General features: G+C 60.7%; 55 protein-coding genes and 2 tRNA genes (1 of these 57 running past the window's edge). 22 read left to right on the forward strand and 35 right to left on the reverse strand.

The genetic code is table 11. The annotated features are described in order from the left end of the window. Positions 1-203: 203 nt before the first annotated feature. The 6 genes from AC07RZ_RS10280 to petA form a co-directional block, all read right to left on the reverse strand. A tRNA-Thr gene (locus tag AC07RZ_RS10280) sits at positions 204-279 on the reverse strand. Between the two features lie 25 nt (positions 280-304). After that, positions 305-814 (reverse strand): ClpXP protease specificity-enhancing factor, encoded by a 510-nt coding sequence (locus AC07RZ_RS10285; RefSeq protein WP_342828931.1) that lies wholly within the window; start codon positions 812-814, stop codon positions 305-307. Between the two features lie 79 nt (positions 815-893). After that, entirely contained in the window at positions 894-1,505 is a 612-nt protein-coding gene (locus AC07RZ_RS10290; RefSeq protein WP_092394978.1) for a glutathione S-transferase N-terminal domain-containing protein, read from the reverse strand. Between the two features lie 84 nt (positions 1,506-1,589). After that, positions 1,590-2,372: a cytochrome c1 gene (locus tag AC07RZ_RS10295; RefSeq protein WP_144741942.1), complete on the reverse strand. Its 783-nt coding sequence runs from the start codon at positions 2,370-2,372 to the stop codon at positions 1,590-1,592. A gap of 16 nt (positions 2,373-2,388) precedes the next feature. Beyond that, positions 2,389-3,795 (reverse strand): cytochrome b, encoded by a 1,407-nt coding sequence (locus tag AC07RZ_RS10300; RefSeq protein WP_175500914.1) that lies wholly within the window; start codon positions 3,793-3,795, stop codon positions 2,389-2,391. After that, positions 3,795-4,415, reverse strand: coding sequence for a ubiquinol-cytochrome c reductase iron-sulfur subunit (gene petA / locus AC07RZ_RS10305; protein ID WP_092394969.1), 621 nt, complete (start codon positions 4,413-4,415; stop codon positions 3,795-3,797). The genes AC07RZ_RS10300 and petA overlap by 1 nt, the downstream gene beginning before the upstream one ends. Positions 4,416-4,707: 292 nt before the next feature. Between petA and mscL the strand changes: the two genes are divergently transcribed. The 3 genes from mscL (at position 4,708) to AC07RZ_RS10320 (ending at position 6,611) form a co-directional block, all read left to right on the forward strand. Continuing rightward, positions 4,708-5,118: a large conductance mechanosensitive channel protein MscL gene (mscL, locus tag AC07RZ_RS10310; protein ID WP_144742034.1), complete on the forward strand. Its 411-nt coding sequence runs from the start codon at positions 4,708-4,710 to the stop codon at positions 5,116-5,118. A gap of 192 nt (positions 5,119-5,310) precedes the next feature. Next, positions 5,311-5,886, forward strand: coding sequence for an RNA polymerase sigma factor (locus AC07RZ_RS10315; RefSeq protein ID WP_494667875.1), 576 nt, complete (start codon positions 5,311-5,313; stop codon positions 5,884-5,886). After that, positions 5,886-6,611 (forward strand): anti-sigma factor, encoded by a 726-nt coding sequence (locus AC07RZ_RS10320; RefSeq protein WP_494667876.1) that lies wholly within the window; start codon positions 5,886-5,888, stop codon positions 6,609-6,611. The genes AC07RZ_RS10315 and AC07RZ_RS10320 overlap by 1 nt, the downstream gene beginning before the upstream one ends. A 6-nt stretch (positions 6,612-6,617) precedes the next feature. Here AC07RZ_RS10320 and AC07RZ_RS10325 read toward each other — a convergent pair whose 3' ends face one another. The 20 genes from AC07RZ_RS10325 to AC07RZ_RS10420 form a co-directional block, all read right to left on the reverse strand. Next, positions 6,618-7,784 (reverse strand): phospholipase D-like domain-containing protein, encoded by a 1,167-nt coding sequence (locus AC07RZ_RS10325; RefSeq protein ID WP_494667877.1) that lies wholly within the window; start codon positions 7,782-7,784, stop codon positions 6,618-6,620. A 63-nt stretch (positions 7,785-7,847) separates the two neighbouring features. Further along, positions 7,848-8,654: an endonuclease/exonuclease/phosphatase family protein gene (locus AC07RZ_RS10330; protein ID WP_092394956.1), complete on the reverse strand. Its 807-nt coding sequence runs from the start codon at positions 8,652-8,654 to the stop codon at positions 7,848-7,850. A gap of 10 nt (positions 8,655-8,664) precedes the next feature. Then, positions 8,665-9,129, reverse strand: coding sequence for a dihydroneopterin triphosphate diphosphatase (nudB, locus tag AC07RZ_RS10335; protein ID WP_092395104.1), 465 nt, complete (start codon positions 9,127-9,129; stop codon positions 8,665-8,667). A gap of 130 nt (positions 9,130-9,259) precedes the next feature. After that, positions 9,260-11,062, reverse strand: coding sequence for an aspartate--tRNA ligase (gene aspS, locus AC07RZ_RS10340; RefSeq protein WP_342828702.1), 1,803 nt, complete (start codon positions 11,060-11,062; stop codon positions 9,260-9,262). Between the two features lie 76 nt (positions 11,063-11,138). Continuing rightward, positions 11,139-11,789 carry a DUF502 domain-containing protein gene (locus AC07RZ_RS10345; protein ID WP_092394951.1) on the reverse strand — a complete coding sequence of 217 codons (651 nt, stop codon included), beginning with the start codon at positions 11,787-11,789 and terminating at the stop codon, positions 11,139-11,141. A 60-nt stretch (positions 11,790-11,849) separates the two neighbouring features. Then, entirely contained in the window at positions 11,850-12,197 is a 348-nt protein-coding gene (locus AC07RZ_RS10350; RefSeq protein ID WP_144741954.1) for an FmdB family zinc ribbon protein, read from the reverse strand. Between the two features lie 162 nt (positions 12,198-12,359). Next, complete coding sequence (locus AC07RZ_RS10355; RefSeq protein ID WP_494667878.1) at positions 12,360-13,421, reverse strand: ABC transporter substrate-binding protein; 1,062 nt, start codon at positions 13,419-13,421, stop codon at positions 12,360-12,362. A gap of 18 nt (positions 13,422-13,439) precedes the next feature. Continuing rightward, positions 13,440-14,222, reverse strand: a complete 783-nt coding sequence (locus AC07RZ_RS10360; RefSeq protein WP_144741957.1) for an ABC transporter permease — start codon at positions 14,220-14,222, stop codon at positions 13,440-13,442. Beyond that, complete coding sequence (locus AC07RZ_RS10365) at positions 14,219-15,121, reverse strand: ABC transporter permease (RefSeq protein WP_144741959.1); 903 nt, start codon at positions 15,119-15,121, stop codon at positions 14,219-14,221. The genes AC07RZ_RS10360 and AC07RZ_RS10365 overlap by 4 nt, the downstream gene beginning before the upstream one ends. Further along, complete coding sequence (locus tag AC07RZ_RS10370) at positions 15,114-16,199, reverse strand: ABC transporter ATP-binding protein (RefSeq protein ID WP_494667879.1); 1,086 nt, start codon at positions 16,197-16,199, stop codon at positions 15,114-15,116. The genes AC07RZ_RS10365 and AC07RZ_RS10370 overlap by 8 nt, the downstream gene beginning before the upstream one ends. A 101-nt stretch (positions 16,200-16,300) precedes the next feature. After that, the gene (locus AC07RZ_RS10375; protein WP_494667880.1) at positions 16,301-16,915 is read right to left on the reverse strand and encodes a methyltransferase domain-containing protein; all 615 of its coding nucleotides are present in this window, start codon (positions 16,913-16,915) and stop codon (positions 16,301-16,303) included. Positions 16,916-16,917: 2 nt separating this feature from the next. After that, complete coding sequence (gene ubiB, locus AC07RZ_RS10380; protein WP_494667881.1) at positions 16,918-18,495, reverse strand: ubiquinone biosynthesis regulatory protein kinase UbiB; 1,578 nt, start codon at positions 18,493-18,495, stop codon at positions 16,918-16,920. Continuing rightward, positions 18,492-19,076 (reverse strand): ubiquinone biosynthesis accessory factor UbiJ, encoded by a 585-nt coding sequence (locus AC07RZ_RS10385; protein ID WP_494667882.1) that lies wholly within the window; start codon positions 19,074-19,076, stop codon positions 18,492-18,494. Before AC07RZ_RS10385 ends, ubiB begins: the two co-directional genes overlap by 4 nt. Before the next feature lie 133 nt (positions 19,077-19,209). Continuing rightward, positions 19,210-20,118, reverse strand: coding sequence for a Tim44 domain-containing protein (locus tag AC07RZ_RS10390; protein ID WP_494667883.1), 909 nt, complete (start codon positions 20,116-20,118; stop codon positions 19,210-19,212). A gap of 8 nt (positions 20,119-20,126) precedes the next feature. Continuing rightward, positions 20,127-20,861 (reverse strand): bifunctional demethylmenaquinone methyltransferase/2-methoxy-6-polyprenyl-1,4-benzoquinol methylase UbiE, encoded by a 735-nt coding sequence (ubiE, locus tag AC07RZ_RS10395; RefSeq protein ID WP_342828716.1) that lies wholly within the window; start codon positions 20,859-20,861, stop codon positions 20,127-20,129. Positions 20,862-20,984: 123 nt separating this feature from the next. After that, the gene (locus AC07RZ_RS10400; RefSeq protein ID WP_494667884.1) at positions 20,985-22,373 is read right to left on the reverse strand and encodes an FAD-dependent oxidoreductase; all 1,389 of its coding nucleotides are present in this window, start codon (positions 22,371-22,373) and stop codon (positions 20,985-20,987) included. Positions 22,374-22,493: 120 nt separating this feature from the next. Further along, a complete protein-coding gene (locus AC07RZ_RS10405; protein WP_494667885.1) occupies positions 22,494-23,045 on the reverse strand; it encodes a phosphonate degradation HD-domain oxygenase in 552 nt (183 codons plus the stop codon). A gap of 15 nt (positions 23,046-23,060) precedes the next feature. Beyond that, positions 23,061-24,518 (reverse strand): phosphonoacetaldehyde dehydrogenase, encoded by a 1,458-nt coding sequence (gene phnY, locus AC07RZ_RS10410; protein WP_494668016.1) that lies wholly within the window; start codon positions 24,516-24,518, stop codon positions 23,061-23,063. 75 nt (positions 24,519-24,593) lie between these two features. Next, positions 24,594-25,823 (reverse strand): phosphonoacetate hydrolase, encoded by a 1,230-nt coding sequence (phnA, locus tag AC07RZ_RS10415; protein ID WP_494667886.1) that lies wholly within the window; start codon positions 25,821-25,823, stop codon positions 24,594-24,596. 39 nt (positions 25,824-25,862) lie between these two features. Next, the gene (locus AC07RZ_RS10420) at positions 25,863-26,570 is read right to left on the reverse strand and encodes a phosphonate utilization associated transcriptional regulator (protein WP_494667887.1); all 708 of its coding nucleotides are present in this window, start codon (positions 26,568-26,570) and stop codon (positions 25,863-25,865) included. A 104-nt stretch (positions 26,571-26,674) separates the two neighbouring features. On the opposite strand from AC07RZ_RS10420, the gene AC07RZ_RS10425 reads away from it, so the two are divergent. After that, the gene (locus tag AC07RZ_RS10425; protein WP_144741983.1) at positions 26,675-27,805 is read left to right on the forward strand and encodes a 2-aminoethylphosphonate--pyruvate transaminase; all 1,131 of its coding nucleotides are present in this window, start codon (positions 26,675-26,677) and stop codon (positions 27,803-27,805) included. Between the two features lie 44 nt (positions 27,806-27,849). Here the strand turns inward: AC07RZ_RS10425 and AC07RZ_RS10430 are convergent, their stop codons facing one another. The 3 genes from AC07RZ_RS10430 to AC07RZ_RS10440 are packed head-to-tail and all read right to left on the reverse strand — an operon-like array spanning position 27,850 to position 32,741. Beyond that, positions 27,850-28,281 (reverse strand): gamma-butyrobetaine hydroxylase family protein, encoded by a 432-nt coding sequence (locus AC07RZ_RS10430; protein ID WP_494667888.1) that lies wholly within the window; start codon positions 28,279-28,281, stop codon positions 27,850-27,852. Positions 28,282-28,302: 21 nt separating this feature from the next. Continuing rightward, the gene (locus AC07RZ_RS10435; RefSeq protein WP_494667889.1) at positions 28,303-28,731 is read right to left on the reverse strand and encodes an HIT family protein; all 429 of its coding nucleotides are present in this window, start codon (positions 28,729-28,731) and stop codon (positions 28,303-28,305) included. Positions 28,732-28,733: 2 nt separating this feature from the next. Then, positions 28,734-32,741: a DUF3683 domain-containing protein gene (locus tag AC07RZ_RS10440; protein WP_494667890.1), complete on the reverse strand. Its 4,008-nt coding sequence runs from the start codon at positions 32,739-32,741 to the stop codon at positions 28,734-28,736. Between the two features lie 308 nt (positions 32,742-33,049). Here AC07RZ_RS10440 and AC07RZ_RS10445 point away from each other — a divergent pair, with 308 nt between their 5' ends. Beyond that, complete coding sequence (locus AC07RZ_RS10445) at positions 33,050-33,199, forward strand: hypothetical protein (protein WP_186450636.1); 150 nt, start codon at positions 33,050-33,052, stop codon at positions 33,197-33,199. A gap of 41 nt (positions 33,200-33,240) precedes the next feature. Here AC07RZ_RS10445 and AC07RZ_RS10450 read toward each other — a convergent pair whose 3' ends face one another. Beyond that, on the reverse strand, positions 33,241-33,732 hold the full coding sequence (locus AC07RZ_RS10450) for a YqaA family protein (RefSeq protein ID WP_494667891.1): 492 nt from the start codon (positions 33,730-33,732) through the stop codon (positions 33,241-33,243). Positions 33,733-33,829: 97 nt separating this feature from the next. Between AC07RZ_RS10450 and ilvA the strand changes: the two genes are divergently transcribed. From ilvA to AC07RZ_RS10485, 7 genes are all read left to right on the forward strand, one after another. Continuing rightward, positions 33,830-35,425, forward strand: coding sequence for a threonine ammonia-lyase, biosynthetic (ilvA, locus tag AC07RZ_RS10455; protein ID WP_494667892.1), 1,596 nt, complete (start codon positions 33,830-33,832; stop codon positions 35,423-35,425). A 99-nt stretch (positions 35,426-35,524) separates the two neighbouring features. Continuing rightward, positions 35,525-36,364, forward strand: a complete 840-nt coding sequence (gene queF / locus AC07RZ_RS10460) for an NADPH-dependent 7-cyano-7-deazaguanine reductase QueF (protein ID WP_494667893.1) — start codon at positions 35,525-35,527, stop codon at positions 36,362-36,364. A gap of 133 nt (positions 36,365-36,497) precedes the next feature. After that, positions 36,498-37,109, forward strand: a complete 612-nt coding sequence (locus AC07RZ_RS10465; RefSeq protein ID WP_494667894.1) for a hypothetical protein — start codon at positions 36,498-36,500, stop codon at positions 37,107-37,109. Between the two features lie 283 nt (positions 37,110-37,392). Beyond that, on the forward strand, positions 37,393-37,869 hold the full coding sequence (locus tag AC07RZ_RS10470) for a PTS sugar transporter subunit IIA (protein WP_092394889.1): 477 nt from the start codon (positions 37,393-37,395) through the stop codon (positions 37,867-37,869). A 73-nt stretch (positions 37,870-37,942) separates the two neighbouring features. Then, positions 37,943-38,890 (forward strand): HPr(Ser) kinase/phosphatase, encoded by a 948-nt coding sequence (gene hprK, locus AC07RZ_RS10475; RefSeq protein ID WP_014004611.1) that lies wholly within the window; start codon positions 37,943-37,945, stop codon positions 38,888-38,890. A 57-nt stretch (positions 38,891-38,947) separates the two neighbouring features. Beyond that, positions 38,948-39,829 (forward strand): RNase adapter RapZ, encoded by an 882-nt coding sequence (gene rapZ, locus AC07RZ_RS10480; RefSeq protein WP_092394886.1) that lies wholly within the window; start codon positions 38,948-38,950, stop codon positions 39,827-39,829. A gap of 60 nt (positions 39,830-39,889) precedes the next feature. Beyond that, complete coding sequence (locus tag AC07RZ_RS10485) at positions 39,890-40,516, forward strand: LON peptidase substrate-binding domain-containing protein (protein WP_494667895.1); 627 nt, start codon at positions 39,890-39,892, stop codon at positions 40,514-40,516. Between the two features lie 9 nt (positions 40,517-40,525). Here AC07RZ_RS10485 and mutY read toward each other — a convergent pair whose 3' ends face one another. Genes mutY through mutM form a run of 3 tightly spaced genes read right to left on the reverse strand, consistent with a single transcriptional unit; the run spans position 40,526 to position 44,435 of the window. Then, the gene (gene mutY / locus AC07RZ_RS10490; protein ID WP_494667896.1) at positions 40,526-41,647 is read right to left on the reverse strand and encodes an A/G-specific adenine glycosylase; all 1,122 of its coding nucleotides are present in this window, start codon (positions 41,645-41,647) and stop codon (positions 40,526-40,528) included. Then, complete coding sequence (locus AC07RZ_RS10495) at positions 41,648-43,585, reverse strand: dynamin family protein (protein WP_494667897.1); 1,938 nt, start codon at positions 43,583-43,585, stop codon at positions 41,648-41,650. A gap of 28 nt (positions 43,586-43,613) precedes the next feature. After that, on the reverse strand, positions 43,614-44,435 hold the full coding sequence (mutM, locus tag AC07RZ_RS10500) for a bifunctional DNA-formamidopyrimidine glycosylase/DNA-(apurinic or apyrimidinic site) lyase (protein WP_494667898.1): 822 nt from the start codon (positions 44,433-44,435) through the stop codon (positions 43,614-43,616). 147 nt (positions 44,436-44,582) lie between these two features. Here mutM and AC07RZ_RS10505 point away from each other — a divergent pair, with 147 nt between their 5' ends. The 10 genes from AC07RZ_RS10505 (at position 44,583) to AC07RZ_RS10550 (ending at position 54,639) form a co-directional block, all read left to right on the forward strand. Next, complete coding sequence (locus AC07RZ_RS10505; RefSeq protein ID WP_494667899.1) at positions 44,583-46,391, forward strand: tetratricopeptide repeat protein; 1,809 nt, start codon at positions 44,583-44,585, stop codon at positions 46,389-46,391. Then, positions 46,388-47,068: a lipoprotein insertase outer membrane protein LolB gene (gene lolB / locus AC07RZ_RS10510; protein WP_494667900.1), complete on the forward strand. Its 681-nt coding sequence runs from the start codon at positions 46,388-46,390 to the stop codon at positions 47,066-47,068. The genes AC07RZ_RS10505 and lolB overlap by 4 nt, the downstream gene beginning before the upstream one ends. Before the next feature lie 8 nt (positions 47,069-47,076). Next, on the forward strand, positions 47,077-47,949 hold the full coding sequence (ispE, locus tag AC07RZ_RS10515) for a 4-(cytidine 5'-diphospho)-2-C-methyl-D-erythritol kinase (RefSeq protein WP_494667901.1): 873 nt from the start codon (positions 47,077-47,079) through the stop codon (positions 47,947-47,949). An 86-nt stretch (positions 47,950-48,035) separates the two neighbouring features. Further along, positions 48,036-48,112: transfer RNA gene (locus tag AC07RZ_RS10520), tRNA-Gln, on the forward strand. Positions 48,113-48,297: 185 nt separating this feature from the next. Then, a complete protein-coding gene (locus tag AC07RZ_RS10525) occupies positions 48,298-49,248 on the forward strand; it encodes a ribose-phosphate pyrophosphokinase (protein ID WP_038485244.1) in 951 nt (316 codons plus the stop codon). Positions 49,249-49,366: 118 nt separating this feature from the next. Continuing rightward, entirely contained in the window at positions 49,367-49,990 is a 624-nt protein-coding gene (locus AC07RZ_RS10530; protein WP_494667902.1) for a 50S ribosomal protein L25/general stress protein Ctc, read from the forward strand. A 136-nt stretch (positions 49,991-50,126) separates the two neighbouring features. Beyond that, positions 50,127-50,711, forward strand: a complete 585-nt coding sequence (gene pth, locus AC07RZ_RS10535) for an aminoacyl-tRNA hydrolase (RefSeq protein WP_144739806.1) — start codon at positions 50,127-50,129, stop codon at positions 50,709-50,711. Between the two features lie 58 nt (positions 50,712-50,769). Continuing rightward, a complete protein-coding gene (locus tag AC07RZ_RS10540) occupies positions 50,770-52,200 on the forward strand; it encodes a DUF6056 family protein (RefSeq protein ID WP_494667903.1) in 1,431 nt (476 codons plus the stop codon). Between the two features lie 278 nt (positions 52,201-52,478). Next, the gene (gene ychF, locus AC07RZ_RS10545; RefSeq protein ID WP_014004598.1) at positions 52,479-53,570 is read left to right on the forward strand and encodes a redox-regulated ATPase YchF; all 1,092 of its coding nucleotides are present in this window, start codon (positions 52,479-52,481) and stop codon (positions 53,568-53,570) included. Between the two features lie 172 nt (positions 53,571-53,742). Beyond that, positions 53,743-54,639, forward strand: coding sequence for a LysR family transcriptional regulator (locus tag AC07RZ_RS10550; RefSeq protein WP_494667904.1), 897 nt, complete (start codon positions 53,743-53,745; stop codon positions 54,637-54,639). 6 nt (positions 54,640-54,645) lie between these two features. Here the strand turns inward: AC07RZ_RS10550 and AC07RZ_RS10555 are convergent, their stop codons facing one another. Both AC07RZ_RS10555 and AC07RZ_RS10560 read right to left on the reverse strand, forming a co-directional pair. Next, positions 54,646-55,224, reverse strand: coding sequence for a hypothetical protein (locus AC07RZ_RS10555; RefSeq protein WP_494667905.1), 579 nt, complete (start codon positions 55,222-55,224; stop codon positions 54,646-54,648). 9 nt (positions 55,225-55,233) lie between these two features. Beyond that, a protein-coding gene (locus tag AC07RZ_RS10560) for a xanthine dehydrogenase family protein molybdopterin-binding subunit (protein ID WP_494667906.1) crosses the window boundary here: on the reverse strand, positions 55,234-56,297 show its end. It continues 1,126 nt past the right edge of the window; the window shows 1,064 of its 2,190 coding nt (coding positions 1,127-2,190); its start codon lies beyond the right edge, outside the window — the gene reads right to left on this strand; its stop codon occupies positions 55,234-55,236.

Here is a 56,297-nt window from a genome sequence, read left to right on the forward strand (position 1 = left end):
TTTTGCGCTTGCTTGTACGTCATCTCGCCTTTTTCTACTTGCTCGACAACGCTCAATTTAAAAGCCAGGCTGTAATCTCGTTGGCTACGCCGTATCGATTGCTCCATCTGACACCCCTTCTCTTCATCGAAAAAGTGTCAACCTAATTCAGGACGGGTCAAGCAAAAGAAAAAGGCCCACCGAACGGTGGGCCTTTTAGATATTGGTGCTGGCTGCAGGACTTGAACCCGCCACCCCCTGATTACAAGTCAGGTGCTCTACCAGATGAGCTAAGCCAGCTAAACTGCGAAGTCCGCAATTATACCTATTTAATTCGAGTTAGGGTAGGCCTTCCGCCTTTTTTTGGCGGTTCCGGATCTTTTTCCGGATCCGTCCCTGGCGAATTCTGTTTTGTGTCGCCGGTTGACGACGGCACCGAGCTCAGGATCGGCGTTACCGAGGCTGACGGTTCAGGATTAGCCTCCTGTTCGGAGGCGGCTTCGGTGTCTGTTTCAGCGGCTGGAGCCGATGGTTCGAACGCCATGCCCTGGCCGTTTTCGCGCGCATAGATCGCGATCACGTTATCCACCGGCACCGAGATTTCCCGCGAGACGCCGCCGAAACGGGCGCTGAAATTGACGAACTCGTTGTCCATCTTCAGGCCGCTGGTGGCTTCGAAACTGATGTTCAATACAATCTCGCCATTCTTGACGAACTGCATCGGCACGCGCGTGTGCGCGTCTACCCTGGCCGCCAGATACGGGGTGTAGCCATTGTCGGTGCACCATTCATAAATGGCGCGCAACAAATACGGTTTGGTAGAAGTTTCTGACATGGGAAGCAACGGTACAAAATTAGGCACGGGCCGGCATGCGCCGCCGCAGCGGCGGCGCATGCCGGTAATCTACACGATCTTAACGACGCATGACTTTTTCGGACGGCGTCAGCGCTTCGATGTAGGCCGGGCGCGAGAAGATACGCTCAGCATACTTCATCAGCGGCGCAGCCGTCTTCGACAGTTCGATGCCGTAGTGATCCAGGCGCCACAGCAGCGGCGCGATGGCTACGTCCAGCATCGAGAACTCGTCGCCCAGCATGTATTTGTTCTTCAGGAACAAAGGCGCCAGCGTGGTCAGGCGGTCGCGGATTTCCGAGCGTGCCTTTTCGTGGCTCTTTTCTGCCGCTTTGGATTTCTCGTTCTCCAGCGTGTGCACGTGGATGAACAGTTCTTTCTCAAAGTTGAACAGCATCAGCCGCGCACGGGCGCGCATCAGCGGATCGGCCGGCATCAGCTGCGGATGCGGGAAACGTTCGTCGATGTATTCGTTGATGATATTGGATTCGTACAGGATCAGGTCGCGTTCGACCAGGATCGGCACTTGACCATACGGATTCATGGTCGAGATGTCTTCCGGCTTGTTGAACAAGTCGACATCGCGAATTTCAAAGTCCATGCCCTTCTCGAACAGAACGAGACGGCAGCGTTGTGAAAATGGGCAGGTTGTACCCGAATAGAGAACCATCATTTTTATAGTTCCTTAGAAACAAAAGGGTGAGACCCGATACGGCTCACCCCAAAACGCATACCCGCAAAATCGCGGGCATGAAAACTACTTGACGTCTTTCCAGTATGACGCGTTGAGACGCCATGCCAGAACGAAGAACATGCCGAGGAACAGCAGGACCCAGACGCCAAGGCGCTTGCGGGTGTTCTGAGCAGGCTCGCCCATCCATGCAAGATAGGACACCAGGTCGGCGACTGCAACATCGTATTCGACCTTGTTCATCTTGCCCGGCTTGACTTGCTCGAAACCGACAAACTTGTGTTCGGTCTTGCCCTCTTCGTGCGGATCTTTCACGTCTTCGTATTTGGCAGTACGAATTCCTTCCAGTTCCCACAGAACGTGCGGCATGCCGACGTTAGGGAAGACCATGTTGTTCCAGCCCGTTGGGCGGGTGTCGTCCTTGTAGAAAGTACGCAGATAAGTGTACAGCCAGTCCGGGCCGCTGCCGGCGCCGGACGCCTTGGCGCGGGCGATCACCGACAGGTCCGGAGGCGCTGCGCCGAACCATGCCTTGCTGTCTTTCGGCGACATGGCGATGGTCATCAGGTCGCCGACTTTATCGCCGGTGAACAGCAGGTTGTTCTTGATCTGCTCGTCGCTCAGGCCGATATCGTGCAAGCGGTTGTAGCGCATCGACGATGCCGAGTGGCAGTTCAGGCAGTAGTTGACGAACAGCTTGGCGCCGTTCTGCAGCGCGGACAGGTTGTTGCTCTGTTCCGGCGCGGTATCCAGCGGATAACCGCCCTCTTCGCTGGCAAAAGCCAGGACCGGGAGCAGCACCAGAGTCGCCATCAATTTTTTTATCAATGCGCTTTTTAGCAATGTCATGTTCTTATCCTCTGGCTTAGTGCGGGTGATAGACAACACGGTCCGGCACTGGCTTGAATGTACCTGCGGCGCTCCACCATGGCATCAGCAGGAAGAAGCCGAAGTAGATGAAGGTGCAGACCTTGGACACCAGGCCGCCGATCGCCGAAGGCGGCTGCACGCCGAGGTAGCCGAGCACCACGAAGGTGATCGCGAACAGGATGTAGATGTACTTGTGCCAGCTCGGACGGTAGCGGATCGACTTCACCTTGGAATGATCCAGCCAAGGCAGGCCGGCCAGGATGACGACCGAGACGCCCATCAGCACCACGCCGAAGAACTTGGCGTCGAACACGAACATGGCGCCGATGATGGCCAGGCCGATGACCGAAGCGGCGATCTTGAGCATGCTGCTCAGGCTCGATTTCAGCCACAGCAGGGCGACAAAGGCGGCGACGCCGACTTGCAGGTAGACGATGAAGTCAGAAGTGACTGCGCGCAGGATCGAGTAGTAAGGCGTGAAATACCAGACCGGGGCGATATGCGGCGGCGTCTTCAGCGAATCGGCCGGGACGAAGTTGTTGTACTCGAGGAAGTAGCCGCCCATTTCAGGACCGAAGAACACCACGGTGCTGAACACGATCAGGAACACGGCAACCGCCATCACGTCGTGCACCGAGTAGTAAGGGTGGAACGGCACGCCGTCCAGCGGCACGCCTTTGGCGTCCAGCTTTTCCTTGATCTCGACGCCGTCAGGATTGTTCGAACCCACTTCATGCAGGGCGATGATGTGCGCCACCACCAGGCCGATCAGGACCAGCGGGATCGCGATCACGTGGAACGAGAAGAAGCGGTTCAGGGTAGCGTCGGAGACCACGTAGTCGCCGCGGATCCACAGCGACAGGTCAGGGCCGATGAAAGGAATCGCACCGAACAGGTTGACGATAACCTGCGCGCCCCAGTAAGACATCTGGCCCCATGGCAGCAGGTAGCCCATGAACGCTTCGCCCATCAGGCACAGGAAAATGCCGACGCCGAACAGCCATACCAGCTCGCGCGGTTTGCGGTAGGAGCCGTACAGCAGGCCGCGCACCATGTGCAGGTAGACCACGATGAAGAAAGCCGAGGCGCCGGTCGAGTGCATGTAGCGCACCAGCCAGCCCCATGGCACGTCGCGCATGATGTATTCGACGGAAGCAAACGCCAGGGCGGCATCCGGCTTGTAATGCATGACCAGGAAGATCCCGGTGACGATCTGGATCACCAGCACCAGCAGCGCCAGCGAACCGAAGGCGTACCAGAAATTGAAGTTCTTTGGCGCGTAGTACTCGGACAGATGGGCTTTCCAGGTCGAGGTGACGGGGAAACGCGCATCGACCCAGTTCAGCGCCTTGTCGGCGATGGGAGCATCGGCCGGCAGCTGTTTTTCGTGGAATGCCATGATTAAGCCTCACCTTTCTCGTCTTTACCAATGACGATCTTGGTATCGGACAGGTACATGTAGCGTGGCACGTCGAGGTTGTTTGGCGCCGGCTTGTTCTTGAAAACACGGCCGGCCAGGTCGAAGGTCGAACCGTGGCAGGGGCAAAGGAAGCCGCCTTGCCAGTCGTCCGGCAGCGAAGGCTGGGCGCCAGGGGCGAATTTCGAGGATGGCGAACAGCCGAGGTGCGGGCAGATCCCGACCAGCACCAGGGTTTCTTCGTGGCCGGCGCGGCCGCGGTTGTTCGACTTGTTCTTGCAGTAGTCGGGCAAGTCCATGGTGTAGGGCTTGAGCGACTCGGGGTCGGCGACTTCGGAGGCGGTGTGTTCCAGCCCCTTCATCTGTTCCGGGGTGCGTTTCATGATCCAGACTGGCTTGCCGCGCCATTCGAACACTTGCATCTCGCCGGGTTTAATGCCGGAAATATCCACTTCCACCGGTGCACCCGCGGCTTTTGCGCGTTCGGATGGCTGGAAAGTGGAGACAAAGGCCCCCGCCGTCGCCAAACCGGCCACACCGCCTGCCGCGCATGTAGCCACGAGCAATCCACGTCGACCGGAGTCGACCTGCTTTTCGATACTCATACCAACCCCAATCAGTCAAAATACGAAACTTGCACGGAACTTCTAGCAACCCTAGATTATATCGAAGCTAAGGACTGTTTTAAAGGAAATACATGCAGCCATGTATAAAATCAGCCAAATCCATGGAAACTGCTGCTAAATCTGGCACAATTTCCTTCAGAAGCTCATTCTTGCACTGCAGCAAGCTTGTCCAGGGGTGGAAAATAACAAGAATTGACAAATTTGTCCTTTTAATCCGGCCGCGATCGCAGTATCTTCCCGATGATCAACATTAGTTATGGAGAAACAACACATGGGCATGATGCAAGAATTCAAGACCTTTGCACTCAAAGGCAACGTGATGGACCTGGCGGTCGGCGTGATCATCGGCGGCGCGTTCGGCAAGATCGTCGATTCCCTGGTGCAAGACATCATCATGCCGGTGGTCGGCAAGATCTTCGGCGGCCTTGATTTTGCCAACCACTACTTTCCGCTGAACGGCCAGGGCACTGAGCTGACGCTGGCGGAAGCGAAGAAAGCCGGCGCTGTGCTGGCCTACGGCAACTTCATCACCATTGCGCTGAATTTCGTCATCCTGGCTTTCGTGATTTTCCAGATGGTGCGCATCATCAACAAGCTGCGCGGCGAAGTGCCGCCGGCGCCTGCCGCCGATCCGGAAAACACCGTGCTGCTGCGCGAGATCCGCGACTCGCTGAAAAAGTAACCGCCGCTTGCGCCGATCGCCGAAGCCCGCTGCCTGCAGCGGGCTTTTGTTTTTGGCGGGCCCGGGATAGCCGATTTGCAGGTTGCGGCGCAAGTTACCATGCGTTAATCTGCACAATAACCGGCTTGGCTCCGCAACAACAAAATCCAGGCGCGGCACACAACGGCGGCACTGTGCGCAAAGGAAGCCGAATTGCCCTCCCAGGACTTGCAACCGGAACAATTGAAAGCCTGGCTTGCCGCAGCCGTGCGCAAGGACGCCGCCGCCTTCCGCGCGCTCTACGATGCCACCTCGCCGAAACTGTTCGGCTTCGCGCTGCGTATACTGGTTAAGCGCGAGTGGGCGGAAGAAGTGCTGCAGGAAAGTTTCGTCAGCATCTGGAACAACGCCGACAGCTACCAGGCCAGCCTGGCGGCTCCGATGACCTGGATGACCACCATCGTGCGCAACAAGGCATTCGATTTCCTGCGGCGCACGGACAGCGCGGTCGAAATCGATGCCGATACATTTGACAAGGAAGTCATGGAAAGCGCCGACCCGACGCCGCTGGAGGCGCTGCAGCTGACTGCCGACGCCAAGGCGCTGGCGCATTGCCTGGCGCGCCTGGAAGCCATGCAGCGGCAAGCGATTGCCCTGTCGTTCTATCACGACCTGTCGCACAGCGAAGTAGCGGCGCAGCTGCAGCTGCCGATCGGCACCGTCAAGACCTGGATCCGGCGCGGCCTGGAGCGCCTCAAGGGCTGCCTCGGCAAGCTGGGGAGCGCCTGATGGATATCGAACGCAATCCCGTCCTGGTCGACAAGCTGGCTTCCGAATACGCGCTCGGCGCCTTGCAGGGCGGCGCGCGGCGCCGTTTTGAAACGCTGCTGCGGCGGCACGCCGTGCTGCGCCAGGCTGTCGCCGAATGGCAGGACCGCCTGCATCCCATGGCCGAACTGGCGCCGCCGGCCCAACCACCCGCAGCAGTCTGGTCGGCCATCGAAGCCAAACTCGACCTGCCGCGCAAACCGCAGCGCAAGCGCTCGATCTGGTTCGAGCTGCGCGAAGACCTGAGCTTTTGGCGCGGCCTGGGCCTGGTTTCGACCACTGCCGCCATCATCCTGACCTCGCTGCTGCTGTCCAGGCAAGAGCTGCCGCCGGTACCTGCGGCGCCTGCCGTGTCGTATATCGCCATGCTGAGCAACGCGCAGGCGCAGCCGATCGCCGTGGTGACCGGCGATGCGCCGGGCGGCAGGCTGCTGGTCAAGCTGGTCATCCCGCAGAAGATTGCGCCGGACAAGAGCCTGGAATTGTGGGCCGTGCCGCAGGAAGGGCCGCCGCGCTCGCTCGGCCTGCTGGAAGCCAACGGCAGCATCAGCCTGGCGCTGCCGGCCGACGCCACGCCGCAGACCGTGCCGCTGCTGGCGGTGACGCTGGAGCCGAAAGGCGGATCGCAGGACCCCAAGGGACCGACCGGCCCGATCCTGTTCAAGGGCGCCTGGGTCCGTATATAGCGGCCGTCAGCGCTCGCCGTTGCCGACGGTGATGATGCGCATCAGGAAGCGGTACACAAAAAAAGCCGTGCCATGCCAGAGTCGCGTGCGCCAGGAACGATGGTTGAAGGCATCGGCGGATATCGGCTCGCCATCGGCAATCCCGCTTGCTATCTGCTGCCGCAGCGCACGCGAAAAATCGGCGTCCGTCACCACTACATTGGCTTCCTGGTTCACCAGCAGGCTGAAGCCATCGAAATTGCTGGAGCCGACGGTGGCCCAATCGTCATCGATCACCGCCACTTTTGCATGCAGCGCGGTCTTGCGGTATTCGACGATCTTGACGCCGGCTTTCAGCAGTTTCGGGTAATAGGAATGGCTGACGGCATCCTGCAGCCGGAACTGCCCTACCCCCAGCAGCAAGGTGACGTCGACTCCTCGCATCGCAGCCTGTTCCAGGCCGCGCCGCAATTTGCGGCTGGGTGCGAAATACGGGCTGGTCAGCAATGCGCTGTGGCGCGCATGGCCGAGCGCCTGCAGGTAGGCGCGCTGGATGGTGCGGCGATTGCGCAGGTTATCGCGCAGCACCAGGCCGGCCGAGGCCGGACCATGGGAGATGCCGCGGCCCTTGAAACGGGTGCGCTTGAATTGCCGGAGACGCGCCAGCAGTTTCATCTCGCCCAGGCGCAGCCATTGCGCCTCCAGTTCGATATGAATCACGTTCACCAGCGCGCCGCTGATGCCGACCGCAAAATCCCAGCGCGGCGCCGGCAGCGGCAGGCGCAGGTCGTCGTCGGACACCATGTCGTCGATGATGTTGAGGCCGCCGACAAAACCGACCTGGCGGTCGACCACGCAGATCTTGCGGTGCATGCGCGCCACGCCGCGCCGGAACCAGGGGTTGAAGCTGCGGTACATGACGCCGCTGGCCGCGAACTCCTGCTGCAGAGACGCCGAGCGCTGGCGGCCGGTGCCCAGCCAGTCGGCAATTACCCTGACCGCGACGCCGCGATGGGCGGCGCGGGTCAGCGCTTGCTGCACCAGCTGCGCGGTGTCGTCGTCGGCGAAGATATAGGTTTCCAGGTAGATTTCGGCGCGGGCAGCGTCGATGGCGGCAACCAGCGCCGGAAAAAAGGCCGCGCCGTTGTGCAACAGCGTGATGTGGTTATCTGCGCAGAGGGTTACCGCGCGCATGCGATGGAAAAGAGGAGAGACGACATCCGGCCGGTCTTTCTGAAGTCATGGTTGATGCTGCCATTATCGCAATTTGAGCGTCGCCACGATAGGCGCATGATCGGACAGTTTTGCCCATTCCGCGCCATGCAGGACTTCCGCCGATTCTACCGTAAAGCCGCGCAGGTAAATCCGGTCCAGCCGCAGCCAGGGAAAAGCCGCCGGAAAAGTGCGCGCCGGCTTCAGTTTCGGCTTGCGCCCTATCAGCTGCTGCAGGTAAGAACCGACGCCCTGCATGACGCTCGCGGTGGCGATCCGCTCGTCGAATATTTCGGCGACATCGAGCCGCGCCCGCAGCAATTCGCTGAGGCGATTGCCCCAGTCGTTGAAATCGCCGGCGATGATCAGCGGCGCGCCCGGCGGCGACGAGCTGCGCACCGCCTCGATCAGGGCCGCTGTCTGGCGCCGGCGGCCGCCGCCGAACAAGCCCAGGTGCACCACATAACAATGGATATCGGTGAATTCGGTCTTGAGGACGCAGTGCAGGATGCCGCGCGCCTCGTACGCATGGTCTGACACATCCTGGTTGCTTTGCGAACCGATTTCAAAACGGCTCAGCAAGGCGTTGCCGTGGTGGCCGTGGTCGTACACAGCATTCATGCCGTAGGCGGCGTGGTGCGAATCGCCGGCCAGGAAATCATGCTGGGCCTGTTCCGGCCAGTGCGCCGCGTGGCGCGCCGCCATCAGGTCATGCCTGCCCTGCACTTCCTGCAGGAAAAAAATGTCGGCTTCCATCTGGCTCAGCGCCTGTTTCAGCGCATGCACGCGCGGCCGGCTGCCCAGCGATGACACCCCTTTGTGGATGTTGTAGGTTGCAATGCGCAGTTTCATGACTCTTCAGCTATTCAACAAGATGGCGCGGCAACTGCAAGATGGCTTCGGCATTCGACGGCGAAAAACATGCGTCCGCAGCTTCCCGGTACGGCAGCCACTTGTACTGCAAATGCTCGCGCGGCGCGAGCGTCACCGGGACATCGTTCGGCACCAGCAGGCCGAACACGTGCTCGGTATTTTTTGTGACTCCAGGCGCATAACGATGGCGCCAGACCGGATAAATCTCATACACGTTGGCGACACCCCAGTCGCGCAGGTTGGACAGCGGCACGGCGCCCGCCTCGGCAGCCACCACGATGCCGGTTTCTTCCTGCACTTCACGCATCGCCGTCACTTCCAGGGCTTCGTCCGGGAAGTCCTTGGAACCGGTGACCGATTGCCAATAGTCCAGCTTGTCGGCCCGCTCCATCAACAACACCTGGAGATCTTCTGTATAGATAACAACCAGCACCGATTCGGGAATTTTATACATGCAGGATAAGTCGGCAAAAAAATGAAAAAGCGCCTTCGCGTCATAAAGCACCACTATAAACCTGTTTGGCCCCGGCATAAAAAAAGCGCGGTAAACCGCGCTTTTCCTTTTGCTGCTTTTTGCCTGGAAATCAGACTACCTTGGCTTCCGGCAGGCGCAGGCGGATATGCAGTTCTTTCAACTGCTTTTCGTCGACCGCCGACGGCGCTTGCGTCAGCAGGCATTGCGCGCGCTGGGTTTTCGGGAAAGCGATGACGTCGCGGATCGATTCGGCGCCGCACATCATGGTGACGATACGGTCCAGGCCGAACGCCAGGCCGCCGTGCGGAGGCGCGCCGTACTGCAGGGCGTCGAGCAGGAAGCCGAACTTGAGCTGCGCTTCTTCGGCGTCGATCTTCAAGGCGCGGAACACCTTGCTCTGCACTTCGGCGCGATGGATACGGATCGAACCGCCGCCCAGCTCCCAGCCGTTCAAGACCATGTCGTAGGCCTTGGCGATAGCCTTGCCCGGATCGGTCTCGATGAAGTCTTCGTGGCCGTCTTTCGGCGAAGTAAACGGATGGTGCAAGGCGTTCCAGCGGTCGCTGTCTTCGTCGTATTCGAACATCGGGAAATCGACCACCCACAATGGACGCCAAGTGTCGTCGAACAAGCCGACTTTCTTGCCGAATTCGCTGTGGCCGATCTTCACGCGCAATGCGCCGATGGCGTCGTTGACCACCTTGGCCTTGTCGGCGCCGAAGAAAATCAGGTCGCCGTCTTCAGCCCCGGTCAGTTCCAGCACTTGCGCCAGCGCGGCGTCGTGCAGGTTCTTGACGATAGGCGATTGCAGGCCGTCGCGGCCCTTGGCTTTTTCGTTGACCTTGATGTAAGCCAGGCCCTTGGCGCCGTAGATGGCGACGAACTGGGTGTAGGCATCGATCTCGGAACGCGGCATGGCGGCGCCGCCTGGCACGCGCAGGCCGACCACGCGGCCGTTTTCCATGTTGGCTGCGCCGGCGAATACCTTGAAGTCGACGTCTTTCATCACGGCGGTCAGGTCGGTGAAAGCCAGCTTGACGCGCATGTCCGGCTTGTCCGAACCGTACAGGGCCATCGCGGTGGCGAAGTCCATTACCGGGAATGGGTTAGGCAGGTCGATGTCCAGCGCGTTCTTGAATACCAGGCGGATCATGCCTTCGAACATGTCGCGGATTTCCTGTTCCGACATGAAGGAAGTTTCGCAATCGATCTGGGTGAATTCCGGCTGGCGGTCAGCGCGCAAATCTTCATCGCGGAAGCATTTGACGATCTGGTAGTAGCGGTCGAAGTTGGCCACCATCAGCAACTGCTTGAACAGCTGCGGCGACTGCGGCAAGGCGAAGAACTGGCCGGCGTTGACGCGCGACGGCACCAGGTAATCGCGGGCGCCTTCCGGGGTCGACTTGGTCAGCATCGGCGTTTCGATGTCGATGAAGCCGTTGGCGTCCAGGAACTTGCGCACTTCCATCGTCACCTTGTAGCGCAGGCGCAGGTTGCTTTGCATCTGCGGGCGGCGCAGGTCCAGCACGCGGTGCGTCAGGCGGGTGGTTTCCGACAGGTTGTCGTCGTCCAGCTGGAACGGCGGCGTGACCGACGGGTTCAGCACTTCCAGTTCATGCGCCAGCACTTCGATCTTGCCCGATTTCAGGTTGGCGTTGCTGGTGCCGTCCGGGCGCAGGCGCACCACGCCGGTGATGCGCAGGCAGAATTCGTTGCGCACCGCTTCCGCGTTCTTGAATACTTCGGCGCGGTCCGGATCGCACACTACCTGCACCAGGCCTTCGCGGTCGCGCAGGTCGATGAAGATGACGCCGCCATGGTCGCGACGACGATGGACCCAGCCGCACAGGCTGACGGTTTGGCCGAGAAGTACCTCAGTAGTGAGGCCGCAGTATTGGGTTCGCATGGACATGTTCAGGTTTTCGCAGTTCAGATGTTGTAAGTATTAATTAATATAAGCGGGCGGTCGATCGGGCAGCGGAGCAGCGTCAATTGCTGGCCGCTGCGTCACTGCCGGGCGGCGAATCGATCACCAGTTTCCTGCCGGGCTGCTGCTCGGGCGCAACCACGCCCATGGAAACGATGTACTTCAAGGCTTCGTCGACGCTCATGTCGAGTTCGATGGTGTCTGCGCGCGGCAGCATCAGGAAGAAACCGGAAGTCGGGTTCGGCGTGGTCGGCACGTAGACGCTGACATAGTCGCCGGCCAGGTGGTTCTTGACGTCGCCGCCAGGCACTCCGGTCAGGAAGGCGATGGTCCACGATCCCTCGCGCGGGTATTGCACCAGCAGGGCTTTGCGGAAAGCGTTGCCGGACGATGAAAACAGCGTGTCCGAGACTTGCTTGACGCTGGAGTAGATGGAACTGACCACCGGGATCCGGGTCAGCACGCCCTCCCAGACCGAGACGATCTGGCGGCCGATGAAATTGCGCGTCGCCAGGCCGGTCAGGAAGATCACCAGCAAGGTCAGGATCGTGCCCAGGCCAGGAATATCCATCCCCAGCAAGGCTTTCGGCCGCCATTGTTCCGGCAGCAGCAAGAGCGACTGGTCCATCGTGCCAATGACCAGGTTCAGCACCCACAGCGTGATTGCCAGGGGCACAAGAACCAGTAGACCGGTGATGAAATATTTACGCATGGCTTTCTTTGTCGGACGACACGTACCGGGTACGTGCGCCTGCAGGTTACATGGATGACATTATGTCGCGGCGGCCGGCGTGCCGCCGCTGTTGCTGCCGGCAGCCGGAGCGGCCGGGGCGGCAGCCGGCGCTGCGGCGGCTGTTGCCGCGGCGGCGGGCGCGGCGGCGGTACTGCCGGCCGCTGCCGGCTCGGCCGGACTTGCCGGCGGCACGGTCGCGCCTGCGCCGCCGCGGAAATCGGTCACATACCAGCCGGTGCCCTTGAGCTGGAATCCAGCCGCGGTCACTTGCTTCTTGAACGCGGCTTTGCTGCAGGACGGGCAAACCGTCAGCGGCTCGTCGGACATCTTTTGCAGCACATCTTTGGCGAAACCACAGGCTTCGCAGCGATACGCATAAATCGGCATGGTGAAACTCCGCAAAAATCAGTACAAAAACAGTACAAAACCCTGAATTATAAAGGTTTTTTTGCAGTGTACACCGGCTTCGGCAATAGCTTGTGGCGGCGCAGCACAGAATTGCCTGCGACACCACATCCGCATCGTATCAAAACGACAATCCTGGCCTATCTAGCGCGCCCGGATCTCGGTCCAGATGCGGTTGATGGCGCGCCTTTGCTTGCTGTTCAGGTCTTTCAGCATCTCCAGCTTGGCGAAACCCGCCTTGTCCGGGAAAATCACCGGGTTGTTGGCAATCTCGGGCTTGATGTACTTGGCGGCGTCGGCATTCGGATTGCCCGAGCCGATCAGGTTGCTCAGTTCGGCGGCATTCTTGCCGTCCAACATGAAATTGATGAACTTGAGCGCCAGGTCAGGACGCGGCGCGGCTTTGTGGATCACCATGCTGTCCAGCGCCAGCACTGCGCCCTCTTTCGGCATGCCATGGCGGATATGGAATTTGCGGCCGGCTTTTTGCGCATCGACATCGGCCTGGAAGATGTCATTCGAATACCCGTGGGCCAGCCAGATATTACCTACCGTCAATTCCTTGATATAGCTGCTGCCGTTGAACGCGGCCCAGTAAGGTTTGGCCTTGAGGATCACGTCCTTGGCCTGCTGCCAGTGCTGCTCGTCGGTGTCGTTGGCGGAATAGCCCAGGTATTTGAGCGCGGCGGCCATCAGTTCGTTGGCGGAATCGAGCACGGTCACCTTGCCTTTGATCTTGGCCAGGATCTTCGGATCGAAAATCGCGGCCCAGCTGTCGACGCTGATTCCCAGCTCCTTCATCTTCTGGTCGTTGTAGCCCATCACCGTCACCGTGTAGGCATACGGCACGGAATGCTTGTTGCCCTTGTCGAAATCGGTGTTCAGGTAGGACGGGTTGACGTTCTTCAGGTTAGGCAGCTGGCCCTTGTCGAGCGGCAGCAAGGCTTGCTGCTTGATCAGCGCATCCAGCGCATTGCCGGTCGGCACGATGATGTCGTAACCCTTGGCGCCGGCAGCCAGCTTGGCCAGCATTTCTTCGTTGTCGCCATAATAGGTCTGCACCACCTTGCACTTGCAGAAGGTTTCGAAGCGCTGCACGGTTTCCGGAGCAATGTAGTTGTTCCAGTTATACAGGCGCAGTTCATCGGCGGCGTGGGCCGAGAAGCTGGCAAGCAGCAGCGATGCGATGGCGAGCAGTTTTTTCATGGCTGTCCTGATAGGCGATTAGGAGGAACGGAGGGCATTAGGCGCAAGCTTGGACGCGATGATTATAAGCAGCAGCGTCAGCCCCATCAACAAGGTCGAGACCGCGTTGACTTCGGGCGTAACGGCGATCTTGATCATCGAATAGATCTGCAGCGGCAGGGTCGAGGCATTGGCGCCGGCGGTGAAGAAGGTGATCACGAAGTCGTCGATCGACAACGTGAACGCCATCAGGGCTCCCGCCACCACGCCTGGCATGATCAGCGGCAGCGTCACCAGCCGGAACGCCTGCATCGGCGTCGCGCCGCAATCGCGCGCGGCCTCGGTCAGGCTTTCGTCCATGCCGGACAGACGCGAACGCACCACGATCGCCACGAAGCCTATGCAGAAGGCGATATGCGCCAGGGCGATCGACACCAGTCCCAAGGTGATGTTGAGCATCACGAAGAAGATCAGCAGCGAGACGCCGACCAGGATTTCCGGAATCGCTATCGGCGTCAGCACCAGCAAGGGCAGCAACTTCAGCTTGTAGCGATGCATGGCGAAACCGGCCATGGTGCCGAGCATGGTCGAAGCGGCGCTGGCGACCAGCGCAATCAGCAGGGAATTGCCGGCGGCCTGCAGCATCTCTTCGTTATGGAACAGCTTGCGGTACCAGTCCAGCGTGAAACCTACCCACTCGGCGTTGAGCTGCGAATCGTTGAAGGAATACACCACCACGATGATCAGCGGCACGTAGAGGAAGGCGTAGACCGCCAGCGCTACCAGCCACAGGCCCAGCGGGCGTCGGATGACATTGCTCATGCTTGCCTCCTCGGCCTGGCCACCAGCACGGCGATGCCGGCGGCGATCAGGGCCGCCACCGTGAGGACGATGGAGAGCACGCTGCCGAACGGCCAGTCGCGGGTTTCCAGGAACTGCTGTTTGATGACGTTGCCGATCATGTCGCTGCCGGTGCCGCCGAGGATGTCGGATACCGCAAAAATACCCAGCGCAGGAATGAAGACCAGCGCCGCTCCGGCGTACACGCCCGGCAGGGAGAGCGGAAACGTGATGCGCCAGAAGCGCTGCCAGGCCGATGCGCCCAGGTCCTGGGCGGCGTCGACCAGCGCCGGATCATGCTTTTCCAGGTTGGCGTACAAGGGCAGGACCATGAACGGCAGGTGCACATAGACCAGGCCGACGATCACTGAAAATCCGGTAAACAACAGGCGCACCGGCTCGATGCCGGCCAGTCCCAATATATAGTTGACGGCTTGCGTCAGGCCGGATTGCGGGCCGAGGATGATCATCCAGGCATAGACGCGAATCAGGAAGTTGCTCCAGAACGGCAGGATCACCAGCAGGATCAGCAGGTCGCGGTATTTCTTCGGGCTGCGCGCGATCAGCAGCGCCAGCGGATAAGCCATCAGCAGACAGCAGAAGGTCGTGATCAGCGCATACATCAGCGATTTCAGGAAGATCGCGGTATAGATAAAATCGGACGTGAAGCGCTGGAAATTCTCCAGCGTCAGGTTCAGCTTGCCGGCTTCATCGAACACCGGCGCCAGGCCGCCGTAGTCGCCGGCATAACGCACTGAGGCGAACACCATGATCAGGCTGGGGATGGCGAAGAACAGCAGCAGGTAGAACAGCGGCGGGCCGCTGATCAGCCAGCGCGCCATGCGGCCGCGCTTTTCCGCGGCGTTGGACAGCTTACTCATACAGGAAATGCCCCGCGTCGAATTGCCAGGCGATGTCGACCATGTCGCCGACTTCGAAGAACTTGGCGCGGCCGGCCGCCGAATTCGCCAGCAGCGCCTCGATGGTGGTGCCGCCCTCGGTCTGCACGATATAGACCGTGACGTCGCCCAGGTACAGCAGCTCTTTGACGAAACCCTTGAAGTGGTTTTCGGCAGTATCGGTGCCGATCTCGGCGCTGATGTGGATTTTTTCCGGGCGCAGCGCCAGGGTGCCCTTGCGGCCGACTGCGGCTTCCGCCGGCAAGGTGCTCTTGACCAGCCCCAGGCCGGGCACGTCCAGCTTCATCGAAGCGCCGTCGACGCTGGCAATGGCGCCGTCCAGCAGGTTGCAGGTGCCGATGAAGTCGGCCACGAAACGGGTGCGCGGATAACTGTAGATGCGCGACGGTTCGTCCAGCTGCTCGACATTGCCGCGGTTCATGACCGCGATCCGGTGCGACAGCGCCAGCGCTTCGCCCTGGTCGTGGGTGACGTAGACGAAGGTGATGTCGACTTCCTTTTGCAGGTTGATCAACTCGATCTGCATCTGTTCACGCAGCTTGGCGTCCAGCGCCGACAGCGGTTCATCGAGCAGCAGCAGCTTGGGCCGCGACACCAGCGCCCGGGCCACCGCCACCCGCTGCCGTTGACCGCCTGACAACTCGTGCGGGAAACGCGCGGCAAAGCCGGTCAGGCGCACATCTTCCAGCGCTTCCTCGACCCGGGTGCGGATCTGGTCGGCCGGCACCTTGGCCATTTTCAGGGGAAACGCGATATTGGCCGCGACCGTCATGTGCGGAAACAGGGCGTAGTTCTGGAACACGGTGCAGACCGGCCGCTGTTCGGGCGGGATGCCGACCAGGTCGACGCCGTCCAGCAGGATCTGGCCCGAATCCGGCAAGTCGAAACCGGCGATCATGCGCAGCAAGGTGGTCTTGCCGCAGCCGGAAGGTCCCAGCAAGGTAAAGAATTCGCCGGCCTCAATCGACAGGCTGATGTTGTCAACTGCGGCAAAGTCGCCAAAACGACGACTGACATTACGGATTTCGAGCAGCGCCATATGTCTTCAGGTCCAGGGGGTGCGAAAAACCGCCAATTGTAGCAAGGCGCCTGTAATTTATGTAAAAAAAGCCGCCCTGCGAGCTTGGCAAAAACAACGGTCTAGGCGCGCCGCCGCCATTCCATCCAGCGTTCTTTGCCGGCAAACACCGGGATGGAATCGCCTACCTCGCGCTCGTCGACCAGCTCGAAACCGGCATGCAATAAGCGTTCCAGTTCGGCCCGGCTGATGCCGAACGGCGGTCCTTTCGGATTGTCATCGAAAAAAAAGAAGCCGGCCAATGCTGCGCCCGCCGGCAACAGCTCGGCCCAGCGGCCGGCGATGTCGGCGCGCTTGGCCGCAGGCAAGGCGCACAGGAAGGCGCGCTCATAGATCAGCCCGAGCGGCCGCGGCGGCTGGTAGGTGAAGAAATCGGCCTGCAGCACCCGTTCCGACCATTTGCCCAGCACGGTGCGGGCAGCGCTGACGGCAGCGCCGGAAAAATCGATGGCGGTCACGTCCCAGCCGGCCTCCGCCAGCAAGGCCACTTCGTAGCCGCTGCCGCAGCCGGGAATCAGGGTCGCCGCCGGCTGGCTGCGCGCCAGGTACTCCTGCAGCGCCTGCGGTACGCCGCCCTTGTCCCAGGGAATAAAGTCTTGCTCGAAGCGCTCGCTCCAGAAATCGGGATGCGAGGGGTCGCGGCTGGCGAACTTGGGGACAGGATCCGGCGTCGTCATGGCTACCACCAGATCATGTGTGCGAAACGCAGGTACAGGAGGGTCAACAGCACGCCGGCCGCCAGGCCGCCGCCGACATACACCAGCATGCCGAGGAAACGGTTGGTCTGGCGCTGCTCCGCAATCAGCCGCCACATCAGTTCATTGTTTTGCTCGGTCTTGGGCTCCACCACCTGGGTCAAGGCCTGGTGCGCCAGGCGCGGCAATTGCGGCAGCAGCTTGCTGTAGCGCGGCATCTCGATCTTCAGCTGCTGGATCAGGCCGCGCCAGCCCAGCTGTTCGCTCATCCAGCGTTCCAGGTGCGGCTTGGCGGTTTTCCACAGGTCGAGGTCAGGATCGAGCTGGCGGCCCAGGCCTTCGACGTTGAGCAGGGTTTTCTGCAGCAGCACCAGCTGCGGCTGCACTTCGACATTGAAGCGGCGCGAAGTCTGGAACAGGCGCAGCAGCACCTGGCCGAAGGAGATATCTTTCAGCGGCCGGTCGAAGATCGGCTCGCAGCAAGCGCGCACCGCCGATTCCAGTTCATCGACCCGGGTTTCCTTCGGCGCCCAGCCGGATTCGATATGGGCTTCGGCGACACGTTTGTAATCGCGCTGGAAAAACGCCAGGAAGTTTTGCGACAGGTAGTCTTTATCGAAATCGTTGAGGGTGCCGACGATGCCGAAATCAAGCGCGATGTAACGGCCGAAAGTAGCCGGCGCCACCGACACCAGGATATTCCCGGGATGCATGTCGGCATGGAAAAACCCATCGCGGAACACCTGGGTGAAAAAAATCTCGACGCCGTCGCGCGACAGCTTGCCAAGGTCGACGCCGGCGTCGCGCAGGCGGTCCAGCTGCGAAATCGGGATGCCGTGCATGCGCTCCATCACGATCACCGACGGCGAGCAGTAGTCCCAGTACATTTCCGGCACCACCAGCAGGTCGGAATTGGCGAAATTGCGGCGCAGCTGGCTACCGTTGGCGGCTTCGCGCATCAGGTCCAGCTCGTCGTGCAGGTATTTGTCGAACTCGCCGACCACTTCGCGCGCCTTCAAGCGGCGGCCGTCGGCCCACAGTTTTTCCACCAGGCCGGCGGCGATGTGCATCAGCGCGACGTCTTCATCGATCGACTTTTTCATGCCCGGCCGCAGCACCTTGACCGCCACTTCCTTGCCGCTCTTCAGCGTGGCGAAGTGCACCTGGGCGATCGAGGCCGAGGCCACCGGCTCCCGCTCGAAGCTGGCGAACAGGTCGTCCGGATGGGCTTTCAACGATTTTTCGATCTGCGCGATCGCCAGGTCGGAACTGAAAGGCGGCACCCGGTCCTGCAGGCGCGCCAGTTCATCGACCATATCGCCCGGCAGCAGGTCGCGGCGGGTCGACAGCACCTGGCCGAACTTGACGAAAATCGGCCCCAGTTCTTCCAGCGCCATGCGCAAGCGTTCGCCGCGCGGCGCCGAAATATCGCGCCAGAAAATCAGGGTATCGATCAGCTTGGAGATGCGCGGCGTGTCGAAACCCGACATGGCGATATCGTCCAGGCCGTAACGCACGGCGACGCGGACAATTTTGAACAGGCGCAGGAATTTCAGGATCATGAATTTTTCAGTTTGTTGATGCGTTTGGCGAGTCGTTCCAGGTCGTCGCGCAGCCTGGTGACATCATTCGTAAAATCGGACACCGCCTGCGGCCGCACCAGCATCGGTTGCTCTTCCAGGAAATATTCGGCGACGTTTTCCGCCAGTTTCTTGTGGGTAGCCAGCGCGCCGGCCGCCAGCGCCTTGCCGCCGGCGACCAAACGCACGGCAGCGATATCGCCCACCAGCTTGCTCAGGTCGTGCTCGGCGTCCCAGCGCAAACCCTGGCTGACTTGCGAGATGGCGTTGGCGAAATCGGCGTCGCCCTCGATCTTCACGTAGGAAAATGCGCGTTCCCGGTTCTGCGCAATCAACGGCAGGTCGGCCAGGTTGACGCGGATCGTGACATTCACAGCCATGTCCGGCGCCGGCGCCTGCAGCAGGCCGTCGGCGCTGACCTGCCAGCTCAGCTTGACGGCGCCGCCGTCGAAGCAGGCGACCTTGTCCGCATGCGCGGCCAGGATGCGCTGCGCCCATGGCTCTTGCGCCAGCAGATGATTGACCGCGGCGGTGATCGGCGTGAAATTGATTGGAGGAGTCATGCTGCCGTTTAAATGTAAGCGAGCGGTCAATTGCCGAATTCAGGATTAATAAAACAAAACCGCCCGTGACTATTCACGGGCGGTCCCAAGTTTACCAGTTTGTCAGGCTCAAAGCCCGCTACAGCCTTGGCATTTATGTATTGATCTGCTGGATCCCGGCCAAAACCCAGCCGCCCTGCCCCGTTTGCGGCTTGGACAGGTTCCAGACTTCGGTGAACGGTTCCGCCGACGCTTCCGGCACTTCCTTGATCAGGCCGGTGAACTTGACGCTGGCCAGGTAATCGCTGCCGATGGTTTCGATGCCCATCAGTTCGCCGTCCAGCTGCACCACATCGGTGTTGTTGGGCGATGCGCCGCGTTCCTGCAGCTGCAGGCGCAGTTCGCCGAACATCTCGGGCGTGGTGAATTCGCGGATATCGTTGATGTCAGCCTTGTCCCAGGCGGCTTGCAGGCGGATGAAGTAAGTCTTGGCGCTGCGCACGAAACCCGGCACGTCGAAATCGTCGGGAATGCCCCAAGGCGCGCTGTGCGCCGCCGGCGCCGCGGACTGGAACGAAGGAGCGGAGTTGATGCGCGAACCGATTTCCGGTGTAAAGCCGGAAGAATTGCTGTCAAAACTGGCTGCGGGGGAATAAGCGGCGGGCGCCGGCGTATTGCTGCCCTTGCGCATTACCAATCGCACAACAAAAATCACCGCGACTGCCAATAGCGCCATCATCAGGAAAGAACCGAATGCGCCGCCCAGGCCGAAGTGCGACATCAGGGCGCCCAGGCCAAGGCCCAGCAAGGCGCCGCCGAGGATGCCTTTCCATGGGCTGGCCGGCTTGGGCGGAACGCCCTGCGGCGTGGCGGCCGGCGTGGCCGGACGGGCCTGGTTGGCGCTGCCGAAATTCTGCGTCGGCTGGCTTGGCGCCTGGCGCGAAATTCCGGACGACTGCTTGCCGAACGAACCGCCGCCGCCCAGGCGGCGCGCGTCGGCGTTCGATATGGTCAGCGACAAGGTAGTTGCCACCATCAGCAACACCAGCAAAAATCTCTTCATGCGAGCTCCTACAGTTTTATGCCGGTATGCAAAGCTGCCACACCGGCAGTTAAATTGAAATACTCAACCCGCGCCAGGCCGGCATCCGTCATCATCTGCTTCAGGGTGTCCTGATCGGGATGCATGCGGATCGATTCAGCCAGGTAGCGGTAGCTTTCGGAATCGTTGGCAATTTTCTTGCCCAGCCACGGCAACACGGAAAACGAATACACGTCGTAAGGCTTTTTCAGCGGCTCCCATACTTTCGAGAACTCCAGCACCAGCAACTTGCCGCCCGGCTTCAGTACGCGCCGCATCTCTGCCAGCGCGGCATCCTTGTGCGTCATGTTGCGCAAACCGAAGGCCACCGACACCCGGTCGAAATAATTGTCCGGAAACGGCAATTTCTCCGCGTCACACAGCAAGGTGGGGGTGGACAGGCCGTTATTCAAGAGACGGTCGCGGCCGACGCGCAGCATCGACTCGTTGATATCGGTCAGCCACACTTCGCCGGTCGGCCCGGCGCGCTTGGCGAAAGCCTTGGCCAGGTCGCCGGTGCCGCCGGCAATGTCCAGCACCTTGAAGCCGGGACGGATCGCTGCCTGGGCGATCGTGAAAATTTTCCAGACCCGATGCAAGCCGGCCGACATCAGATCGTTCATGACATCGTATTTGGGCGCAACCGAGTGGAAAACTTCGGCGACTTTGTGGACTTTATCGTCCTCGGAGACGGTTTTATAACCGAAATGCGTGGTGTTGGTCATGGTGGCAAGCTTGTTTTGGCAGACTTACATTATACAAGTCCAGCCGCTGCGTGCTCGGCTTGCCAAATAAACTATGCGCGGTTTCCCGCCGGCTGGAACAGGCTTTGCATGACACTCAGGCAATCAAGCCTTGTCAGCCTTGCCCGCAGCATTCGCCAGCTTGCTCAGCATCTGGTCCAGCAGCCAAGGCTTGCGGTCCTGGTCTTCCGCCAGCTCCTTGCGCCGGATAGCGTCGCGCACCACCAGCGAACCGATGTAGCGCAGCGGTTCCGGCGGGAACTGGCCGCGCGGGCCGGCTGCCAGCGGGCTGCGGCTCCAGGCGTTGTCGAGGCCCAGCACCAGCGACGACAGCAATTGCCCGCCCATATAGCTGGGGCCGACGCCGTTGCCTGAATAACCGAAGCCGTAGAACACGTTCGGCATGTCGTTGAGCCGGCCGAAGAAGGGGAAGCCGGTGACCGAGCGGTCGGACGGGCCGTTCCAGCTGGCGGTGATCGGCACGCCGGCCAGCGCCGGGAAAAATTCGTGCAGGCTGCGCTTGAGCTGCTGCTCATAGGGAGAGCGCTGGTCGAATACCGGCAGGATGCGGCCGCGCCAGGCGAAGGTGTTGCCGCCCTTGCCGAGCATCAGGCGGCCGTCTTCGGTAGTGCGGTAATAGAACACGAAAGTGCGCGAATCGAGCACCGACACGCCGTCCGTCAAACCGATGCGCTGCAGCAGCTCGGGGCATTTCTCCGTGATCACCATGTCGCTGGAGACCACCGCCAGGGTCCGTTCGAATTGCGGGAAACGGCTGGCCATCCAGGCGTTGATGGCCAATACCACCTTGCCGGCCTGCAGGCTGCCGGCCGGCGTCTGCAGCGTGACCGCGGCGCCGGGCGTGAACGACAGCATCGGCGTCCTTTCGTAGATCCGTATGCCCATGTCCAGTGCCACGCGGCGCAGGCCCCGCACCAGTTTTCCCGGATGCACCGTCGCCGCCATCGGCGAGAACACGCCGGCGAGGTTACGCGCGGAACCGGAGAGGCGCTGCACTTCAGCGCCAGGCAGCTCATGATAGGAACTGATGCCCTGCCGCTGCAATTCCTGCAGCACCGGGTCCAGCACTCCCAGCTGCGCCTTGGTGGTGGCGGTATACAAGGTGCCATCCTGGCGGAACTCTGCATTGATCTTGTGTTCGCGGCAGAAATTGCCGATGTGGTCGACCACCGCCTCCGAAGCCTTTACCAGGCGCACCGCTTCGGCTTCGCCGAACAGGCGGCGCAAGGTGAAGAATTTGGTCGACCATGTCAGCAGGCAGCCGCCGTTGCGGCCGCTGGCGCCGGCGCCGCACAGGTCGCTCTCGATGATGGCGATGTCCAGCGCCGGATCCTGCTGCTTGAGCTGGATCGCAGTCCACAAGCCGGTGAAGCCGCCGCCGACGATGCCGACGTCTGCCTTTTGCCGGCCTTGCAGGGCGGGAGCCAACTCGCCGCCGGCGAACAATGCTTCTTCAAGCCAGAATGGGCGCATGAGGTATCGATCCTAGACCAATCAAAAATGAATGCCGTCATTCCCGCGAACGCGGGAATCCATTTTTGTCCGTAATTTGGATTCCCGCGTTCGCGGGAATGACGAAGATTTTAGAGCAAGTTATGCGCGTCCCAAGGCGCAGGCCGACATCAGCCTGGAAAAATGCTGCAGGCCGGGAGTCGCCATGCCTTTCACCTTCGCCTGGTCGTCCCACAGGCGCAGGCTGACTGCATCGGCGGCATAAGGACGGGCGATGAACTGCGCTGCATCGGCGGCGGAAAACACGCCACCCTGCAATTCCAGGCTGCGCCTGGAGTCTTCTGACAGGCGGCTCCAGTAACCGGCATCTGTCGCACACAGGTAACGCTTGGCGTCGACATGCAGGCGGATCGGCTCCAGCACCGCCGGACTGAACAAGCCGCGCAGATACGGTATCGCGAAATATTGATGGGTATCGTCGACGCCGCGCGCGGACGGCGTCTCGCCTTGCGGGTTCAGCAAATGCCCGAGATCGTGCAGCAAGGCGGCGCAGACCAGTTCCGGGGCGGCGCCGGCCTGCTCGGCCAGGGTTGCCGACTGCAGCGCGTGCTCGAGCTGGCTGACCGGCTCGCCGCTGTACATCTGGTGGCCGCCGCGTTCGAACAGTTCGCAGATTTGCGGAATGGTCAGCATTTGTTCAGCTCCAGTTCAATTCCACGGCAGGGAATAGGTTTTGGTGTTGCAGAAACTCTTCATCGCTTCCTGCACGCCTTCCTTGTAACCCAGGCCGGAATCCTTGATGCCGCCGAACGGCGTCAGTTCCAGGCGATAGCCGGGCACTTCGCGCACGTTGATGCTGCCGACCTGCAGTTCGCGCACGAAACGGGTGATGTAATCGAGGCGGTTGGTGCAGACCGAGGACGACAAGCCGTAGGGCGTCGAATTCGAGATGCGGATGGCGTCGGCGATATCGGTGCAGCGGATCACCGGCGACACCGGGCCGAAGGTTTCCTCTGCGACCAGCTGGCAATCGGCCGGCACATGGTCGAGCACGGTCGGCGAATACAGCGCGCCATCGCGCAGGTTGCCGAACAGGAGCTGGGCGCCGTGCTGCTGGGCGTCCTTGACCTTGGCTTCAAAGGCGCTGGCAGAGCGGGCATCGATCACGGTGCCCATGTCGTTGTGCGGATCCATCGGATCGCCGTATTTGACGGCCTTGGTTTTGCTGACCAGCAGCTCGACGAATTCATCGGCCACCGCCTGGTGCACGATCATGCGCTTGATCGCCGTGCAGCGCTGGCCGGAATTCTTGTAGGAACCGGAAACCGCCAGCGTCGCAGCTTCTTCCAGGTCGGCGTCTTCCATCACGATGATCGGGTCGTTGCCGCCCAGCTCCAGCACCTGGCGTTTGTAGACCGCTTTGCCGGCGATGTATTTGCCGATCGGCACGCCGCCGGTGAACGTCACCAGGTCGACATCGGGATTGGTCAGCATTTCATCCGCGATTTCGGCGGGATCGCCGGTGACCACCGAAAACATTTCCGGCGGCAGGCCGGCTTCGTACAGGATGTCCGCCAGCAGCAGCGCCGACAGCGGCGTTTTTTCAGTCGGCTTGAGCACCATCCGGTTGTTGGTGGCGATAGCCGGCGCAACCTTGTGCGCGACCTGGTTGAGCGGATGGTTGAACGGCGTGATCGCCGAAATCGCGCCCAGCAGCGGTTCTTTCAAGGTATAGACCTTGCGCTGCTTGCCGTGCGGCGTCAGGTCGCAGGAAAACACCTGGCCGTCATCCACCAGCGCCTGGTTGGCGGCGAACACGAATACATCGCAAGCGCGGCCGACTTCATACAGGCTGTCCTTCTTGCACAGCCCCGCTTCCGCCGTGATCAGGTCGGAAACCGCATCGGCATTGGCGCGCAGCAGCTCAGAAGCGCGCAACATGATGCGCGACCGTTCATAGCGCGTCAGCGGCGAACGGAAGGCGCGCGCCGCCTGGAAAGCATGGCGGATGTCTTCCACCGTGGCTTTCGGCACCGAACCGACCAGCGCGCCGTTGAAAGGGTTGCGGATTTCTATGCGGCGCGGATTGCCGACCAGCTTGCCGGCAATCCGCATCTCTTGGTGTAAAGGCTCGCCTTGCTTGAGCTTGCTCAGTTCGGTCAGCATCATGTCCTCAGGTCTGTCGGTCGGCGTGGAGAAAATTTATTGCGCGCTTATCGGATGAAATTCATGGGATGAAACTCATGGGGTGAAATTCGTGGCCAGGAAAAACACATCGAAATTGCGCAGCCGGTGGCCGGCCGGGATGGCGCCCAGCTTGCGGTTGAACATCAGCGGCACCCGCTGTTCGGAAATGCCGCCGTGCGAACGCAGCGGCAGTTTCAGCTCGGACAGATCATGGCGGCTGGCGGCGGTGCCGATCACGGTCAGGCGTTCGCTGACCACCACCAGGTCGCCGATGCGGTCCGGCGGCAGTTCGAAACGCTGCGCCGCCTGTTCGCGCGTGAGCACCAGTTCGATGCCGGAGATGGCGCGGATCTTGTCGGCGATCTCGGCAGCGTTCGAGGCCGCGCCGAGATAGACGGTCGCGTAGGAGCCGAGCGCGCCGTGGTGCACCACATAGGGATCGGTAATCGGCAGGATGACGCGGGTTTTCTCGACGCCGACCTTGGCGTCCAGCACATCCTGCAGATACACCACGTTGGCATTGCCGGCGCTGTCGGTCTTGGCGTTCATGCCGTGGTCGGCGGTGAGGCCGATCACCGCGCCCAGCGCATCGAGCTGGGCCAGGTAATGGTCCATCATGGCGTAGAAGGCGTTGGCGCCTGGCGTGCCGGGGGCGTATTTATGCTGGATGTAGTCGGTGGTCGACAGGTACATGATGTCCGGCCGTTCGCTCGCCAGCAGCTTGACGCCGGCGGCGAACACGAACTCGGACAGTTCGGCGCTGTACACCGACGGCAGCGGCATGCCGACCAGTTCCAGCAGGTTTTCTATGCCGTTCTGTTCCAGCGTGGCCTGGTCGGCTTTTTCCGCGGAAAAGCAGATGCCGCGCATCTTGTGGCCGAGCAGTCCGCGCAGCTTGTCCTTGGCGGTCACCACCGCAACCTTGGCGCCGGCTTCGGCGAAGGCGGCCAGGATGGTGCCGGCGCGCAGGTACTTGGCGTCGTTCATCATCACTTCCTGCCTGGTTTCCAGGTCGTAGAAGTAGTTTCCGCAGATGCCATGCACCGATGGCGGCACCCCGGTCACGATCGACAGGTTGTTCGGATTGGTGAAACTCGGCACCACGCAGTCGGCGCCCAGCACCGTGCCCTGCTCCGTCATCTTTTTCAGGAACGGCGCGACGCCGGCCTGGATTGCCTGGTTGATGTATTCCTGCTCGCAGCCGTCGACGCAGACCACCACCAGCGGCTGCCGCATCGATTGATAACTGCGGCCATTGACATTAAGGGTTCTGGTATTGGACATGGCATTGCTTTCGCTGTGAGTCAGACTTGCTTGCAGGTTTTACTTCAAGGTGATCGGCGCGGCCGAGGCAGCTTTTGCCTGAGCCTTGTGCATGCGGTTGCGCCCGGCCACCGCGTGTTCGCGCATGATGTCGCCGGCGGCTTGCGGATCGCCGGCTGCGATGGCCTCGACGATCTTGTGGTGTTCGGTAGTCGAGGTCGGCAGGCTGCCCTTTTGCGCCAGCGCCGAGCGGCGGAACAGGTTGAGCTCGTTGACCAGGCGGCGGTAGGTATGCAGCAGCTTCTTGTTGGCGGTGAACTGCACCAGCGCATCATGGAAGGCCAGGTTCAGTTTCAGGTAGCCGTCGACGTCGCCCAGCGCCACCATGCCGTCCATGCGATCGAGCAGCGTGCGCAGCTCCTGCAGCTGGGCCGGCTTGATGGCCGCCGCCAGCTTGCGGCCGATCAATTCATCCAGCGCCGCCCGCACCTCATAAATCTCGTCGGCTTCTTCGACCGAAATCTGGCGCACGAACACGCCGCAGTTTTTTTCCTGCTGCACCAGCCCCGCCTCTTCCAGCGCGCGAAAAGCCTCGCGCACCGGACCGCGCGACACGCCCAGCATTTCCGCCAGCGAAACCTCGTTGAGCTTGTCGCCGGCGACCAGGTCGCCGGTGAGGATCATGCGCTCCAGCTCTTTCTGCACTAACGAAGGCAGCGAGTTTTTCTGGACCAGGGCGATGGTGTTCATGGTGCGGTTGGTGGTCATGGCGTTCTTTTTAAACGTTCGGTGATTGCACTTTAACCCAGGCAAGTGTAGATTGTCTACAATATACATGAAACAACGTGCGATATCAAACCAAGGACACCCTCATGAGCCTGCATAGCCGCGATCCGATTCTGCTGACCCCCGGACCACTGACCACTTCCCTCGCCACCAAGAGCGCCATGCTGCAGGACTGGGGCTCCTGGGATGCCGCCTTCAACGCCATCACGGCCAAAGTACGCAAGCAATTGCTCGACATCGCCAATGCCCACGAAAGCCATGTATGCGTGCCGATGCAGGGCAGCGGCACGTTCTCGATAGAAGCGGCGATCAATACCCTGTTGCCGCGCAACGGCCACATGCTGGTGCTGATCAACGGCGCCTACGGCAAGCGCATGGCGAAAATCGTCGAGATGATGGGGCGCCAGGTATCCGTGCTGGAAACGGCCGAGGACGTGCCGACCACTGCCGCCGATGTCGAGCGCGCCTTGGGCAACGACCGCAGCATCACGCACATCGGCGTGATCCATTGCGAAACCAGCACCGGCATCCTCAATCCCCTATATGAAATCGCTGAAGTGGCGGCGCAGCACAAGAAGAGCCTGATCATCGACGCCATGAGTTCTTTCGGCGCGCTGGAAATCGATGCGGCGAAAATCGGTTTCGATGCGCTGATCGCGGCCAGCGGCAAATGCATAGAAGGACCGCCGGGCATGGGTTTCGTGATTGTCCGCAAGAGCGTGCTGGAAAAAAGCGCGGGCAATTCAAGGTCGCTGTCGCTCGACCTTCACGATCAGTGGACTTACATGGAAAAAACCACGCAATGGCGCTTCACGCCGCCGACCCACATCGTGGCGGCTTTTCACGCGGCATTGAACCAGTTTTTTGCGGAGGGCGGCCAGCCGGCCCGGCTGGCGCGCTATACCAGGAACTACGACACCCTGATGGCGGGCATGCGCGAACTGGGGCTGATCCAGTTTCTGCCGGCAAAAATCCAGGCGCCCATCATCGTCACGATGCATGCGCCGAATAGCCCAAGTTACGAATTCAAGGATTTCTATAACCGGGTGCGCGACAAGGGCTTCATCCTGTACCCAGGCAAACTGACCCAGGCCGAGACTTTCCGCGTGGGTTGCATCGGTTCTATCGGCGCGGAGGAAATGCGGCAGGCAGTGCATGCGATCGGCGATGCACTGCGCGAGATGGGGATCAAGGCAAGGAACGCCGGCAACCCTTGACGATGCAAGCCGGCCGGATATTGCGGAGACGGGGTCCGGCTAGCTTATGCGCAACCGTGGCCGCCCGCGGCCTTGGCTGTCATCGGCAGGTCGCGGCCGGATTCCCTGGTATGGCCTGCGGCTTCAAGGCGCTGCAGGTAGTCCTCCCACATCGCCTCCTGGTCCCGCCCTAATTTGTACAGGTAGGCCCAGGTATAAATGCCGCTGACGTGGCCGTCGGAAAACGTCGGCTTGACGGCGTAATTGCCGACCGGGTCGAGCGCCGCCATTTCGACATTGCGCTTGCCGGTCTGCAGCACTTCCTGCCCGGGACCATGGCCGCTGACTTCGGCGGAAGGCGAATACACGCGCATCAATTCAAACGGCAGCAAAAACACCGCGCCGTCGTCGAAGGCGACTTCCAGCTTGCACGACTGCTTGTGCACTACGAATGACACCGGCACAGGCGCCGGGGCTGATTGCTTGGAACCGGTCATTGGGATTGCCCGCAAGTGAAATTAAAACTGCTCGGAGATGGCGGAGCGCAATGCGCCCAGCAAGGCCTGCCGTTGCTCCAGCGTGGCTGGCGATGGCTGCCGTTGCGCCTCTGCCCACACCGGGCCAGGAAAATGGGCGTCGTCCGCATAGCGTGGAATCACATGCCAGTGCAGATGCGGCGTCATGTTGCCGAGGCTGGCCAGGTTGATTTTTTCCGGCTGCATGACAGCGCGCACCACCGACTCCACCTTGCAGACCGCAGCCATCAATGTGCTGCGATCGGCAACCGGCAGATCGGTCATTTCCTTCACGTGGTCATTCCAGATGACACGGCAAAAACCTGGATAAGAGGCATCATCGACCAGCACCACGCGTAATTTTTCGGCGTAATGGAGTACTTCCCCGCCGTCGCCGTTGCACAGTTCGCAACCGGCTGAATGCATTGCCATGGTCACACCAGGATCCTTTCAATGCCACCGTTGTTGGCGCGCGCAACGTAGTCCGGCAGCCAGTTCTCGCCCAGCAGGTGGCGCGCCATCTCGACCACGATGTAGTCCGCGGTGGTGCCGGAATCATCGTTGTAGCGCGACAGCCCTTGCAGGCAAGACGGGCAGGAGGTGAGGATCTTGACGTCGCCGCCGAAACCGTCGGCGCGCAGCTTGTCCGCGCCCTTGTTCATCTCTTCTTCCTTGCGGAAACGGACCTGGGTCGAGACATCCGGACGGCTCACGCCGAAGGTGCCGGACTCGCCGCAGCAACGTTCGTTCTTCTCGATCTTGGTCCCGCTGTCGGTGGTGATGAGCGCATTCACCGTCTTCATCGGATCCTGCAGCTTCATCGGGCTGTGGCAAGGATCGTGATACATGTAGCGCGTGCCGCTGACTCCCTCCAGCTTGAGATTCTTTTCCAGCAGGTATTCATGGATATCGATGATGCGGCAACCCGGGAATATCTTGTCGAACTGGTAGCCCTGCAGCTGGTCGTAGCAAGTGCCGCAGGAAACGATCACGGTCTTGATGTCGAGGTAGTTCAGGGTATTCGCCATGCGGTGGAACAGCACGCGGTTATCGGTGATGATCTTTTCCGCCTTGTCGAAATCGCCCGAGCCGCGCTGCGGATAACCGCAGCACAGGTAGCCCGGCGGCAGCACGGTCTGCACGCCGACCTGCCACAGCATCGCTTGCGTGGCCAGGCCGACTTGCGAGAACAGCCGCTCCGAACCGCAGCCCGGGAAATAAAACACGGCTTCGGTATCGGCGGTAGTGCTCTTCGGATCGCGGATGATAGGCACGATCTTGTCGTCTTCGATATCCAGCAAGGCGCGCGCGGTCTTCTTCGGCAGGTTGCCAGGCATCTTCTTGTTGATGAAGTGGATGACCTGTTCCTTGATCGGCGCCTTGCCGACGGTGGCAGGCGGTTTCTTGGTCTGCTTCTTGGCGAATTTCTTCAGTATGTCGTTGCCCAGGCGCTGCGCCTTGAAACCCCAGTCGGTCATGACCTTGCGCGTCATGTTGATGGTGGCCGGATCGGTGGCGTTCAGGAAGAACATCGCAGCCGTGGTGCCTGGATTGAACGATTTCTTGTTCATCTTGCGCAGCAGGTTGCGCATGTTCATCGAGACGTCGCCGAAATCGATGTCGACCGGGCATGGCGTGACGCACTTGTGGCAGACCGTGCAGTGGTCGGCCACGTCTTCGAATTCTTCCCAATGCTTGATCGAGATGCCGCGCCGGGTCTGCTCTTCGTACAGGAAGGCTTCCACCAGCAGCGAAGTCGCCAGGATCTTGTTGCGCGGCGAATACAGCAGGTTGGCGCGCGGCACGTGGGTGGCGCACACCGGCTTGCATTTGCCGCAGCGCAGGCAATCCTTGACGCTGTTGGCGATGGCGCCGATATCGCTTTGCTGCATGATCAGCGATTCGTGTCCCATCAGGCCGAACGACGGCGTGTAGGCATTGCTCAGGTCGGCCTCGAAACCGGGCAGGTTGAGCAGCTTGCCCTTGTTGAAACGGCCTTCCGGATCGACCCGCAGCTTGTAGCTGCGGAAATCCTTGATCTCGTCTTCGGTCAGGAATTCCAGCTTGGTGATGCCGATCCCGTGCTCGCCCGAAATCACGCCGTCCAGCGAACGCGCCAGGGTCATGATGCGCGCCACCGCGGCGTGCGCATCCTGCAGCATTTCATAGTGGTCGGAATTGACCGGCAAGTTGGTATGCACGTTGCCGTCGCCGGCATGCATGTGCAAGGCGACGAACACGCGGCCGCGCAAGACGCGCTTGTGGATCGCGCTGCATTCATCGAGGATCAGCTTGAACGAAGCGCCGTTGAAGATCTGGCGCAGCAAGGCGCGCACTTCCTGTTTCCAGGACACGCGCACGGTGCGGTCCTGCACCACGTCGAACACGGTGGCGTCGGGCTGCTGCAGCAGGCGCTGCTCGAACACCAGGCCGAGTTTTTCCAGCCCCAGCGCGGCCAGCTCGTCTTTCGCATCCTTGAGCGGCTTGTCCAGGTTGGCCAGCAGGTAAGTCCAGCGCGCCTGCACGTCGACCAGCAATTGCTCCGCCTGGTGCACGCGGTCTTCCAGGATCTCGGCAGCGGGAATGTCGTCGCCGTCGGCGTCGTCGCCCTTGCCCAGCGGCAGATTTCCCTTGAGCAGGAAATCGCGCAATTCATCCAGCAGCTGCAGCTTGTTCTTGGCCGACAGCTCGATATTGATGCGTTCGATGCCGTCGGTGTACTCGCCCATGCGGTTGAGCGGAATCACCACGTCTTCATTGATCTTGAAGGCGTTGGTGTGCTTGGCGATAGCGGCCGTGCGGGCGCGGTCCAGCCAGAATTTCTTGCGCGCTTCCGGGCTGACCGCAATGAAACCTTCGCCGACCCGGTTGTTGGCCATGCGCACCACTTCCGACGCCGCTTGCGCCACCGCGTTTTCATCGTCGCCGACGATATCGCCGAACAAGGCCATCTTCGGCAGTACGCCGCGCTTCGATTTGGTGGTGTAGCCGACTGCGCGCAGGTAACGCTCATCCAGGTGCTCCAGGCCGGCCAGGATGGCGCCGCCCTTCCTGGTTTCGGCATCGAGGAAGTCCTTGATTTCGACGATCGACGGAATCGCATCGCGCGCCTGGCCGAAAAATTCCAGGCAGACGGTGCGCGTGTGCTTCGGCATCTTGTGCAGGATCCAGCGCCCGGAGGTGATCAGGCCATCGCAGCCTTCTTTCTGGATTCCCGGCAAACCCGCCAGGAATTTGTCGGTCACGTCCTTGCCCAGGCCTTCCTTGCGGAATACGCGGCCGGCGATTTCCAGGATCTCGGTCTTGAACGGCTTTTCGCTCGGCCGGCCCTTTTCCGCCGGATGGCGCCACTCCAGCTGGAAGCGCGCCAGCGGCGTGTCGTGGATCTTGCCCAGGTTGTGGTCGAGACGGGTCACATCCAGCCAGTCGCCGTTCGGATCGACCATGCGCCAGCTCGCCAGGTTGTCGAGCGCGGTGCCCCACAGCACGGCTTTCTTGCCGCCGGCGTTCATGGCGATATTGCCGCCGACGCAGGATGCCTCGGCCGAGGTCGGATCGACCGCGAACACGAAACCGGCCTTTTCGGCGGCGTCGGACACGCGCTTGGTGACTACGCCGGCGCCGGAATAGATCGTCGCGTATTCTTTGTCGAGCCCTGGCAGGATCGCCATTTCGACTGCGCCCAGCTGTTCCAGTTTTTCGGTGTTGATGACTGCCGACAACGGCGTCAGCGGAATCGCGCCGCCGGTGTAGCCGGTGCCGCCGCCGCGCGGGATGATGGTCAGGCCGAGTTCGATGCAGCCCTTGACCAGGCCGGCCATTTCATCTTCGCTGTCGGGCGTCAGCACCACGAACGGATATTCGACGCGCCAGTCGGTGGCGTCGGTCACGTGCGAGACGCGCGACAGGCCGTCGAACTTGATGTTGTCCTTGGCGGTGTAGCGCCCCAGGATCTTGTTGGCGCGCTTGCGCAGATCGTAGGTCTGGCGGAATTCGTCGGCGAAGGCGGCGATCGCCTTGCGCGCGGCGGCCAGCAGCGCTTCCACATTCTCGCTGCGTTTTTTCGCTTCTTCATCGCCGACGGCATCGCCCTCGCCGGTGACGATACGGCGCTTGTCGACTTCGCCGAGCCGATGATGCAACGCATCAATCAGGGCTTGGCGGCGCTTCGGGTTATCCAGCATGTCGTCTTGCAAATACGGATTGCGCCGCACTACCCAGATGTCGCCCAGCACTTCATACAGCATCCTGGCGGAACGGCCGGTCTGGCGCTTGCTGCGCAGTTCGTCGAGCAGGCGCCAGGATGCTTCGCCCAGCAGGCGGATCACGATCTCGCGGTCTGAAAACGAGGTGTAGTTATAAGGAATCTCGCGCAAGCGCGTAGGAGCGGCGCCGTGTGGCGCGTCTGACAATAATGCCTGGATTTTGACTGGGGCGTTCATTGGTCTATGAAAGTTAACTGCAGCTACTGAATCCGCATTTTAGCTTATCGCGCTGCGTCACGAGGGCAAGATGCCGATTTGTGCAGCGCAAGGCACTGAGCGGCTGTGGATAGGCAAACGCAATGAAATCAATAAAAACAATCAATTTTCATATATCAATAGTCTTTAACTACAATTCGTCCATACCCATTTTTTTTGGAGCCATCATGTTTAGCGAGATCATCAGCGAAATCCTCGACAGCATTTCCTGCACATTGGCCGACTACGGCCAGTGCAAAGGCTGAATCACCCTACCCCGGAGGCAAGCCATGACACCCGTTTCCTTATCGCGCAGGAATCCCTATTTCGGCATTTCCTACCTGCTGCGCCAGCGCGCATGGCCGTTGCGCATGCTGCCCTACCTGATCTTGCTGCTGATCACGCCGGCGATGTTCTGGGCCGGCCTGTCCGCGCTCTGATCAAACCCGCGGTTCGGCGGCGATCCGGCTCTTGTTCCGGTTCACGCCAGCCAGCTTGCGACTTGCCGCCAGAATCCGTCCGGCACGTTCATCAGCAGCCAGACGACGAACACATAGCGTGCGAACTTGCCGACCGCCATGTACGCGACACAGGGCCAGAACGGCAGCTTGAGCCAGCCGCCCAAGGTGCAGATCGGGTCGCCTATGCCCGGCACCCAGGCCAGCAGCATGGTCTTGGCGCCGTAACGCTGCAGCCAGTCGAACCAGCCGCTGCCGCGCTCACGGGCAAATGCCTGCTTGGCGCCGTAACCCATCCAGTAATCCACCACGCCGCCTAGCGTATTGCCCGCGGTCGCGACCAGGATCACCGGCCAGAACAGCGCGCCGTTGGCCTTGATCACGGCAAACACGGCCGGCTCGGAACCCAGCGGCAGCAGGGTGGCGGCGACAAAACTGATGATGAAGACGGAGGTAAGCCCGACCGTCGGCACGGCAAGCGTCTTGAGCAACCATAAAACAGCGGATTCGATCATGGAAAACTATTCGGGGAAAGACGGCAGACCCGGCCGCATGCGAATAAATGGCATGCGGCCGACAAAACCTGGTGACGATTAAAAGCCGTCCATTATAATGATCCGCTGTTTCCCCCGGCCTGATCCTGTTGTCGAGCGCGCTCGACATCCCCAATTTGACAACGACATGACCACAGATTATTTGCAGAAGATCCTCACCGCCCGCGTCTACGACGTCGCGGTCGAAACCCCTCTTGAACTGGCGCCAACGCTGTCGAAGCGTATTGAAAACCAGATTTACTTCAAGCGCGAGGATGTGCAAAGCGTGTTCAGTTTCAAGCTGCGCGGCGCCTACAACAAGATGGCCAGCCTGACCCCGGCCCAGCTCAAGCGCGGCGTGATCTGCGCTTCGGCCGGCAACCACGCGCAAGGACTGGCGCTGTCGGCGGCCAAGCTCGGCTGCCGCGCCGTGATCGTGATGCCGACCACCACGCCGCAAGTCAAGGTCGACGCGGTGCGGGCGCGCGGCGGCGAAGTCGTGCTGTTCGGCGACTCCTACACCGACGCCTACAACCACGCGCTGACGCTGGAAAAGAAACTCAAGCTGACCTTCGTCCATCCTTTCGACGATCCGCATGTGATCGCCGGCCAAGGCACGATCGGCATGGAAATCCTGCGCCAGCACGCCGGGCCCATCCATGCGATCTTCGTCCCGATAGGCGGCGGCGGCTTGATTGCCGGCATCGCCGCCTATGTCAAGGCGGTGCGGCCCGAGATCAAGATCATCGGCGTCCAGACCACCGATTCCGACGCCATGGCGCGCAGCCTGAAGGCTGGCCGCCGCGTCACCCTGGCGGATGTCGGCCTGTTCGCCGACGGCACCGCGGTCAAGCTGGTCGGCGAAGAAACCTTCCGCCTGGCGCGCCTGCATGTGGACGAAGTGATCCTGGTCGATACCGACGCCGTCTGCACCGCGATCAAGGATGTATTCCAGGATACGCGCAGCATCCTGGAACCGTCCGGTGCGCTGGCGGTGGCCGGCGCCAAGGCCTATGTCGAACGCGCCAAGGCCACCCGCAAGCCGGTCAAGGACCAGACCCTGGTGACGATCGCCTCCGGCGCCAACATGAATTTCGACCGCTTGCGTTTCGTCGCCGAAATGGCCGACATCGGCCAGCTGCGCGAAGCCGTGTACGCCGTCACCATCCCGGAACAGTTCGGCAGCTTCCGCCGTTTCTGCGAGCTGGTGGGGCCGCGCAACGTCACCGAATTCAACTACCGCATCAGCGACGAGAAAGTCGCGCACGTGTTTGTCGGCGTGCAGACGACCAGCGGCGAAGAAGCCAAGCAGATCGCCAGGAACTTCGAGAAGCACGGCTTCAGCACGCTTGACCTGACCCATGACGAACTGGCCAAGGTCCACGTGCGGCACCTGGTGGGCGGCAAGAGCCCGCTGGCGGAAAACGAATTGCTGTACCGCTTCGAGTTCCCGGAACGTCCGGGCGCCCTGATGCGCTTCCTCAATTCGATGGCGCCCGACTGGAACATCAGCCTGTTCCATTACCGCAGCCAGGGCGGCGACGTCGGCCGCATCCTGGTCGGGCTGCAGGTGCCGAAAAAAGAGATGAGGATCTTCCGCACTTTCCTGTCCAGCCTGGGTTACCGCTATTGGGATGAAAGCAGCAATCCGGTCTACAAGCTGTTCCTCGGTTAAGACGTCCGGCCACGCTCCCGATAGGCGCCGTCAAGCGGCGAATATCGGGGAGCCGTAGCTTATCTGGCAAAATACTGCTTTTGAGCACAAGCAGAAGCCATGACTATCCCCAACACGCCTGACGCCTCGCCGCTGGGCAAACCCGCCGCCTACCAGACCCAGTACCAGCCTTCGCTGCTGTTCCCGATTGCCCGCCTGGGCAAGCGCGAAGAAATCGGCGTCAGCGGCACGCTGCCGTTTTTCGGCGTCGATATCTGGAATGCGTATGAGGTGTCCTGGCTCAACCTGCGCGGCAAGCCGCAAGTGGCGATCGCCACTTTCACGGTGCCGGCGGATTCTCCCAACATCATCGAATCGAAGTCGTTCAAGCTGTACCTGAATTCCTTCAACCAGACCAGGCTGGCGGACAAGGACGCGCTGCTGCAGCTGCTGCGCACCGACATATCGGCCGGTTTCGGCGCGCCGGTGCATGTCGCCCTGACCACGGCCGAGGCCTTTTCCGGGCTCAAGCTGCAAGAACCGCAAGGCTTGCTGCTGGACCGGCTCGATATCGAAGTGGACGAGTACCAGCCGAATCCGTCGCTGCTGAAAAGCGATCCGAACCAGGTTGTGGTGGAAGAGACCCTGGTCTCGCACCTGCTGAAATCGAATTGCCTGGTCACCGGCCAGCCGGACTGGGGCAGCGTGCAGATCCATTACGTCGGCGCCGCCATCGACCAGGAGAGCCTGCTCAAGTACCTGATCAGCTTCCGCGAGCACAATGAATTCCACGAACAATGCGTGGAACGCATATTTATGGACCTGATGCGCAACTGTCGGCCACAAAAGCTGTCTGTATATGCGCGCTATACCCGGCGCGGTGGTCTCGATATCAATCCTTGGCGCAGCAATTTCTCCACCTCCCAGCCGCCGTTGAATTGGCGCCAGGCAAGGCAATAATTTACGTTCGGTTACAAACCGTATCAAAAAGGCAGCACTCAAGCGACTAAATGGTAGTAATTTGGTCGGGAATATTGACGTTCGTAGGATCAACGTCTACCGTACGACCTCGCCGTAAAGGATTCTTTTGCTTATGATAATTTTTTCTCGTTTTACCGCCCTCAAGCACGCTGCCTTGATCTCTTGCATTACAGCACTGGTCACAGTGACTGCTCCAGCCCAGGCCCAGGAAACCCCGGACACCACCGGCTGGTTCAGCAAAACTCTCTCGCAGACCAAGAATCGTCTCGACAACATCGTCGAAAACGGCGACATGGAAGTGTATCTGTCGGGCTACGCCTACCACGGCCGCCGCACTTATACCAAAGAGCGCATCGAAGAACTGAATGAAAAGGCCTGGGGCCTGGGCGGCGGCCGCACCATCCGCAACGCCGACGGCAACGACGAATCGCTGTACCTGTTCGCGATCCGCGACTCGCATTTCAAGCCGCAGATCATGGCTGGATATGCCTATGAATGGATCTGGAATGTCCCCAAGACGCCGGTCGAAGTCGGCGCCGGCTATACCGCCATGATGATGAGCCGCCAGGATTATTTCGGCGGCTTCCCGTTCCCGATCGCCTTGCCCGTGGTCTCGCTGGGCGTCAAGGGAGCCAAATTGATGGGATCTTACGTGCCTCGCCTGTCGCAGAACAAAGGCAACGGCGACGTCTGGCTGATATTTGCACGCTTTGAAGTTAAATAAAAGCCATCGCCGGCCCCGGCAAGACCATGACCGCAAGTTGGTGTTGTTGGCCGGAATCGAGTCTATAATCCGGGTTGGGAGCCATTAAGACCGTAGCCCGAGCTATGCTGACTTGGGCCAGGATCGGGGAGGCGTTACCATGACAACAGCAGCCGCACGCTATCGCGGCTAGCAGCGCCAGCCCTGAGATTGGCATGTTTTTGAAGTGCTGCGGCCATATTAGTGGTGGCTTACAATGACTTAGACACAACCACCCGTATTGTGCCGCATACCAATTTGTATTATGACTAATCTTGCAAAAATCCTGCCTGCACAAAATGTAGCGCTGGATCTGGAAGTCTCCAGTAAAAAACGCGCCTTCGAACAAGCCGGTTTACTCTTCGAAAACAATTGCGGCATTGCCCGCTCTACCGTCTCCGACAACCTGTTTGCGCGCGAACGCCTGGGTTCCACCGGCCTTGGCCATGGCGTCGCCGTGCCGCATGGCCGCGTCAAGGGATTGAAAGCGCCGCTGGCCGCCTTTGTGCGCCTGGCTGAACCGATTCCGTTCGAATCGCCGGATGGCGAACCGGTCCGCTTGCTGGTGTTCCTGCTGATTCCTGACAACGTCACCCAGCAGCACCTGGAAATCCTGTCGGAAATCGCCGAGATGTTTTCCAGCGACGCCTTCCGCTCCATCCTGAGCAGCGATCCCGATCCCGCTTCGGTGCACGCGCACATTGTGGCCTGGCAGCCCATGGGCACGGAAAATGCGACATAATTTAAATTAAGACATCATCCTGTCTGAGTCGCCTGCCGGCGATCTAACCCCTTAACCACGTCAGACGCCGACCATGCCAGTTTCCACGCCCCTCTCGATTCAGCAGCTGTACGACGAAAACCGCGAATCGCTGCAGCTGGGCTGGTTTGCCGGCTTCCCCGGCGGCGAGCGGCTGATTTCCGGCGATGCCGCTTCGGCCGCCGACCAGGTGGGCCACCTGAACCTGATCCACCCGGGCCGGATCCAGGTCTTCGGGCACCAGGAAACCGAATACTACCAGCGCCTTTCGGCCACTTCGCGGGTCTACCAGACCGCTGAACTGGTGGCTGGCGCGCCGCCCGCCTTCATCATCGCGCAGGGCCTGGCGACGCCGCCGGACATCCTCGAAATCTGTGATGAAAAGAACATCCCGCTATTTTCGACGCCGTTGCCGGCTGCGCAGGTGATCGATTACCTGCGGGTATACCTGTCGAAAAAACTGGCGCAACGGATCACCATGCATGGCGTGTTCATGGATGTGCTGGGAGTCGGCGTGCTGATCACCGGCGAATCCGGGCTCGGCAAAAGCGAGCTGGGGCTGGAACTGATTTCGCGCAGCCACGGCCTGGTGGCCGACGATGCGGTCGAATTCGCCCGCATCGCGCCGAACATGATCGAAGGCCGCTGTCCGCACCTGCTGCAGAACCTGCTGGAAGTGCGCGGCCTGGGCCTGCTCGACATCAAGACCATCTTCGGCGAAACCGCGGTGCGCCGCAAAATGCGCCTCAAGCTGATCGTGCACCTGGTGCGGCGCGCAACGCTGGAAGAAAACTACGAGCGCCTGCCGCTCGACGCCCATACCCAGGAAGTACTGGGGCTGGCGATCCGCAAAGTCATCATCCCGGTAGCCGCCGGCCGCAACATCGCGGTGCTGCTGGAAGCCGCGGTGCGCAACACCATCCTGCAGCTGCGCGGCATCGACACGCTCAAGGATTTCATCGCGCGCCAGCGCATTGCGATGGACAGCGACAGCGATCTTTAAAGATAGCCGGCAGGCCGCCCACGCTCTCGACTGCCGTAGTTACGGTATCATTGTGCAATGCGCATAATTCTCATCACTGGTATTTCCGGTTCAGGTAAATCGGTCGCTCTTCGCGTGCTCGAAGACGCCGGTTATTTTTGCGTCGATAACCTGCCGCCCATCCTGCTGCGCGACCTGGTCGCCACCCGCATCGACGAAGGCGCGCAAATGCTGGCGGTAGCCACCGACGCCCGCAGCGCCGACTCGCTAGCCGGCCTGCCCTCGGATATCCGGCAGCTGAAAGCCGAAGGACACGACGTCAAGGTGTTCTTCCTGACCGCCCAGACCGAATCGCTGATCGCCCGTTTCTCCGAGACCCGCCGCAGCCATCCGCTATCGCACCGCCTGCGTCCCGGCCAGAATCCGGCCGACCGCCTGACCCTGACCGAGTGCATCCTGAATGAACGCGAGATGCTGGCCGGGATCGAGAGCATCGCCCACACCATCGATACGTCGAACATGAGCGCCAACCGCTTGCGCAGCTGGATCAAGGAGCTGGTCTATACCGAACCGGCGCCGCTGATCCTGCTGTTCGAATCGTTCGCCTTCAAGCGCGGCGTGCCGCTGGACGCCGACCTGGTGTTCGACGTGCGCATGCTGCCGAACCCGCATTACGACGTGAAACTGCGGCCGCTGACAGGCTGCGACCAGCCGGTGATCGCGTTCCTGGAAGACTTGCCGAAAGTAGGCGACCTGCTCAACGACATCCGCAATTTTGTCGAAAAATGGCTGCCGTCGTTCAAGGATGACAACCGCAGCTACCTGACGGTAGCCATCGGCTGCACCGGCGGCCAGCATCGCTCGGTCTACATGGTGGAGCGGCTGGCGGAATATTTCCAGGTATCCGAACGCGTGGTGCGGCGCCATCGCGAACTGGCCAGGCGCGCCGGCGACAATTAGCCGGCCGCGCAGCCCCCCGCAACGCAGTTCACTCTCTCTCCGCAGTCGACGTCACAACCTATGCCCGAAAATAATTCCTGGATACCGCTGTTCCCGCTCAACGCGGTGCTGTTTCCCGGCGGCGTCCTGCCGCTCAAGGTATTTGAAACACGCTACCTCGACATGCTGCGCGAATGCATGAGGCTGGAGCAGCCGTTCGGCGTGGTGCTGATCAAGTCGGGGCAGGAAGTCGGCAATGCCGCCGAGCCTGAAAGCGTCGGCTGCCTGACCAGGATCACCGAGTGGGACATGCAGGACCTGGGCGTGATGATGCTGCGCACCGAAGGCAGCCAGCGTTTCCGGATCGTGCAGCAGCGCGTATTGTCCGACCAGCGCCTGGAAGCGCAGGTGATGCTGATCGACTCCGACGCGGCGACGCCGCCTGACGAAGCCCACCTGCAATGCGCCAGCACCTTGAAACTGGTGATCGACGATATCAACAAGAAAGGCCGCGCCGCGCATGGCGAGAATTTCGCCAGCCCGTTTGCCTTGCCGCTGCAATTCGACAATGCCGGCTGGGTCGCCAACCGCTGGTGCGAAATCCTGCCGATTCCCTTGAAGGCGCGCCAGAAGCTGCTCGAACTGACCGACGGCCGCGAGCGGCTTGGCATAGTCCATCAATATCTGCGGCAGCACCACATCATCTGACAAGCCGCTTCAGGCAAACAGGTCCGCTTCGCGAAAAACTTCCAGCAGCAGCTTCTTGACCGGCGCCGGCAACGGCGCGTCGGCCAGCTTGTCAGCCGGATACCAGACATGGTTGGCCTGCGCGACGCTATCCAGCCGATGCTCAAGGGCGATCTGGAACGGCGCTATCTGCAATTTGAAATGGGTGAAGACGTGGGTAAACGGCTGCAGCGGCTCGCACGATGCGACCGGGCCGAAAGCTGCGGTGGCGCGATTGAGCGCGGCGTCGAAATCGTCTTTCGAGGCAAGCCCCGGCGCAATTTCCGGCAACGACAGCAAGCCGCCCCAGATGCCGCTGTCGGGACGCTGCTCCAGCAGGACCTGGCGCCGGTCGACGATCACCAGCATGCCGGTATGTTTTTCGGGAATCGCTTTTTTCGGTTTGCGCACCGGCAGCTGGCTGACCCGGTCGGTCGCCAGGGCGACGCAGCGCTGCGCCAGCGGACAGGCCTGGCAGGAAGGTTTGCTGCGTGTGCAGAGCGTCGCTCCCAGGTCCATCAGGCCCTGGGTATACGACTCCACGCCCTGCTCCGGCAACAAGGCCACGGCACGGCGCCACATCGCATCTTCGATCGGCTTGGCGCCGGGATAACCGTCGATGCCGAACACCCGGGAGAACACACGCTTGACGTTGCCGTCCAAAATCGCAGCCTGCACGCCGTAGGAAAACGCGGCAATGGCGGCCGCGGTGGAACGGCCGATGCCGGGCAGCTCTTGCAGCAGCAGCGGATCGCGCGGAAATATCCCGCCATGCTCAGCCACCACCCGCTGCGCGCAGCGATGCAGATTGCGCGCCCGGGTGTAATAACCCAGGCCGCTCCAATGCGCCATCACCTCTTCGCTAGGCGCCGCCGCCAGCGCCTGCACGTCGGGAAAGCTGGCCAGGAAACGCTGGTAGTAAGGAATCACCGCGGCCACCTGGGTCTGCTGCAGCATGATTTCCGACAGCCAGACGCGATAGGCGTCGCGTGTCTGCTGCCAGGGCAAGGCATGGCGGCCGTGCTGCTTCTGCCATGAGATCACCGCGGCGGAAAATGACGGGTCGGCAAACTGGCCGGCCGCTTCGCTGCTGTCGATAACTACACGTTTCATCTATACCGCGACTTTCATTGGCGCCATTTCCGTTCCCAGCGCATTCCTTAAATCCGTTTCCAGCGCCACCAGCGTGTTTCTTTGCGCCGTCAATTCGTTCTGCAGCATCTCCACCGACTGGATTTTTTCTTCCAGGCTGTCGATCGCCACATGCACCCGCTCGATCGAATCGGTGCGCTGCTTGAGCTGCGACTTGTGGGCGCGGATCTGCTCTTCCAGCGGCGCCATCACCACCTTGAGCCAGGCATCGACGTCGCGGTTGGCCTGCAGGAAACTCTGCTTGACGCGCGAGGCGATCGAATCGAAGAACTTCTGCATCAGCACGACCTGGCTGGTCTTCACCAGCGTCACCGTGCCGAACTGGCGATGATAGGCGGTCTCGATCACCTTGATTTCATTGCGGTACTTGTCCAGCGAAAACGGCATGGGCGTCGACAAGGCCAGCCCGTGCTCGGTCGAGAACTTGCGGTACATGATGGTCATCATTTCCGAAATTTCATCGGTCTTCTGGCCGGACAGCATCAGGTTTTCCTGCGCCTTGTCGAAAAATTCCTTGACCGCATGGCGGAAGCCGGCGGTGAACATGCTGCCTTCCATGGTCTCGCGCGTCTTGCGGATTTCTTCTTTCAGCAAGCCCATGCCGAGCGTGGTGAAGACGCCGGCCGACAGCCGCGCGAACACCATGCGCGTGCCTTGCAGCTTCAGCAGGCTTTCGTCGAATTCCTTTTTCTCGATGTCGATCCGTTTCATCATGTGGCTGATGATGGAAGTGTTCTTGCCGCGCAAGCTCTTCAATTCCAGCAGCTGCTCGACCACGCTGCGGATATGCGCCGACATCAGGGCTTGCTTGGTGACTGTCAGGTCATGGATATCGCCGATCAGCTGCGAGCGGATGATGTCGCGCTTGGCCGGGATAAGCTCGCGCGACAGGGCATTTTCCAAGGCCGGCAAGCGGCTTTTCCTCAGCAGGTCCGGCTCGCCGTTGATCTTGCCGACCAGGCCCTTCTGGGCCGACACCGGGTACACCTGCGTCTCCGCCAGGCCCAGCGTCTGCGCCACGCTCGACACCTGCTTGCTGATCTGCTGCTCGACCTCGAACGGTGAACGCAGTTCGTCCCACATGCTGTCGATCTTGTTCAGCACCACCATGCGGCCGGCGCCGCTGCCGATGTGATGGCGCCAGACATCGACGTCGCTCTTGGTGACGCCGGTGTCCGCCGCCAGGATGAACAACACCGCATGGGCGTTGGGAATCAGGTTGAGCGTCAGCTCCGGCTCGGTGCCGATCGCGTTCAGGCCCGGCGTATCGATGATCACCAGTCCTTCTTTCAGCAAGGGATGCGGGAAGTTGACGATGGCATGGCGCCATTGGGAAATCTCGACCCGCCCCAGCACGTCGACCGCCAGGGCCGCGTCCGGATCGTCTTCGTCGTACAGGCCGTAGCGCTTGGCTTCTTCCACCGGCACCCATTTGGTCAGGCTGACCTGCTTGAATGCTTCCAGCATGCCGTCGGTGGAGGATATATCCAGCGGCAACACGGTCCAGACGTGATGAGCGCCCTTGTAATCGCTGGTCGACTGCGATTCGGCCCGGGTTTCTATCGGCAGCAGGCGGATGCATGACGGGAAGGACGCGTCATACAGCAGCTCGGTCGGGCACATGGTAGTGCGGCCGGCGGCGGACGGCAGGATGCGCTGGCCATAGTCGGCGAAAAAGATGGCGTTGATCAGTTCTGACTTGCCGCGCGAAAATTCCGCCACGAATGCGATCGACAATTTGTCGTCGGTAAGGCGCGCCAAGGCTCGGCTGATACGCTGTTCGCTGGCCACGTCCGACAATTTCGAGGCGCTGGCCCACGTCTGGTAACGCCGCAGTGCACTGGCTACGCCGGTGCGCCATTCACTGTATTCCTGGAATTTTTGGACTAGATTGCTCACTATCTCTCTCGCCTATTTTCTCTGATATTTATCTCTGACATTTTTTGCAATAAAACGTCGAACGCTGCCCTTGTTTGATCTGCGTAATCAGGGTGCCGCAATTTCTACACGGCAACCCAGCACGATCATAGACGAAATAACTCTGTTGGAAGTAACCGGATTGCCCATCGGCCCCAATAAAATCACGTAAAGTGCTGCCGCCCTTGTCAATTGCGGCCGCTAAGATTATCCGAATGGCATCAACCAGCCGTTCATAACGTGCCAGGCTGATGCGATGGGCCGGCGTTTTGGGATTGATGCCGGCGCGGAACAGGCTTTCGGACGCATAGATATTGCCTACCCCGACCACGATATCGCCGGCCAGCAGCACTTGCTTGATCGGCGCGCTGCGGTTGCGGGTCTTTTGAAACAGGATCTGCGCCGAAAAGACATCTTCCAGCGGCTCCAGCCCCAGCCCGGCCAGCAGCACATGCTGCTCCACCGGCCCGTCGGCGTCGGCATGCCAGAGCACCGCGCCGAAACGGCGCGGATCGGTCAGCCGCAGCAGCTGGCGGCCGACCGCCAGGTCGAAGTGGTCGTGCTTTTGCGGCTCAACGCCGAGTTCCAGGATCCGCAGGTGGCCCGACATGCCCAGGTGGATGATCACGGTGCCATGGTCGAAACGCAGCAGCAGGTATTTGCCGCGGCGGCCGGTGCCGCGCACCTTGCGGCCGACCAGCAGCGCCGGCAGGTCTAGCGGAAACGGCCAGCGCAAGCCGCGGTGGCGAAAGGTGACGGCAGTCACCACGCGGCCGTCGAGATGCGGCGCGACGCCGCGGCGGGTGACTTCTACTTCAGGTAATTCTGGCATCGTCAGGCATCGTTGGAAAAGCGCGTCCGGAATGAAATGGCATAATCGGCTATAAACTTTTTGAAACAAATCCAGGGGCGGCCGCTGCGCGCTGCTCTCTGGTTGGGCGTAAAATCAAGCTTACCTTTGAATGCCAGGACATATCCCTTGAAAAAAACCCTTGCCATTGTAACGCTCTCTACCTTGCTGTCGGCTTGCGCCGGTGTAACGCCAGGCAACGATGCCGCAAATCCTGCTGCCAGCACGCCGCCTGCGGCTACTCCTGCAGCAAGTCCCGAGCAGATCGCAAGCCGCAAGCTGGCAACCAGGGCAACCCCGGTCAAACCGCCGGAAGAACATCTGCCGGCGGTGCCGCTGACCAAGGAAATCCTGTTCAAGGTGCTCAGCTCCGAAATCGCTTTCCAGCGCGGCAACTGGCAATCCGCATACGTCACGCTGCTGGGAGCCGCCCAGCAGACGCGCGATCCGCGCCTGGCCCGACGCGCGGCGGAAATGGCGCTGAGCGCAAAACAGGCCAGCGAAGCGCTGGTGGCCATCCGCCTGTGGCGTGAACTGGCTCCCGATTCCGAAGAGGCAACCCAGTATTACCTCGGCTTCATCATGCTCAGCAACAACCTGGCGGAAGCCAAGCCGATCCTTGAAAAGCGCCTGCAAGATGCGCCGCCGCAAGCGCGCGGGGTCATGATGCTGCAGATCCAGCGCTTGCTGGCGCGGGCGCAGGACAAGGCCGGCGCGTTCGCCCTGCTCGAGCAGCTGGTCACGCCTTACACGGCGATGCCGGAAGCGCATCTGGCGCTGGCGCAGGAGGCCTTCAGCATAGGCAACAGCACCCGCGCCCAGGAAGAAGCGAAAATTGCACTGAACCTGAAACCCGACTCTGAACTGGCGATCCTGACCAGCGCGCAAGTCGCGGGCGACAATACCGAAGTCGAACGCATCCTCACCGATTTCCTCAAGAAATATCCCGGCTCGCGTGAAGTGCGGGTGGCCTATGCACGCACCCTGATCGACCAGAAGCAATACGAAAAAGCCCGCAGCCAGTTTGAAATCCTGCTCAAGAGCGACAAGCAGGACGCCACCACCCTGCTCGCGCTGGGCCTGCTGAATGCGCAGATCGGCGACACCAAGGCTGCCGAACGCTACCTGGTCAGCTATATCGACCAGCTGGCCAAGCATCCGGACGAAGCGCGCGACAGCACCCAGGCGCTGCTGATCCTGGCGCAGATTGCGGCAGACCGGAATGACACCGACGCCGCACTGAAATGGCTGGCGCAAGTCGAGCCGGGCGACGCCTACCTGGACGCCCAGCTGCGGCGCGCCCAGCTGCTGTCCAAACGCGGCGACCTGGACGGCGCACGGCGCGTGCTGGCCGAGATCGACACCAATGGCGAACGCGAGAAAACCCAGGTAACCCAGGTGGAAGCCCAATTGCTGCGCGACGCCAACCGTCCGCAGGAAGCGTTCAAGGTCCTGGAAACCGCGCTCAAGACGCAGCCCGACAATCCCGACCTGCTGTACGACTACGCCATGGCGGCAGAAAAGCTGAACAACCTGGGCACCATGGAAACCGCGCTGCGCAAACTGATCGCGCTGGCGCCGGAAAACCAGCAGGCGTACAACGCCCTCGGCTACTCGCTGGCCGACCGCAATATCCGCTTGCCGGAAGCGCTGACGCTGATCCAGAAAGCGCTGACGCTGGCGCCGCAGGACCCGTTCATCGTCGACAGCATGGGCTGGGTGCAATACCGCCTGGGCAACCTGGGCGAAGCCGAGACCCGGCTGCGCACCGCCTACAGCTTGATGCCCGATCCGGAAATCGCCGTGCACCTCGGTGAAGTCCTGTGGGTCAAGGGACAAAAAACCGATGCGCAAAAACTGTGGCGCGAAGTGCAGCAGAAAGATCCGCAAAACGACGCCCTGAAAAACACCCTGGCGCGGCTGGGCGCCAGATTATGATGCGGGCGCCCGGCAAGAACGCTTGGCAGGCACTGCCGGCGATGCGGCGCGGCGCGCTGCTTGCCGCGGCGGCGGCTGCCATGGCGCTGAGCGGCTGCAGCACCCTGCCGCAATCGTCCGCGCCGGCTGCCACCGCGGCCAGCGGTGCGGCGCGGCAATACCACCAGTCCATCGATGTCAGCGGCCGCCTGTCGATCCGCTATCAGCAAGACGGCAAGGAACAGGCCATGCACGGCAGCTTCACCTGGGCCCAAGGCAAGCAGGAAACCGTGATCACCCTGCTCTCGCCGCTGGGACAGACCCTGGCCACCATCAATATCGCGGCTGACCAGGCGACCCTCAAGCAAAGCGGCCAGCCTGCGCGCAGCGCCGGCGATGTCGACGCCCTGACGGTGCAAGCCCTGGGCTGGCCCCTGCCGATCGCCGGCCTGCGCGACTGGCTGCAAGGCTTCGGCCAGAACGCCGCCGGCCAGCGCTTCAGCGCCGCGCCATCCGCGGCCGCGGATGACGGCTTCAGCGTCACCACCGCCGACAAATGGCTGATCCAGTACACCAACTGGCAAGACCAGAACAACGGCGCCGAAAGTTATCCGAAACGGATAGACCTGGCCCGCAATACCGCACAAGCCGGCGAAGTTGCAATCCGCATCGTCATCGACAGCCGCCAACCACACTGAAACCCGCAATGACCCGCACGCTGAACAACTGCCCGGCGCCAGCCAAGCTGAACCTGTTTTTACACGTTACCGGACGCCGCCCGGATGGTTATCACCTGCTGCAAACCGTGTTCCAGCTGGTCGATTTCAGCGACCTGCTGCATTTCCAGACGCGCGCCGACGACCAGATCCGGCGCACCACCGAGATTCCGGGCGTGCCGCAAGAAAGCGACCTGATCGTACGCGCCGCCAGGCTGCTGCAAAACGCGATCCGGGAACGCAGCGGCGCCGGCGGATTCGGCGCCGACATCGCCATTGAAAAAAAACTGCCCATGGGCGGCGGGCTGGGCGGCGGCTCCTCCGACGCCGCCACCACGCTGATGGCGCTCAACCACCTGTGGCAAGGCGGCCTGTCGCGCGAGGAATTGATGGTTTTGGGCCTGCAGCTGGGCGCCGATGTGCCGTTTTTCCTGTTCGGCCGAAATGCGTTTGCAGAAGGAATCGGAGAAAGCCTGCAAAAGCTTGACACGCCCGACCTATGGTTCGTTATAATTCAGCCCGGCGTAACAATTCCGACCGCATTAATTTTTTCATCATCGGAATTGACAAGGAATACGAAACCCGTCAAAATGACGGACTTTTCGATAGCTAGCAAAAAGTTCTTCGGAAAAAACGATCTGGAACCCGTGGCCGCCAGGCAGTTCCCGGAAGTTGCGGATGCCATAAAATGGCTAGGCAATCATGGAGATGCCAGAATGACCGGATCCGGCGCCTGTGTTTTTTGTAGTTTTACGCAAGAAAAACAGGCAGATGAGGTACTGAAATTGGTGCCGGGTCACTGGAAAGCATGGAAGGCCAAGGCGATGCAGGAACATCCGCTCGCAGGACTGGCAGATCGTTGAAAAGGTAATACAGAATTCGGTTTAGCATCAGATTCAAGCGCTGTTTTGATATGCGGCGCGGATTTATGATAGACAACAAGTTGCGTAGGGGAATCGCCAAGCTGGTTAAGGCACTGGATTTTGATTCCAGCATTCCAAGGTTCGAATCCTTGTTCCCCTGCCATTAAATACGGACAAGAATGTCCAGCAAGAAATAGTGTCATTGCGGGTCTTACAGCGGCAGCCGATTTAGCCGCTTCAGAAATACAACAACAGCACACAGCGAATACCTAAGCCGCCAACGCAAGACTAGAATAGTCGGGCATTGTCGGCTTTTCAACTTTTTAACGACTGTATCCAGGGATCTCCATGGCAAACGAAAACCTGATGGTTTTTACCGGCAACGCAAACCCGGAACTAGCTATTGGAGTTGCCAAGCAACTCGGTATCCCGCTAGGCAAAGCCAACGTCACCAAATTCTCCGACGGCGAAGTAATGGTCGAGATCAACGAGAACGTGCGTGGCAAGGATGTCTTTGTGCTGCAATCGACTTGCGCGCCGACCAATGACAACCTGATGGAAATCATGCTGATGGTCGATGCGCTGAAGCGCGCATCGGCTGGCCGCATCACCGCCGCGATTCCTTATTACGGCTATGCGCGCCAGGACCGCCGCCCGCGTTCGGCGCGGGTTGCGATTTCAGCCAAGGTAGTGGCCAACATGTTGCAGGAAGCCGGTGTCGAACGCGTCCTGATCATGGATCTGCATGCTGACCAGATCCAGGGTTTCTTCGACATCCCGGTCGACAATATTTATGCATCGCCGATTTTGCTGGGCGACCTGGTAAGCAAGAACTACGACGACCTGCTGGTCGTTTCGCCGGACGTCGGCGGCGTGGTGCGCGCCCGGGCGCTGGCAAAACGCCTGAACTGCGACCTGGCGATCATCGACAAGCGCCGGCCGAAGGCGAATGTGTCGGAAGTCATGAACATCATCGGTGAAGTCGAAGGCCGCAACTGCGTGATCATGGATGACATGGTCGATACCGCCGGCACCCTGACCAAGGCCGCTGAAGTATTGAAAGAGCGCGGCGCCAAGAAAGTGGTGGCTTACTGTACGCACCCTGTGCTGTCCGGCCCCGCCCTCGAGCGCATCGTCAATTCGCCGCTGGACGAGCTGGTGGTGGTCGACACCATCCCGCTGTCGGCGGAAGCCAAGGCTTGCGGCAAGATCCGCCAGTTGTCATGCGCGGAGCTGCTGGCTGAAACGTTCAAGCGTATTACCAAAGGCGACTCGGTCATGTCGCTGTTTGCAGAATAGTTTTTATCGTCCTTGCCGCTGGCGACAGTTGCAAGGACGACCTTAAATCCCCTGGTCGCGGGGGATTTCTACCGCCGGACACCAAATCAAATGGTCCGGCACACAATGGAGCTTCAAAATGAAAGTAATCGCATTTGTACGCAAAGAGCAGGGGACCGGAGCGAGCCGCCGCCTGCGCAATGCTGGCCAGACACCAGGTATCGTTTATGGTGGTTCCGACGCGCCGGTCAATATCTCGCTGGACCACAACGCGCTGTACCACGCGCTGAAAAAAGAAACTTTCCACTCCTCGATCCTCGATCTCGAAATCGACGGCAAGGTACAGAAAGTCCTGCTGCGCGACTTTCAGGTCCACGCATACAAGCAACTGGTCCTGCACGCTGACTTCCAGCGCGTTGATGCCAAACAGGCAATTCACGTGAAAGTGCCTCTGCACTTCATCAATGCAGACGTAGCTCCTGCAGTGAAACTGTCCGGCGCCATCATCAGCCACGTTTTTGCTGAACTGGAAGTAACCTGCCTGCCAGCCGACCTGCCAGAGTTCATCGAAGTCGACCTGACCAACATCGAAGTCGGCCACTCGATCCACTTGGCTGACCTGAAGCTGCCTAAGGGCGTTTCCGCAGTGTCGCAAGAGAACCTGACTATCGCTACTGCATCGATCCCTGCAGGCAAGGTCGAAGCTGACGCGCCAGCGGCCGAAGCACCAGCTGCCGATGCTCCTGCTGCCGACAAGAAGTAATAGCAAGCTATTTGCCAGAGCAGTTTTCTGGCCGTAGCCAGCAACCTGAGACCCGCCTTCATGGCGGGTTTTTTATTGTTGGCTGCTGTCTTCTTCTATAATTTGCGCAAGCCATCCATACGAAAATCAATAGCCCATGTCTATCCGCCTCATCGCCGGCCTCGGCAATCCCGGACCGGAATACGAGCAAACGCGCCACAACGCCGGTTTCTGGCTGGTCGACAATCTCGCCAACGACCTCGGCCGCAAGCTGGCCCGGGAAGCGCGCTTCAACGCCCTGGTCGCCAAGACCAGCATCGCCGGCCAGGAAGTCTGGCTGCTGGAGCCGCAGACGTTCATGAACCGCTCCGGCCAGTCGGTCGGCGCGCTGGCGCGTTTCTACAAGATCGCAGCGGACGAGATACTGGTGGTGCACGATGAGCTGGACCTGCCGCCCGGCAGCGCCAAGCTGAAAAAAGGCGGTTCGTCCGGCGGGCACAATGGCTTGAAAGACATCACGGCCGCGCTCGGCACCCAGGATTACTGGCGCCTGCGGCTGGGCATCGGCCATCCGCGCACGCTGAACCTGCAGCAGGTGGTGGCCGATTTCGTGCTGCACCGGCCGCGCAAGGACGAGCAGGTTCCCATCGAAGAAGCGATTGCCGACAGCCTGAAGATCATCCCGCTGCTATGCGAAGGCAAATTCGAAGCGGCGACCATGCAATTGCATACCGCCAAATAACTGCGCGCTGCCGGCAATTCCGCGACCTGAAGTCATACGACCGAGAAAAGAGATCAAATTGAAGATTGAAGAAGTGCAAACTGTCAGCGCTCTGCCAAACGGCATTCTCAATATTTCCCAGGAACGGTCGACCGCTCTTGCCCGCAACGGCTTGCTGGCGATAGCAGTACTATTTTTACTATGGATTTTCTGGAACGCATTCCACGCGGTTCCCTCGGCGGACGACTTCTGCTATGGCTTTGGAGCGCAAAGCCGCGGCGTTTTCCAAAATGTGGTGACAGAATATCTGACCTGGGGAGGCCGCTATACGCCGGCATTGCTGATCAGCGCATTTGCAGTCTCGGACCAGGTGTTGCTGCACCATTACTACATCGTGCCATTGCTTATCCTGGCGCTGAACTTCCTGGCTGCGCGCCATTTTTTGTCGGCAGCGGGTATCAAGGACACCGCTTTCCTCCTGCTTTTCTTTGTCATGCTGATGGCGACGTTCCGCGTGCGGGAATCGTTGTTCTGGCTGGCCGGCGGCGCAACCTATGGCATCTCTTGCGCACTTTTCCTGGGCTTGATCGCTGAAGAATTGCGCATATTCCGCGGAAATGCTGCCCTTTCAGGGAAACGCATTGCTGTATTGTCGCTGGCGAGCGTGTTGCTGGCCAGTTTTAACGAAACGGTCATGCTGGCCCACATCGCGCTGCTGTTTCCTCTCGTGATTTGCTGCTTCGTACGGAAAACGGACAGGGCTGTCGCCTGCATATTGGCAGCGGCGATCATCGGCGCCATTATTTCGGGAGCTGCTCCAGGTAATTTCTTGCGGGCTGCAACAATGCCGCAACACATCAACGTAGTGCTGGCCGTCTGGAGTTCCCTCAAGCTGATCCTGGTTAAATACGTGGCTTCGTTTCTGGTAAGCCTGCTGCTCGTTTATTGTTTCTTCGCGCTGGTCAAGCCACGCAGGGAAATCGCATTCCCGGCTCGCGTGATATTCGGATTCTCGGTGTTCCTGGCGCTGGCCCTGTGGGCAAGCATCTTTGCCAGGACATTTGTCCTCAATGACCTCGGGCCGGAGCGCGCGAGAACGATCGACTTCATGCTGGTAAACGCCATGGCGTTCCTGATTGCCGCCCATCTTCATGCGCGGCGCCGCCCTGCCGGTCAGCAGAAACGCAAATCCGCGATGGCCGGCGCCCTCTTTGCCGGCGCGGCTGCGCTGGTCGTGGCGTCGGGTTTCATCTTCTATCCAAACCACACATGGCGACCTGTTGTCGAGGGCATGACTGCATCCGCCGATTTGAAATCCCTCCTGTCGGCTCGTTTTGCCGCGGCTGGACAAGCAAGAGGAAAGTCACTGGAAGTCGAAGGATATACGCACGAACCGAAACCGATCACCTTCTTCAATGAAATCAAAGCCAGCCCCGCGGAATGGGAAAATGTTTGTTTTGCCCGTTATTTCGGACTGACCGAGGTACGCTTACGGACAAAATCGGAATGAAGGCGGGACCGAAAGCGGGGCCGCAAGGGGGATTCCGGGCCAGCGATCTCCACCCGATGTCCGGCGGCCTTTACCGTCGGCCTTTGGATAAGCGCCCCCGACAGAGTTACAATTGACATATTTGGGAATAGGGCACGGAAAAAACGGCAAAACGTGCTCGGCCTGTCCCGGTTTTAATTTTCACTGTGCAACTTCAATTCAGCCTAACTCAATCGTAGTTGGCTTGTAAAACGAATATAAAACACAGCTAACCTATTATTGATTTAGAAAGTTTTTCCATGAGTCTCAAATGCGGCATCGTCGGCCTCCCTAACGTCGGCAAATCTACCCTCTTCAATGCCCTGACCAAGGCAGGCATTCCTGCCGAGAACTACCCTTTCTGCACCATCGAGCCGAACGTCGGCATGGTTGAGGTGCCTGATCCTCGCCTCAAGGCGCTGGCCGAGATCGTCAAGCCGGAGCGCATCCTGCCTGCCACCGTGGAATTCGTCGATATCGCCGGACTGGTGGCCGGCGCTTCCAAGGGTGAAGGCCTGGGCAACCAGTTCCTCGCCCATATCCGCGAAACCGACGCTATCGTCAACGTGGTGCGCTGCTTTGAAGACGACAACGTGATCCACGTCGCCGGCAAGATCAATCCGCTGGACGACATCGATGTGATCCAGACCGAGCTGGCGCTGGCCGACATGGGCACGGTGGAAAAAGCCATCCATCGCGAAAACAAGAAAGCCCGTTCAGGCGACAAGGATGCCGCCAAGCTGGTGGCCCTGCTGGAACGCCTGATGCCGGAACTGGACCAGGCCAAGCCGGTGCGCGCCTGCGGCCTCGACGCGGAAGAAATGGCCCTGATCAAGCCGCTGTGCCTGATCACCGCCAAGCCGGCCATGTATGTCGCCAACGTTTCCGACCACGGCTTCACCAACAATCCCCTGCTGGACCAGCTGACTGCTTACGCTGCCTCGCAGAACGCCCCTATCGTCGCCATCTGCGCCGCCATCGAATCGGAAATCGCCGACCTCGACGAAGCCGACAAGCACGAATTCCTGGCCGACATGGGCATGGAAGAACCTGGCCTGGACCGCCTGATCCGCGCCGCCTTCAAGCTGCTCGGCCTGCAGACCTACTTCACCGCCGGCGTCAAGGAAGTGCGCGCATGGACCATCCATGTCGGCGACACCGGCCCGCAAGCGGCAGGCGTGATCCACACCGACTTCGAACGCGGCTTCATCCGCGCCCAGACCATAGCCTACGATGACTTCATCAGCCACAAGGGTGAACAAGGCGCCAAGGAAGCCGGCAAGATGCGCGCCGAAGGCAAGGAATACGTGGTCAAGGATGGCGATGTCTTGAATTTCCTGTTTAACGTCTAAGTCTCCGTCGCAAAAAACAAGCCCGGTCCCGTCTCGCAAGACGGCGCCGGGCTTTTTTTAGCGGCGGCATTTTGTTAACAAACGTCACAACCGCGGCCATTGCTCAATAAATCCGATACAAACCGCTGCAAATTTACTAGACTATCCAGAACCCGCAAACCAAAGAGCGACGATGGACAGAGTAGAAACCATGCAAGTGTTCGTGCGGGTGGCCGAAACCGGCAGCTTCACCAAGGCCGCCGATGGCCTGGGACTGCCGCGCGCCACCGTCTCGGCCGCGATCCAGCAGCTGGAAGCCAGCCTGGGCGCGCGCCTGCTACAGCGCACCACGCGCCGGGTTCACCTGACGCAGGATGGCAGCGCCCTGCTTGAACGCTGCCACCAGCTGCTGTCCGATTTTGAAGAGATATCGGGACTGTTCAAACAAACCCCGGCGCAAGCCAGCGGCAAACTCAAGGTGGATGTCCCCAGCCGCCTCGCCAGGCTGGTGGTGGCTCCCGCCTTGCCGGAATTCTTCAAGCTGTATCCCGACATTGAACTGGAACTGCGCTGCACCGACCGCTCCATCAACCTGATCCAGGAAGGCGTCGATTGCGTGGTGCGCGTCGGCCAGCTGGAAGACAGCAGCCTGGTTGCGCGTCCGCTGGGCCAGTTTGAACTGATCAACTGCGCCAGCCCGGCCTACCTGCGGCAGCATGGCGTGCCGGCGACGCCGTCGGAACTGGCGCGGCACTGGGCGATCAGCTACATGTCGCCCACCAGCGGCCGCAACGCGCCTTGGGAATATATCGAGGACGGCGTGCTCAACACCGTGGAAATGCGCAGCCGCATGGCGGTCAACAACGCCGAAACCTATATCGCCTGCTGCCTCGCCGGCCTGGGTTTGATCCAGATACCGGCCTACGACGTGCGCGGCCATATCCGCGCAGGCGAACTGCAGGAAGTCATGCCGCAAGCGCGCGCCAGCGCCATGCCGGTCTATGCGCTATACCCGCACCGGCGCCATCTGTCGCGCCGGGTGCAGGTATTCATAGACTGGATAGAGAGCCTGCTGCTGCTGCACCGATAGCAGCACTTATTTAGCGGCCTGTTTGACTGGATCGCCGGGACAAGGTCCGCCGGCTGCCGCCCAGGCCTGCAGCTTCTGCACGAATTCTTCGTGGGACATCACCGGCGTGGTACGGCCTGCTCCGGGATTCCATGCCCACAAGACCAGAGGATCGGTCTTCATGTGCTCGATCACTTCATCCATGGTTTTGCGGTTGCCGTTCTTGCTCGGATCTTTCATCGACTGGCAAATCAGCACCTTGCTCAGCGACTGCCAGGCCATGCTGACCGGCGCCATCTTCCAGTGCGGCGCGCCGGGCACCTTGCCGTCGGCGCTGTTGCCGGCCTGGTGGCAGGCAGCGCATTGCAGGGTCGCGACGCCGCTGTCGTGCGGGCCGCGCATCACCATCTGCGCGTGCTCGATGCCGATGTCTTTCTGGTGCGGCGCCTGCACCTGGTGGCAGTTCAGGCAGCGCGGCCCCATCACCACGCTGGCGATCGGCTCGAACAATTGCTGCCCGGTCGGCGCAGGACTTTGCTGGGCCAGCGCCGCGGCGCAGCTCAGCAGCAAGGCAGGCAGTGCGCCAAGCATATTGAGATATTTCATCGCGTCACCCTATGCAATCTGGAACTGATGGTTTTTCAGCGGCAGCGAACGTATGCGCTCGCCGGTTGCGAAAAATATGGCGTTCGCCAAGGCCGGAGCGACGCAAGCGACCGCCGGCTCGCCCACTCCGCCGGGATGCGCGCTGCTCGGCACCAGGATCACTTCGATCCTGGGCGTCTGGTACATGCGCAGCACCGGATAGTCGTCGAAATTGCTTTGCTCGACCACGCCGTTCTTCAAGGTGATCTCGCCAAACAAGGCCGAAGACAAACCGAACACCACGCTCGACTCCATCTGCGCCCGCACCAGGTCGGCGTTCACCACCACGCCGCAATCGATGGCGCAGAACACCTTGTGCACGGTGAGCTTGCGCTCCTTGTCGACGCTGGCTTCGACCGCCATGGCGACAAAGCTGCCATAGGAATCGTGCACCACGATGCCTCTGTGCACGCCGTTTGCCGCCGGCTGCGGCCAGGAACAAGCTTTTGCCACGGCATCCAGCACGCCCAGGTGGCGCGGCTTGTCTTTCAGCAGTGCGCGCCGGAACTGGTAGACATCCTTGCCCGCCGCATGCGCCAGCTCGTCGATGAAGGTTTCCACCGCATAGGCATTGAACGAATGTCCCACCGAACGCATCCACAGCACCGGAACCTGGTAGTGCGTGGTGTGCAGGTCGACCATGACATTCGGGATGGCGTAGGGAATGTCCTGCGCGCCCTCGGTCGATAGGGAATCGATGCCGTCCTTGACGATAAACGGCTCCATGATGCTGCCGCCGCCGATCGACTGCACCGCGATCCTGTCGGTCCATGAAGTGACCTGCCCCTGTTCGTCCAGGGTTGCGCTCAGGCGGCAATACGACGCGGGACGGTAGTAGCCGCCCTTGATGTCCTGGTCGCGGGTCCAGACCACTTTCACCGGCTTCTTCAGGTCCTGCGCCACCGCCTTGGCGACGTGCGCGGCATCGACCACTACGTCAAATCCCAGGCTGGAGCGGCGGCCGAACCCGCCGCCGGTGAACATGGTGTTCAGCTTGACCTGCTCCGGCTTCATCCCGAGCACCGCCGCAATCG

The organism is Collimonas sp. GW821-FHT07E08 (genome assembly GCF_059418905.1).

Bases quoted from the DNA above. Each gene is read 5' to 3' on its own strand.
- ispE (WP_494667901.1), top strand. From the start codon at position 47,077: ATGACCCGCACGCTGAACAACTGCCCGGCGCCAGCCAAGCTGAACCTG.
- nudB (WP_092395104.1), bottom strand. From the start codon at position 9,129: ATGTATAAAATTCCCGAATCGGTGCTGGTTGTTATCTATACAGAAGAT.
- ubiB (WP_494667881.1), bottom strand. From the start codon at position 18,495: ATGATCCTGAAATTCCTGCGCCTGTTCAAAATTGTCCGCGTCGCCGTG.
- mscL (WP_144742034.1), top strand. From the start codon at position 4,708: ATGGGCATGATGCAAGAATTCAAGACCTTTGCACTCAAAGGCAACGTG.
- ubiE (WP_342828716.1), bottom strand. From the start codon at position 20,861: ATGACCAACACCACGCATTTCGGTTATAAAACCGTCTCCGAGGACGAT.
- phnA (WP_494667886.1), bottom strand. From the start codon at position 25,823: ATGTCCAATACCAGAACCCTTAATGTCAATGGCCGCAGTTATCAATCG.
- AC07RZ_RS10550 (WP_494667904.1), top strand. From the start codon at position 53,743: ATGGACAGAGTAGAAACCATGCAAGTGTTCGTGCGGGTGGCCGAAACC.
- AC07RZ_RS10330 (WP_092394956.1), bottom strand. From the start codon at position 8,654: ATGAAACTGCGCATTGCAACCTACAACATCCACAAAGGGGTGTCATCG.
- AC07RZ_RS10400 (WP_494667884.1), bottom strand. From the start codon at position 22,373: ATGCGCCCATTCTGGCTTGAAGAAGCATTGTTCGCCGGCGGCGAGTTG.
- aspS (WP_342828702.1), bottom strand. From the start codon at position 11,062: ATGTCCATGCGAACCCAATACTGCGGCCTCACTACTGAGGTACTTCTC.
- hprK (WP_014004611.1), top strand. From the start codon at position 37,943: ATGCCAGTTTCCACGCCCCTCTCGATTCAGCAGCTGTACGACGAAAAC.
- AC07RZ_RS10295 (WP_144741942.1), bottom strand. From the start codon at position 2,372: ATGACATTGCTAAAAAGCGCATTGATAAAAAAATTGATGGCGACTCTG.
- AC07RZ_RS10450 (WP_494667891.1), bottom strand. From the start codon at position 33,732: ATGATCGAATCCGCTGTTTTATGGTTGCTCAAGACGCTTGCCGTGCCG.
- queF (WP_494667893.1), top strand. From the start codon at position 35,525: ATGACTATCCCCAACACGCCTGACGCCTCGCCGCTGGGCAAACCCGCC.
- AC07RZ_RS10345 (WP_092394951.1), bottom strand. From the start codon at position 11,789: ATGCGTAAATATTTCATCACCGGTCTACTGGTTCTTGTGCCCCTGGCA.
- AC07RZ_RS10365 (WP_144741959.1), bottom strand. From the start codon at position 15,121: ATGAGTAAGCTGTCCAACGCCGCGGAAAAGCGCGGCCGCATGGCGCGC.
- lolB (WP_494667900.1), top strand. From the start codon at position 46,388: ATGATGCGGGCGCCCGGCAAGAACGCTTGGCAGGCACTGCCGGCGATG.
- AC07RZ_RS10290 (WP_092394978.1), bottom strand. From the start codon at position 1,505: ATGATGGTTCTCTATTCGGGTACAACCTGCCCATTTTCACAACGCTGC.
- mutM (WP_494667898.1), bottom strand. From the start codon at position 44,435: ATGCCAGAATTACCTGAAGTAGAAGTCACCCGCCGCGGCGTCGCGCCG.
- AC07RZ_RS10405 (WP_494667885.1), bottom strand. From the start codon at position 23,045: ATGCTGACCATTCCGCAAATCTGCGAACTGTTCGAACGCGGCGGCCAC.
- AC07RZ_RS10485 (WP_494667895.1), top strand. From the start codon at position 39,890: ATGCCCGAAAATAATTCCTGGATACCGCTGTTCCCGCTCAACGCGGTG.
- AC07RZ_RS10440 (WP_494667890.1), bottom strand. From the start codon at position 32,741: ATGAACGCCCCAGTCAAAATCCAGGCATTATTGTCAGACGCGCCACAC.
- mutY (WP_494667896.1), bottom strand. From the start codon at position 41,647: ATGAAACGTGTAGTTATCGACAGCAGCGAAGCGGCCGGCCAGTTTGCC.
- AC07RZ_RS10360 (WP_144741957.1), bottom strand. From the start codon at position 14,222: ATGAGCAATGTCATCCGACGCCCGCTGGGCCTGTGGCTGGTAGCGCTG.
- AC07RZ_RS10385 (WP_494667882.1), bottom strand. From the start codon at position 19,076: ATGACTCCTCCAATCAATTTCACGCCGATCACCGCCGCGGTCAATCAT.
- AC07RZ_RS10350 (WP_144741954.1), bottom strand. From the start codon at position 12,197: ATGCCGATTTATGCGTATCGCTGCGAAGCCTGTGGTTTCGCCAAAGAT.
- pth (WP_144739806.1), top strand. From the start codon at position 50,127: ATGTCTATCCGCCTCATCGCCGGCCTCGGCAATCCCGGACCGGAATAC.
- AC07RZ_RS10445 (WP_186450636.1), top strand. From the start codon at position 33,050: ATGACACCCGTTTCCTTATCGCGCAGGAATCCCTATTTCGGCATTTCC.
- AC07RZ_RS10465 (WP_494667894.1), top strand. From the start codon at position 36,498: ATGATAATTTTTTCTCGTTTTACCGCCCTCAAGCACGCTGCCTTGATC.
- AC07RZ_RS10370 (WP_494667879.1), bottom strand. From the start codon at position 16,199: ATGGCGCTGCTCGAAATCCGTAATGTCAGTCGTCGTTTTGGCGACTTT.
- AC07RZ_RS10430 (WP_494667888.1), bottom strand. From the start codon at position 28,281: ATGACCGGTTCCAAGCAATCAGCCCCGGCGCCTGTGCCGGTGTCATTC.
- AC07RZ_RS10525 (WP_038485244.1), top strand. From the start codon at position 48,298: ATGGCAAACGAAAACCTGATGGTTTTTACCGGCAACGCAAACCCGGAA.
- AC07RZ_RS10285 (WP_342828931.1), bottom strand. From the start codon at position 814: ATGTCAGAAACTTCTACCAAACCGTATTTGTTGCGCGCCATTTATGAA.
- rapZ (WP_092394886.1), top strand. From the start codon at position 38,948: ATGCGCATAATTCTCATCACTGGTATTTCCGGTTCAGGTAAATCGGTC.
- AC07RZ_RS10355 (WP_494667878.1), bottom strand. From the start codon at position 13,421: ATGAAAAAACTGCTCGCCATCGCATCGCTGCTGCTTGCCAGCTTCTCG.
- AC07RZ_RS10375 (WP_494667880.1), bottom strand. From the start codon at position 16,915: ATGACGACGCCGGATCCTGTCCCCAAGTTCGCCAGCCGCGACCCCTCG.
- AC07RZ_RS10420 (WP_494667887.1), bottom strand. From the start codon at position 26,570: ATGACCACCAACCGCACCATGAACACCATCGCCCTGGTCCAGAAAAAC.
- AC07RZ_RS10320 (WP_494667876.1), top strand. From the start codon at position 5,886: ATGGATATCGAACGCAATCCCGTCCTGGTCGACAAGCTGGCTTCCGAA.
- AC07RZ_RS10435 (WP_494667889.1), bottom strand. From the start codon at position 28,731: ATGGCAATGCATTCAGCCGGTTGCGAACTGTGCAACGGCGACGGCGGG.
- AC07RZ_RS10470 (WP_092394889.1), top strand. From the start codon at position 37,393: ATGACTAATCTTGCAAAAATCCTGCCTGCACAAAATGTAGCGCTGGAT.
- ychF (WP_014004598.1), top strand. From the start codon at position 52,479: ATGAGTCTCAAATGCGGCATCGTCGGCCTCCCTAACGTCGGCAAATCT.
- petA (WP_092394969.1), bottom strand. From the start codon at position 4,415: ATGAGTATCGAAAAGCAGGTCGACTCCGGTCGACGTGGATTGCTCGTG.
- AC07RZ_RS10425 (WP_144741983.1), top strand. From the start codon at position 26,675: ATGAGCCTGCATAGCCGCGATCCGATTCTGCTGACCCCCGGACCACTG.
- AC07RZ_RS10325 (WP_494667877.1), bottom strand. From the start codon at position 7,784: ATGCGCGCGGTAACCCTCTGCGCAGATAACCACATCACGCTGTTGCAC.
- AC07RZ_RS10530 (WP_494667902.1), top strand. From the start codon at position 49,367: ATGAAAGTAATCGCATTTGTACGCAAAGAGCAGGGGACCGGAGCGAGC.
- ilvA (WP_494667892.1), top strand. From the start codon at position 33,830: ATGATCCGCTGTTTCCCCCGGCCTGATCCTGTTGTCGAGCGCGCTCGA.
- AC07RZ_RS10555 (WP_494667905.1), bottom strand. From the start codon at position 55,224: ATGAAATATCTCAATATGCTTGGCGCACTGCCTGCCTTGCTGCTGAGC.
- AC07RZ_RS10390 (WP_494667883.1), bottom strand. From the start codon at position 20,118: ATGAAGAGATTTTTGCTGGTGTTGCTGATGGTGGCAACTACCTTGTCG.
- phnY (WP_494668016.1), bottom strand. From the start codon at position 24,518: ATGCTGACCGAACTGAGCAAGCTCAAGCAAGGCGAGCCTTTACACCAA.